The organism is Flavobacterium hauense, from assembly GCF_054457175.1.
In genome coordinates, this window is record NZ_JBTKVX010000009.1 from 57,672 (window position 1) to 115,342 (window position 57,671).

At 40.8% G+C, this 57,671-nt stretch carries 54 protein-coding genes and 1 tRNA gene (2 of these 55 cut by a window edge); 33 read left to right on the plus strand and 22 right to left on the minus strand.

The annotated features are described in order from the left end of the window. The 3 genes from ACX0HA_RS08235 to ACX0HA_RS08245 form a co-directional block, all read right to left on the minus strand. Positions 1-258, minus strand: partial view of a hypothetical protein gene (locus tag ACX0HA_RS08235; RefSeq protein WP_458844789.1) — the beginning only. 462 nt of this gene lie to the left of the window's left edge; 258 of the gene's 720 nt are visible here — the first part of the coding sequence; its start codon is at positions 256-258; its stop codon lies off the left edge, out of view. Positions 259-338: 80 nt separating this feature from the next. Then, positions 339-1,736: a HAMP domain-containing sensor histidine kinase gene (locus tag ACX0HA_RS08240; RefSeq protein WP_458844790.1), complete on the minus strand. Its 1,398-nt coding sequence runs from the start codon at positions 1,734-1,736 to the stop codon at positions 339-341. Position 1,737: 1 nt separating this feature from the next. After that, positions 1,738-2,412: a response regulator transcription factor gene (locus tag ACX0HA_RS08245; RefSeq protein WP_458844791.1), complete on the minus strand. Its 675-nt coding sequence runs from the start codon at positions 2,410-2,412 to the stop codon at positions 1,738-1,740. 243 nt (positions 2,413-2,655) lie between these two features. Here ACX0HA_RS08245 and ACX0HA_RS08250 point away from each other — a divergent pair, with 243 nt between their 5' ends. Continuing rightward, positions 2,656-4,290 carry a hypothetical protein gene (locus ACX0HA_RS08250; RefSeq protein ID WP_458844792.1) on the plus strand — a complete coding sequence of 545 codons (1,635 nt, stop codon included), beginning with the start codon at positions 2,656-2,658 and terminating at the stop codon, positions 4,288-4,290. Positions 4,291-4,451: 161 nt separating this feature from the next. Here ACX0HA_RS08250 and purT read toward each other — a convergent pair whose 3' ends face one another. The 3 genes from purT to ACX0HA_RS08265 form a co-directional block, all read right to left on the minus strand. Further along, positions 4,452-5,618 carry a formate-dependent phosphoribosylglycinamide formyltransferase gene (gene purT / locus ACX0HA_RS08255; RefSeq protein ID WP_458844793.1) on the minus strand — a complete coding sequence of 389 codons (1,167 nt, stop codon included), beginning with the start codon at positions 5,616-5,618 and terminating at the stop codon, positions 4,452-4,454. Positions 5,619-5,720: 102 nt separating this feature from the next. Further along, positions 5,721-6,908: a pyridoxal phosphate-dependent aminotransferase gene (locus ACX0HA_RS08260; protein WP_458844794.1), complete on the minus strand. Its 1,188-nt coding sequence runs from the start codon at positions 6,906-6,908 to the stop codon at positions 5,721-5,723. Between the two features lie 34 nt (positions 6,909-6,942). Continuing rightward, positions 6,943-8,037: a fatty acid desaturase family protein gene (locus tag ACX0HA_RS08265; protein WP_458844795.1), complete on the minus strand. Its 1,095-nt coding sequence runs from the start codon at positions 8,035-8,037 to the stop codon at positions 6,943-6,945. Between the two features lie 110 nt (positions 8,038-8,147). Between ACX0HA_RS08265 and rsmG the strand changes: the two genes are divergently transcribed. Together rsmG and ACX0HA_RS08275 are read left to right on the plus strand one after the other, a co-directional pair. Then, positions 8,148-8,777 carry a 16S rRNA (guanine(527)-N(7))-methyltransferase RsmG gene (gene rsmG, locus ACX0HA_RS08270; RefSeq protein WP_458844796.1) on the plus strand — a complete coding sequence of 210 codons (630 nt, stop codon included), beginning with the start codon at positions 8,148-8,150 and terminating at the stop codon, positions 8,775-8,777. A gap of 89 nt (positions 8,778-8,866) precedes the next feature. Further along, positions 8,867-9,967, plus strand: a complete 1,101-nt coding sequence (locus ACX0HA_RS08275; protein ID WP_458844797.1) for a pyridoxal phosphate-dependent aminotransferase — start codon at positions 8,867-8,869, stop codon at positions 9,965-9,967. A gap of 46 nt (positions 9,968-10,013) precedes the next feature. Here the strand turns inward: ACX0HA_RS08275 and pruA are convergent, their stop codons facing one another. The 3 genes from pruA to ACX0HA_RS08290 all read right to left on the minus strand — a co-directional run bounded on the left by pruA (position 10,014) and on the right by ACX0HA_RS08290 (position 13,516). Beyond that, entirely contained in the window at positions 10,014-11,639 is a 1,626-nt protein-coding gene (gene pruA / locus ACX0HA_RS08280; protein ID WP_458844798.1) for an L-glutamate gamma-semialdehyde dehydrogenase, read from the minus strand. 110 nt (positions 11,640-11,749) lie between these two features. Further along, entirely contained in the window at positions 11,750-12,136 is a 387-nt protein-coding gene (apaG, locus tag ACX0HA_RS08285; RefSeq protein WP_458844799.1) for a Co2+/Mg2+ efflux protein ApaG, read from the minus strand. A gap of 111 nt (positions 12,137-12,247) precedes the next feature. Then, the gene (locus ACX0HA_RS08290; protein ID WP_458844800.1) at positions 12,248-13,516 is read right to left on the minus strand and encodes a type IX secretion system plug protein; all 1,269 of its coding nucleotides are present in this window, start codon (positions 13,514-13,516) and stop codon (positions 12,248-12,250) included. 173 nt (positions 13,517-13,689) lie between these two features. Here ACX0HA_RS08290 and ACX0HA_RS08295 point away from each other — a divergent pair, with 173 nt between their 5' ends. Further along, positions 13,690-16,497 carry a M16 family metallopeptidase gene (locus ACX0HA_RS08295; protein WP_458844801.1) on the plus strand — a complete coding sequence of 936 codons (2,808 nt, stop codon included), beginning with the start codon at positions 13,690-13,692 and terminating at the stop codon, positions 16,495-16,497. Between the two features lie 104 nt (positions 16,498-16,601). On the opposite strand, the gene ACX0HA_RS08300 is transcribed toward ACX0HA_RS08295, so the two are convergent. The 4 genes from ACX0HA_RS08300 to map form a co-directional block, all read right to left on the minus strand. After that, positions 16,602-17,357, minus strand: coding sequence for a hypothetical protein (locus ACX0HA_RS08300; protein ID WP_458844802.1), 756 nt, complete (start codon positions 17,355-17,357; stop codon positions 16,602-16,604). A 145-nt stretch (positions 17,358-17,502) separates the two neighbouring features. Further along, positions 17,503-18,270, minus strand: a complete 768-nt coding sequence (locus ACX0HA_RS08305) for a class I SAM-dependent methyltransferase (RefSeq protein ID WP_458844803.1) — start codon at positions 18,268-18,270, stop codon at positions 17,503-17,505. Positions 18,271-18,322: 52 nt separating this feature from the next. Continuing rightward, the gene (locus ACX0HA_RS08310) at positions 18,323-18,712 is read right to left on the minus strand and encodes a GxxExxY protein (protein ID WP_458844804.1); all 390 of its coding nucleotides are present in this window, start codon (positions 18,710-18,712) and stop codon (positions 18,323-18,325) included. Between the two features lie 50 nt (positions 18,713-18,762). Next, complete coding sequence (map, locus tag ACX0HA_RS08315) at positions 18,763-19,581, minus strand: type I methionyl aminopeptidase (RefSeq protein ID WP_458844876.1); 819 nt, start codon at positions 19,579-19,581, stop codon at positions 18,763-18,765. Positions 19,582-19,716: 135 nt separating this feature from the next. Between map and ACX0HA_RS08320 the strand changes: the two genes are divergently transcribed. After that, positions 19,717-20,991, plus strand: coding sequence for an acetyl-CoA hydrolase/transferase family protein (locus ACX0HA_RS08320; RefSeq protein ID WP_458844805.1), 1,275 nt, complete (start codon positions 19,717-19,719; stop codon positions 20,989-20,991). Between the two features lie 71 nt (positions 20,992-21,062). Here ACX0HA_RS08320 and gpmI read toward each other — a convergent pair whose 3' ends face one another. Beyond that, positions 21,063-22,583 (minus strand): 2,3-bisphosphoglycerate-independent phosphoglycerate mutase, encoded by a 1,521-nt coding sequence (gene gpmI, locus ACX0HA_RS08325; RefSeq protein WP_458844806.1) that lies wholly within the window; start codon positions 22,581-22,583, stop codon positions 21,063-21,065. A 334-nt stretch (positions 22,584-22,917) separates the two neighbouring features. On the opposite strand from gpmI, the gene ACX0HA_RS08330 reads away from it, so the two are divergent. After that, on the plus strand, positions 22,918-23,625 hold the full coding sequence (locus tag ACX0HA_RS08330) for a murein L,D-transpeptidase catalytic domain family protein (RefSeq protein WP_458844807.1): 708 nt from the start codon (positions 22,918-22,920) through the stop codon (positions 23,623-23,625). On the opposite strand, the gene ACX0HA_RS08335 is transcribed toward ACX0HA_RS08330, so the two are convergent. Then, positions 23,614-25,203, minus strand: coding sequence for a L,D-transpeptidase family protein (locus tag ACX0HA_RS08335; RefSeq protein ID WP_458844808.1), 1,590 nt, complete (start codon positions 25,201-25,203; stop codon positions 23,614-23,616). The genes ACX0HA_RS08330 and ACX0HA_RS08335 overlap by 12 nt on opposite strands. 331 nt (positions 25,204-25,534) lie before the next feature. Between ACX0HA_RS08335 and ACX0HA_RS08340 the strand changes: the two genes are divergently transcribed. Beyond that, positions 25,535-25,607 (plus strand) — tRNA-Gly (locus tag ACX0HA_RS08340). A gap of 77 nt (positions 25,608-25,684) precedes the next feature. Beyond that, positions 25,685-25,945: a hypothetical protein gene (locus ACX0HA_RS08345; protein WP_458844809.1), complete on the plus strand. Its 261-nt coding sequence runs from the start codon at positions 25,685-25,687 to the stop codon at positions 25,943-25,945. A gap of 45 nt (positions 25,946-25,990) precedes the next feature. On the opposite strand, the gene pepE is transcribed toward ACX0HA_RS08345, so the two are convergent. Next, the gene (gene pepE, locus ACX0HA_RS08350; RefSeq protein WP_458844810.1) at positions 25,991-26,698 is read right to left on the minus strand and encodes a dipeptidase PepE; all 708 of its coding nucleotides are present in this window, start codon (positions 26,696-26,698) and stop codon (positions 25,991-25,993) included. A gap of 72 nt (positions 26,699-26,770) precedes the next feature. Here pepE and ACX0HA_RS08355 point away from each other — a divergent pair, with 72 nt between their 5' ends. From ACX0HA_RS08355 to ACX0HA_RS08400, 10 genes are all read left to right on the plus strand, one after another. Continuing rightward, a complete protein-coding gene (locus tag ACX0HA_RS08355; RefSeq protein ID WP_458844811.1) occupies positions 26,771-27,499 on the plus strand; it encodes a hypothetical protein in 729 nt (242 codons plus the stop codon). Continuing rightward, positions 27,489-28,247 carry a hypothetical protein gene (locus tag ACX0HA_RS08360; protein ID WP_458844812.1) on the plus strand — a complete coding sequence of 253 codons (759 nt, stop codon included), beginning with the start codon at positions 27,489-27,491 and terminating at the stop codon, positions 28,245-28,247. Before ACX0HA_RS08355 ends, ACX0HA_RS08360 begins: the two co-directional genes overlap by 11 nt. After that, positions 28,237-28,968: a hypothetical protein gene (locus tag ACX0HA_RS08365; protein ID WP_458844813.1), complete on the plus strand. Its 732-nt coding sequence runs from the start codon at positions 28,237-28,239 to the stop codon at positions 28,966-28,968. The genes ACX0HA_RS08360 and ACX0HA_RS08365 overlap by 11 nt, the downstream gene beginning before the upstream one ends. Beyond that, entirely contained in the window at positions 28,958-29,677 is a 720-nt protein-coding gene (locus ACX0HA_RS08370) for a hypothetical protein (protein ID WP_458844814.1), read from the plus strand. The genes ACX0HA_RS08365 and ACX0HA_RS08370 overlap by 11 nt, the downstream gene beginning before the upstream one ends. 30 nt (positions 29,678-29,707) lie before the next feature. Then, on the plus strand, positions 29,708-30,499 hold the full coding sequence (locus ACX0HA_RS08375) for a peptidase associated/transthyretin-like domain-containing protein (protein WP_458844815.1): 792 nt from the start codon (positions 29,708-29,710) through the stop codon (positions 30,497-30,499). Beyond that, on the plus strand, positions 30,489-31,283 hold the full coding sequence (locus ACX0HA_RS08380; RefSeq protein WP_458844816.1) for a hypothetical protein: 795 nt from the start codon (positions 30,489-30,491) through the stop codon (positions 31,281-31,283). Before ACX0HA_RS08375 ends, ACX0HA_RS08380 begins: the two co-directional genes overlap by 11 nt. Before the next feature lie 27 nt (positions 31,284-31,310). Then, positions 31,311-31,814, plus strand: coding sequence for a DUF6702 family protein (locus tag ACX0HA_RS08385; protein ID WP_458844817.1), 504 nt, complete (start codon positions 31,311-31,313; stop codon positions 31,812-31,814). A gap of 10 nt (positions 31,815-31,824) precedes the next feature. Beyond that, positions 31,825-34,089, plus strand: coding sequence for a M1 family metallopeptidase (locus ACX0HA_RS08390; RefSeq protein WP_458844818.1), 2,265 nt, complete (start codon positions 31,825-31,827; stop codon positions 34,087-34,089). A 91-nt stretch (positions 34,090-34,180) separates the two neighbouring features. Then, positions 34,181-34,474: a twin-arginine translocase TatA/TatE family subunit gene (locus tag ACX0HA_RS08395; protein WP_458844819.1), complete on the plus strand. Its 294-nt coding sequence runs from the start codon at positions 34,181-34,183 to the stop codon at positions 34,472-34,474. 1 nt (position 34,475) lies between these two features. Continuing rightward, on the plus strand, positions 34,476-35,087 hold the full coding sequence (locus tag ACX0HA_RS08400; RefSeq protein ID WP_458844820.1) for a phosphatase PAP2 family protein: 612 nt from the start codon (positions 34,476-34,478) through the stop codon (positions 35,085-35,087). Here ACX0HA_RS08400 and ACX0HA_RS08405 read toward each other — a convergent pair. After that, on the minus strand, positions 35,046-35,687 hold the full coding sequence (locus ACX0HA_RS08405) for an O-methyltransferase (RefSeq protein WP_458844821.1): 642 nt from the start codon (positions 35,685-35,687) through the stop codon (positions 35,046-35,048). The genes ACX0HA_RS08400 and ACX0HA_RS08405 overlap by 42 nt on opposite strands. 120 nt (positions 35,688-35,807) lie before the next feature. Between ACX0HA_RS08405 and ACX0HA_RS08410 the strand changes: the two genes are divergently transcribed. The 9 genes from ACX0HA_RS08410 to dnaG all read left to right on the plus strand — a co-directional run bounded on the left by ACX0HA_RS08410 (position 35,808) and on the right by dnaG (position 48,992). Next, positions 35,808-37,418 carry a T9SS type A sorting domain-containing protein gene (locus ACX0HA_RS08410; protein ID WP_458844822.1) on the plus strand — a complete coding sequence of 537 codons (1,611 nt, stop codon included), beginning with the start codon at positions 35,808-35,810 and terminating at the stop codon, positions 37,416-37,418. Positions 37,419-37,510: 92 nt separating this feature from the next. Further along, the gene (locus tag ACX0HA_RS08415; RefSeq protein WP_458844823.1) at positions 37,511-39,772 is read left to right on the plus strand and encodes a T9SS type A sorting domain-containing protein; all 2,262 of its coding nucleotides are present in this window, start codon (positions 37,511-37,513) and stop codon (positions 39,770-39,772) included. A 112-nt stretch (positions 39,773-39,884) separates the two neighbouring features. Then, positions 39,885-40,937, plus strand: a complete 1,053-nt coding sequence (rlmN, locus tag ACX0HA_RS08420; protein ID WP_458844824.1) for a 23S rRNA (adenine(2503)-C(2))-methyltransferase RlmN — start codon at positions 39,885-39,887, stop codon at positions 40,935-40,937. A 59-nt stretch (positions 40,938-40,996) separates the two neighbouring features. Beyond that, positions 40,997-41,974 carry a polyprenyl synthetase family protein gene (locus tag ACX0HA_RS08425; protein WP_458844825.1) on the plus strand — a complete coding sequence of 326 codons (978 nt, stop codon included), beginning with the start codon at positions 40,997-40,999 and terminating at the stop codon, positions 41,972-41,974. Between the two features lie 272 nt (positions 41,975-42,246). After that, positions 42,247-44,094 carry a T9SS type A sorting domain-containing protein gene (locus ACX0HA_RS08430; RefSeq protein WP_458844826.1) on the plus strand — a complete coding sequence of 616 codons (1,848 nt, stop codon included), beginning with the start codon at positions 42,247-42,249 and terminating at the stop codon, positions 44,092-44,094. 218 nt (positions 44,095-44,312) lie between these two features. Then, positions 44,313-44,873, plus strand: a complete 561-nt coding sequence (locus ACX0HA_RS08435; RefSeq protein WP_458844827.1) for an RNA polymerase sigma factor — start codon at positions 44,313-44,315, stop codon at positions 44,871-44,873. Further along, on the plus strand, positions 44,860-45,522 hold the full coding sequence (locus ACX0HA_RS08440; protein ID WP_458844828.1) for a hypothetical protein: 663 nt from the start codon (positions 44,860-44,862) through the stop codon (positions 45,520-45,522). The genes ACX0HA_RS08435 and ACX0HA_RS08440 overlap by 14 nt, the downstream gene beginning before the upstream one ends. Positions 45,523-45,554: 32 nt before the next feature. Further along, entirely contained in the window at positions 45,555-46,613 is a 1,059-nt protein-coding gene (locus ACX0HA_RS08445) for a hypothetical protein (RefSeq protein WP_458844829.1), read from the plus strand. Between the two features lie 390 nt (positions 46,614-47,003). Next, the gene (dnaG, locus tag ACX0HA_RS08450; protein ID WP_458844830.1) at positions 47,004-48,992 is read left to right on the plus strand and encodes a DNA primase; all 1,989 of its coding nucleotides are present in this window, start codon (positions 47,004-47,006) and stop codon (positions 48,990-48,992) included. 145 nt (positions 48,993-49,137) lie between these two features. On the opposite strand, the gene ACX0HA_RS08455 is transcribed toward dnaG, so the two are convergent. Both ACX0HA_RS08455 and nadE read right to left on the minus strand, forming a co-directional pair. Then, positions 49,138-49,767, minus strand: a complete 630-nt coding sequence (locus ACX0HA_RS08455) for a LuxR C-terminal-related transcriptional regulator (protein WP_458844831.1) — start codon at positions 49,765-49,767, stop codon at positions 49,138-49,140. A 75-nt stretch (positions 49,768-49,842) separates the two neighbouring features. Next, entirely contained in the window at positions 49,843-50,649 is an 807-nt protein-coding gene (gene nadE / locus ACX0HA_RS08460; RefSeq protein WP_458844832.1) for an NAD(+) synthase, read from the minus strand. An 87-nt stretch (positions 50,650-50,736) separates the two neighbouring features. Between nadE and gldB the strand changes: the two genes are divergently transcribed. Both gldB and gldC read left to right on the plus strand, forming a co-directional pair. Beyond that, the gene (gldB, locus tag ACX0HA_RS08465; protein WP_458844833.1) at positions 50,737-51,699 is read left to right on the plus strand and encodes a gliding motility lipoprotein GldB; all 963 of its coding nucleotides are present in this window, start codon (positions 50,737-50,739) and stop codon (positions 51,697-51,699) included. Continuing rightward, positions 51,699-52,040, plus strand: a complete 342-nt coding sequence (gene gldC / locus ACX0HA_RS08470; RefSeq protein ID WP_458844834.1) for a gliding motility protein GldC — start codon at positions 51,699-51,701, stop codon at positions 52,038-52,040. Before gldB ends, gldC begins: the two co-directional genes overlap by 1 nt. 64 nt (positions 52,041-52,104) lie before the next feature. Here gldC and ACX0HA_RS08475 read toward each other — a convergent pair whose 3' ends face one another. The 3 genes from ACX0HA_RS08475 to ACX0HA_RS08485 form a co-directional block, all read right to left on the minus strand. Then, a complete protein-coding gene (locus tag ACX0HA_RS08475; RefSeq protein ID WP_458844835.1) occupies positions 52,105-52,578 on the minus strand; it encodes a hypothetical protein in 474 nt (157 codons plus the stop codon). 9 nt (positions 52,579-52,587) lie between these two features. Next, complete coding sequence (yihA, locus tag ACX0HA_RS08480; protein ID WP_458844836.1) at positions 52,588-53,208, minus strand: ribosome biogenesis GTP-binding protein YihA/YsxC; 621 nt, start codon at positions 53,206-53,208, stop codon at positions 52,588-52,590. 204 nt (positions 53,209-53,412) lie between these two features. Next, complete coding sequence (locus ACX0HA_RS08485) at positions 53,413-54,198, minus strand: alpha/beta fold hydrolase (protein ID WP_458844837.1); 786 nt, start codon at positions 54,196-54,198, stop codon at positions 53,413-53,415. 406 nt (positions 54,199-54,604) lie between these two features. Here ACX0HA_RS08485 and mraZ point away from each other — a divergent pair, with 406 nt between their 5' ends. The 4 genes in view from mraZ to ACX0HA_RS08505 are tightly spaced (at most 6 nt apart) and all read left to right on the plus strand, a layout consistent with a single transcriptional unit that may run on beyond the window. After that, entirely contained in the window at positions 54,605-55,078 is a 474-nt protein-coding gene (gene mraZ, locus ACX0HA_RS08490; protein WP_114758564.1) for a division/cell wall cluster transcriptional repressor MraZ, read from the plus strand. Continuing rightward, positions 55,053-55,961: a 16S rRNA (cytosine(1402)-N(4))-methyltransferase RsmH gene (gene rsmH / locus ACX0HA_RS08495; protein WP_458844838.1), complete on the plus strand. Its 909-nt coding sequence runs from the start codon at positions 55,053-55,055 to the stop codon at positions 55,959-55,961. Before mraZ ends, rsmH begins: the two co-directional genes overlap by 26 nt. Positions 55,962-55,967: 6 nt before the next feature. Beyond that, entirely contained in the window at positions 55,968-56,315 is a 348-nt protein-coding gene (locus ACX0HA_RS08500; RefSeq protein ID WP_458844839.1) for an FtsL-like putative cell division protein, read from the plus strand. Next, positions 56,306-57,671, plus strand: partial view of a penicillin-binding protein gene (locus tag ACX0HA_RS08505; protein WP_458844840.1) — the 5' portion only. Its footprint extends 641 nt past the window's final position; 1,366 of the gene's 2,007 nt are visible here — the first part of the coding sequence; the start codon lies at positions 56,306-56,308; the stop codon falls past the right edge of the window. The genes ACX0HA_RS08500 and ACX0HA_RS08505 overlap by 10 nt, the downstream gene beginning before the upstream one ends.

A 57,671-nucleotide genomic window follows, 5' to 3' on the forward strand; every position in this document is an offset into this window, starting at 1 on the left:
ATAACGATTGTGCAGCTCAAGTCTGCAATTCGGGTGGTCTGCAGCTTCAGTATGGCATAAATCTAATACCTGAGTTTGTAGTGATGTATAGGCAGATTTTGTAGTTCTCAGGAAATAACTGGCCGATTCAGCATCCGGCAGGTCGCTCACAAGCATGAGTGTTATGATGTAATTACTTTCGTTAGCGTGCTTAATGGCTGCTTTTACGGCAATAATAGTATCCTGTTGTAATGTTGTAGGGATAAGTATGTTTTTCATGCTGTATAATCTTTAGGAGTTTATACAGGCAAAGTAACAGCCTCAACATAAGAAGGGTCTTAAATTAAAATTAGAAAATCCTAAGATTTTACATTAGAATTTTTAATGTTGGCTTTATGAAAGATAATGCTCACTACCGTACCCTTATCAGGCTCTGACTGTACATTTAGTTCGCCGCTGTGCATCCTGATGATTTTCATGGCTAATGGAAGGCCAAGGCCGTATCCGGTGTAGCGTGAGGCTTTCTTGCCACGGAAGAAGGGTTCATAAAGATAAGGTATGTCTTCGGGTGGTATCCCGATACCAATATCGGTGATGACTATCTTTATGTTTTTGGAATCGGCGGTAAGCGACACGAATACTTCTTCGTTGTCAGAATATTTAACCCCATTAGAAATGATATTACCAATAGCCAGTTCCAAAAGTGGCCTGTTGCATGGAAGGGTAAGCAGCGCCTCATCTTCGGGCATGTCATTTAATTTTATGCTTATGCGGTTATCGGGGTATAGCCTGTCAAGGTCGCATTTTACATCGAGCAGCAATTCGTCTATACGGGCAATGTCCTGAACCTGTTTGGTGCCGTCATAACCTGTTTGGGTAAGTTTGAGAAGGCTTTCGGTTAGGTTGCTCAGTCGTGAAGCCTGCCTGTTGATTGCTTCAAGCGCCTCGGCATACTCTTCAGGGCTGCGTTCTTTTAGTAATGCGATCTCAGTCTCTGCCAATATTGTTGTTATGGGAGTCTTCAGTTCATGCGATGCATTATTAATAAAGTTGGCCTGGATCTCAAACGAAGTTTCAAGCCTGTCGAGCATGTCGTTGAATGTGTTGGTCAGGTCTGTGATCTCATCAGAATCGTCATTGCCAGGTTTTTGCAGGCGGTTATGCAGGTTTGAGGCACTAATGCGCTTTACTTCTTTAGTGATTCTCGAAACCGGATTGATAACCCTTCTGGCTAAAAAGCGACCAAAGAAATAGGCGAGTATTATAAACCCTATTGCGCCAAAAAGCATGATCCTGGTTATGTATATAGTGGTGGTATTGCCGCGGCGGTCTTTTGCGGTGACTATAACCATGTATTTCAGGCCATTCTCATTGAATATCTGGGCATAATAATAGCGGTGCTCATCCTGCATTACCCAGGCTTTTCCTGTTTTCATGGCTTCCTCGTAGAATTCATGGGGCAGGTGAAGTTCTGTGTTGTATTCAAAAGAGTTGGCTCCGTTTACTTTGAGTACAAAATCATTTTCGTCTATAAGCTCTTCCAGTCCGTGTTTTTTGAGTTCGCGGTAGTAGCGGGCTTTTTCAGGGTCGTTTTGGTAGTGTATCGATGCCACGATCTTTGCCCTGTCCTGAAGTCGTTTCAGGAAGTAGTATTGATTGTTCTGCTTAAAAAGAAAAAAAACCACCACACATAGTAATAGGGTGCTGATACCCGATAGGGTAATATAAGTGGTAATGATCTTCCTTCTTATCTGCATGTTACGGTTTTATCACATAACCCAGTCCTTTTATGGTATGGATCAGTTTTGTATTATAGGGTTTGTCTATTTTTTTTCGGAGATAGTTAATGTAAACATCAACAACGTTGGTATTCATGTCAAAATTAATGTTCCACACGTTGTCCAGTATCTTTTCGCGGGACAATATCATTCCCGAATTTTTTGCCAGGTAATACAGCAACCTGAATTCTTTTGCAGTGAGCAAAATAGTATCGTTACCGCGTTTTACGGTCTTGGCCAGGCGGTCTATCTCCAGATCATCTATGGTAATGATCTCCGGCGGGCGATGGTCCTGCTGTGCGCGCCTTGCCAGGGCATTGATGCGCGCTTCAAGCTCGCCAAATTTAAAAGGTTTTGCCATATAGTCGTCGGCACCGGCATTAAGTCCTGTTACAATATTCTCACTGCTGTCAAGTGCTGTAAGCATCAGTACAGGGACAAAGTTTCCGGCGGCGCGCAGCCTCCGGCAAATTTCTATGCCATTAATATCCGGGAGCATTACATCGAGCACGATCACATCAAAAGTATTCGATTCCAGCATAGCCATGGCAGTAGTGCCATCGAGTGCGGCGCTAACGTCAAAGTTTTTTTCGGCAAGTCCTTTCCTTAGAATGGACAGCAAGTTGGGTTCGTCTTCTACTAATAGTATTTTCATGTATGATGAGGGCTTATGCAAAAATAAGAATTCAATTCCAAAAGTTTTGCTAAATGCACATATACGCTCAATAAAAATCACCGATTATCAAATATGCAATAACAAGCCCTGAAATTACAGAATCGCTAATTAGACGCTTAAATTTTGCTAAACGTATAATCTGAAAAATATATATGCATATACGATGTAACATTTTGATTGGTTTTACGTACAAATAGTATAAACCAAAAACAATTTAAAAAAATGAGAAAGCCGGTAGTAGTCATTGTATTGCTCTTAGTTGGATTTTTATTGTTCTATTTAAACCTGCCCGTAATCAGTTATGGATTCACAGGATTTGCAGTAATCCTGTTATTCCTTGTTCTTGCCTTTAGTTTCTTAACCGTTGATGTAATCACAAAGAACAAAAAGGTAAGCATTCAGTTTACAAAACTGCAAAAAGTGGGATTCGCTGTTGCGTTTCTGCTGGTTGTTTATATTGTATTGTTGCCACTGCTTACCAGTGCACCAATGTTCAGGAGTGATGATTATCGTGCCATGATAGGTAAGGTAAAAGCGGGTGACAAGATGACGAATCACATTGCACCTATTGCCATAAACAAGGTGAGGGTGGTCGATGAGGACCTTGCCCACCTGCTTGGTGAAAAGATATTGGGCTCAGACCCTGCTTTGGGTAGTAAGTCGGAGCTTGGAGAGTTCTTTATACAGAAAGTGGGAGAGGAATTATATTGGGTTGCTCCGTTGCAGCACTCGGGATTCTTCAAATGGCTAAATAACCGTGAAGGTACCGAAGGTTATGTAATGGTATCGGCGACCAATGAGCGTGATGTAAAGCTGGTGCAAAACCTTGGAGGTAAAGACCTGAAGATAAAATACCAGCCGGCAGCCTTTTTTGGCAGCGAGATAGAGCGTCATGCATACTTCAACGGCTATATGTCAACCGGATTAGCCGATTTTAATTTTGAGATCGACGATAACGGAAAACCTTTCTGGGTAGCGACCAAATACCGTAAAGAAGTTGGCTTCTCGGGTAATGATGCCATGGGTGTGATACTTATTGATGCCCAAACGGGTGAGATCAGCGATTACTGCATTGCCGATGCTCCTAAATGGGTAGACAGGATCCAGCCGATTTCTTTCGTGATTGACCAGCTGAGTGACTGGGGTGAATACATCCACGGATACTGGAACTGGGCAAATACGGATAAACTTATGATTACCGAAGACCTTACGCTTGTTTATGGCGAGGACGGCCGTTCTTACTGGTACACAGGAGTATCGTCAGTAGGTAAGGAAGAATCAGCGGTAGGCTTTGTGCTTGTTGATACAAGAACTAAAGAAACTACGATTTACCACCAGAGCGGTGCTACCGAGTATGCAGCGCAAAGTTCTGCCGAAGGTAAAGTCCAGGAGAAAGGCTATAACGCTTCGCTGCCTGTACCGTATACCATAAATGGTATTCCAACCTATGTAATGACGCTTAAAGACGGTGGCGGACTGGTTAAGATGTATGCCATGGTAGCCATTGGCGACTATACTATTGTAGGTGTGGGTAATACCATGCGCGAAACGCTGATGTCGTTCAAAAACGTGTACAACATGGCGGGCAACCGCATTAACCCTGATTCTAAAGATACCCGTACCAGCCTGAAAACGGTAGTGACACGTATACAAAGCGATATCAAGAACGGAAACAGTTTCTATTACTTTACGGTAAATGGCAACCATAAGATATTTATCGGTTCGTCACAATTGTCTAACGAACTGCCTGTAACTATAGTAGGCGACAGCGTGAACATATCTTTTGATACAGATAATGAAGAGGTAATTGATGTTTCGTCTTTTGATAACCTTAAGCTTGGGGTGAATAAAAAATAATAAACCTACAAGGTTTTGAAAACCTTGCAGGTTGAGTGCGGGAGTTAGATTCCTGCAAGGTCTCAAAGACCTTGTAGGTATAAAATAAGAGCACAGATTCTATATAAAACAAAAAAAGCCGCAATTAACTGCGGCTTTTTTCATGTCTATATGTTTTTTGCTTACGCATGTATCTTCACTAATGCAGCAGCAGCTTTTGCTTTCTCGACAATTCCTTCTATTGGCGTGCCAACAGCGTCGCTAACCAAAGCTACACCCATACGACGGTAAGGGCGTGACGTAGGTTTTCCGAATAATCTGAAGTCGGTTTTAGGAAGGGCAGCAATAGCCTCAACACCTGTAAAAGTTGGTTTGTCACTATTTTCAGAAGCCAGCATTACAGCGCTTGCTCCGGCTCTTTCCAGTGTTATCTCTGCGATTGGCAGGCTAAGTATCGCACGCAGATGCAGTTCGAATTCGTTAAAGTTCTGTGTGCCGGCAAGGGTTACCATTCCGGTGTCGTGCGGACGAGGTGAAAGTTCAGAGAAGTATACGCCTTCATCCGTAAGGAAGAACTCAACACCAAAGATACCGGCTCCGCCAAGGGCTTCGGTCACTTTGCGTGCCATATCCTGTGCTTCGGCAATGTCCTTATCAGTAACATTAGCCGGCTGCCAGCTTTCCTGGTAGTCACCACGTTCCTGCCTGTGGCCTATCGGGGCACAGAAAAGGGTAGGGTTGTTGTTCTGTGTTACGGTAAGCAGTGTAATTTCAGAATTGAAATTCACAAAAGCTTCCACAATAACTTCTACAACGTCACCACGCGAACCTTCAACGGCATATTTCCATGCTTTTTCAATATCGTCCTGTGTTTTGATGGTCGACTGGCCTTTACCCGAAGATGACATCAATGGCTTAACCACACATGGCATACCTACTTCAGCTACAGCCTTAGCCAGCTGTTCGCCCGATGTTGCATAACGGTAATTGGCTGTGCGAAGGCCAAGGTCTTTGGCTGCAAGGTCACGGATGGCCTTACGGTTCATGGTAAAATTGGCCGCTTTAGCCGATGGCACTACTTTAATGCCTTGTTTCTCGTAATCGTAAAAACGCTCGGTACGGATGGCTTCTATTTCGGGAACTATAAAGTCAGGATTGTGTTTGGCAACGATGGCATCAAGTGCGGTACCGTCAAGCATGTTAATCACTTCGAAGCCATCGGCAACCTGCATGGCAGGTGCGCCTGCATAGCTGTCTACGGCAATAACTGTCTGGCCGATGCGTTGTGCAGCGATAACAAATTCTTTACCAAGTTCTCCTGATCCTAATAGTACTATCTTTTTTTGCATTTTCTATTGTTGTTTGTTGATGGTTGCCGGTTGCCGGTTCGGCGGCGGCTCAAATGTACAAAAGTTTATAAAAAAAGTCCCTCGCTGTGGAGGGACTCTGTATTAATAAGCTAAAGCTTCTTTTATTCTTCGTAGTGCTTCCGTCAGGATGTCTTCGCTTGTCGCGTAAGAGAAACGGATGCAGTCTGGGTTACCAAACGCATCTCCTGTTACCGTTGCTACATTGGCATATTCCAACAGGTACATAGAAAGGTCATCGGCATTTTTGATGTCAACACCGTTAAGTGTTTTACCAAAGAATGACGATACATCAGGGAATACATAAAAAGCCCCTTCAGGAACGTTGATCTTAACGCCGGGAATTTCTTTTAGCAGTCCTACCACAAGGTCTCTTCGGCTATGGAATGCTTTTACCATGTCTTTAAGTACACTTGGGTCGGCATCTACAGCAGTAATCGTAGCACGCTGTGCAATACTGTTGGCGCCGCTGGTTACCTGTCCCTGCATTTTCGTACATGCTTTTGCGATGAATTCAGGAGCTCCGATATAACCGATCCTCCATCCTGTCATGGCAAATGCTTTAGCAACACCGTTTACGGTAACAGTTCTGTCAAACATTCCCGGGATGGTAGCAATACTGCAGAAAGTTCCTGAGAAGTTGATATGCTCATAGATCTCATCAGATACCACATAGATGTTAGGGTATTTCTCCAATACTTTCGCGATAGCCGTAAGCTCTTCTACGTTGTATACAGAACCGCTTGGGTTGCATGGAGAGCTGAACATGATAAGCTTAGTCTTAGGCGTGATCGCCGCTTCAAGCTGTTCAGGAGTTATTTTGAAATCGTTTTCTATCGTAGTTGGCACTTCAACAGGATTAGCTTCTGCCATCTTAACCATCTCTGAGTAGCTTACCCAGTATGGCGCCGGAAGGATACACTCATCACCCGGATTAAGCATTACCTGGCATACGTTATAAAGTGACTGCTTTGCACCTGTAGAAACCACGATGTTTGCCGGTTTGTAATCAAGGTTGTTATCTCTTTTGAATTTACGGCAGATAGCATCTTTAAGTTCGGCATACCCGTCTACGGGGCTGTATGTGCTGTAGTTTTCGTGTATGGCTTTTATCGCAGCCTCCTTAATAAAGTCAGGAGTGTTGAAGTCAGGCTCGCCAAGGCTAAGGCTGATGATGTCTTTACCCTGAGCTTTAAGTTCTCTGGCTTTGGCAGCCATGGCTAGGGTTTGCGATACAGATAGGTTGTTAATTCTGTCAGAAAGCGGATTCATTACTAAAAGATGTTTTTGGATTTATGTTCTTTAATTAATTCAGTGCGGGTTTCATTCCCAGTTCTTTCAGGTGCCTGAAGTGTGCTGCAACAGCGCCACTCATTGTTTTGAATTCGTGGTAGGGCAGGTTGTGCTCTTTGGCAGTCTGCTTTACGATCTCGGCAATCTTGCCATAGTGAATATGGCTGATGTTAGGGAATATATGATGCTCAATCTGGTGGTTAAGGCCACCGGTAAACCAGTTTATGATCCTGTTCTTAGGCGCAAAGTTAGCAGTGGTATACAGTTGGTGTATTGCCCAGGTATTCTCCAATTCACCGTTTTCGTCAGGAATTGGGTTTGAAGTTTCTTCGACAACGTGAGCCAGCTGGAATACTACGCTCAAAATAAGTCCTGCAGTATAATGCATCACGAAAAAGCCAATTAGTACTTCCCACCAAACGATACCCAAAAGTATTGGAGTAACAATCCAGATAAGCACATAGATTATTTTGGTGATAACCAAAACTGTCCATTGTTTGATCGGACTTTGGAATTTACCATACGAAAGGCCTCTTTTGATATAGCGCCTCATTTGTTTGATATCGGTAGTGATAGCCCAGTTGAAAGTCAGTAATCCGTAAAGGAAAATAGAGTAATAATGCTGGAATTTATGCATTTTCATCCATTTTGCCTCCTGTGTAAATCGGATGACACGCCCTGCATCAAGATCTTCATCATGCCCGTGGATGTTGGTATACGTATGGTGCAGCACATTGTGCTGAACCTGCCAGTTGTTTACGTTTCCGGCAAGCAGGTATAGGCTCCCGCCCATGAACTTGTTAAGCCATGATTTATCAGAATACGAGCCGTGGTTACCATCGTGCATTACGTTCATCCCAATGCCTGCCATCCCAATGCCCATAACCACCGATAGCAATAGCTGTGCCCAAAGCGGCATGTCTAAAGTAAGGATTACAAAGTAAGGGGTAAGCAACAGCGAAAACATGATAACAGCCTTAAGGTGAAGTTTCCAGTTTCCGGTTTTTTTGATATTGTTATCTTTAAAGTAATCGTTTACACGCTTATTCAGTGTACGGAAGAATTTTAAAGAATCGTTTTTAGAGAATATTGGTGGATTTATGTGCATAACAAGTTTATAATCTAGGGTTTCAAAGGTAGTTATTAATGAAAAGTAAACGCAAAAAATGATACTAAATTTCATCTCAGAAATGATTACTTTTGTTGAAAATTTAAAAGATGCAGGAGATACTTAAGCATTTTCCTAACCTTTCGGAAACTCAGATGGCACAATTTGCTAAACTGGAAGAATTATATACCGAATGGAATGCTAAAATAAATGTGATTTCGAGAAAGGATATCGAGGAGCTTTACACACGCCATGTCTTGCATTCGCTTGGTATTGCCAAAGTGATGGAGTTTAAGCCGGGAGCACACGTGATGGACGTGGGTACCGGAGGAGGATTTCCAGGTATACCTCTAGCTATTTTATTTCCTGAGACCAATTTTTACCTGATTGATGTTATCGCTAAAAAAATAAAAGTTGTTCAGGAAGTAGCCAATGGCCTTGGATTGAAGAATGTAAAAGCTGAACAAAAAAGGGCTGAGACCGTAACTAAGGATTTCGACTTTATCGTAAGCCGTGCTGTAACCAATATGCCCGATTTTGTGGTGTGGGTGAGAGGCAAAATTAAAAAAGAACAAAATCACGACCTGCCCAATGGAATATTATACCTAAAAGGTGGTGACCTGACCGAAGAGCTTGAAGTGTTTCAGAAAGTGACACTATTTAATCTTTCGGATTATTTTGAAGATGAATTCTTTGAAACGAAAAAAGTGGTTCACCTTGCGATGAAATATAAAGTGTAAATAGAAAGAGCTGCCTTGTGCAGCTCTTTTTTTTTGTGTAACAAATTCTGTATTACAGCTACTTATACCTTAATCTAAATAATCAGATTATGAATAACAGTAGAAGGGACTGGTTCAAAAGAACAGGATTGGCGGCTTTGGGTCTAAGCCTTGCGCCACTTGAGGGGTTTGCTTTTAAGGATATAGGTTTTGCAGATATTATAGAAGAGACTACAATAAGGTTAAGCTCTAATGAGAATCCCTATGGGCCACCAGTGGCTTCGCGTTCTGCTATGGTTGCTGCTGTAAATAATAGTAACCGTTACGCCTGGAGCCAGACGGAAAAGCTTGCTGCTGCCATCGCAAAAAAGAATGACCTTACCGAAGAAAATGTACTGTTGAGTGCCGGCTCTATGGAGATACTGGATATTGCCGGAAGGCTTGCCGCAAAAGCTAAAGGAAGTATTGTTGTTTCTGATACTACGTTTAGTTACTGGACAAACGCTGCAATGCAATTGGGCGCCGAAAAAATTGTGGTGCCGCTTACCCGTAACAAGAAGAATGACCTTGATGCCATGCTTAAAGCCGTGCGTGCTGATACGAAACTGGTGTACATTTGTAATCCTAATAATCCTACAGGGACGATTTGCAAAACGGAAGATCTTATACGTTTTGTAAAAGAGGTATCGCGTAAGGCAATCGTATTGGTTGATGAGGCATATATTGAGTTTACCGATGAGGTGTCTATGGCGACTTTGGTAAAAGAAAATAAGAATATCATTGTGGCAAGGACCTTCTCAAAAATATACGGACTGGCAGGAGCGCGTGTTGGCTATGCCCTGGCACATACCGATACAATTGTGGAGATGGACAAGATGCAGGCTTACGTTCGCGGAGGCATAAGTGCAGTATCGGGAGCAGGAGCAATGGCAGCGCTCGATGATGTGTCATTCGTTACGAAAACAAGAACATTAAACGAAGCGGCAAAACAATATACTATCCGTGAATTTGAAAAATTAGGCATCAGCTGCATTCCTTCGTTTACTAACTTTCTGTATTTTTCATTGGCAAATTATAAAAAAGATTTCTTTAAACTGCTTGAAAGTAACAATATAGAAGGTACCGCTATTTTTGAAGAAGACGGAAAATGGTCCCGCATTACTATCGGTACAATGGAAGATATGCAAAAGCTTATCAAGGCTATATCTTAAATAAAAAAGGCTTCCGATTGGAAGCCTTTAGTTGATTGTATATTAATTATCCTAAGAACGGATACCTGTAATCTGTTGGCGGAACGAATGTCTCTTTGATCGTTCTTGGCGATACCCAACGCAGTAAGTTCAGTATTGAACCTGCTTTGTCGTTAGTGCCTGATGCTCTTGCACCACCAAATGGCTGTTGTCCTACAACAGCACCTGTCGGTTTGTCGTTGATGTAGAAGTTACCTGCAGCATTCTCAAGCGCTTTAGTAGCCTCTTCGATAGCATAACGGTCTTGGCTAAAGATAGCTCCCGTTAGTGCATAAGGAGAAGTTTCGTCTACAAGCTTAAGTGTTTCTGCCCACTTAGCATCTTCGTAAACATATACTGTAAGTACAGGGCCAAAAAGCTCTGTTTCCATAGTGTCATATTTAGGGTTTGTTGTAACGATAACCGTAGGCTCGATAAACCATCCCACCGATTTGTCATAACCACCACCAATAACTACTTCTGCCTCGTTAGAAGCTTTGGCAGCATCGATAGCTTTAGCAAGCTTGTCGAATGAACCTTCAGTGATCACCGCAGATACAAAGTTTGTAGTGTCATCTGTAGCGCCCATTTTGAAAGAAGCAAGGTCTTTAGCCATCTGCTCTTTTACTGCTGGCCATATAGACTGAGGTATGTAAGCTCTTGAAGCTGCCGAACATTTTTGCCCCTGGTATTCAAATGCACCTCTTGAAAGGGCAGTTGCAACCTGTGCAGGGATAGATGATGGGTGAGCAAGAACGAAATCTTTACCTCCTGTTTCACCTACTATTCGTGGGTATGTTTTGTATTTGCTGATGTTTTTACCGATAGCACCCCAAATGTCGTTGAATACACCTGTTGATCCTGTAAAGTGAACACCTGCGAAGTCAGGGCTTGAAACGATAGTATCAGTAACCATTCCTGCGCTTCCGTTGATCATGTTGATAACACCATCAGGTAATCCTGCAAGCTTGAATACTTCCATGATCACATTAGCACTAAGCATTTGCGTTGCGCTCGGTTTCCAAACCACAACGTTTCCTAACATAGCAGGAGCTGATGGAAGGTTACCTGCGATAGCTGTAAAGTTGAAAGGAGTGATGGCATAGATGAATCCTTCCAGTGGGCGGTGTTCCATCCTGTTCCATATACCTTCAGACGATACCGGCTGCTCAGCATATATCTGAGTCATGAACTCTACGTTGTAACGTAAGAAGTCGATGAACTCACATGCAGCGTCAATTTCTGCCTGGTGTATTGTTTTTGCCTGGCCTATCATGGTTGCAGCATTAATCTTTGCACGGTAAGGACCGGCTAAAAGATCGGCAGCCTTAAGGAAGATAGAGGCTCTGTGTTCCCACGATAGGGCAGCCCATTTCTTCTTAGCGGCAAGTGCGGCAGCGATAGCTTTTTCTACATGCTCTTTTTCGGCATCATGAAAAACACCAACCACTTTTTTGTGGTTAAACGGCGGATTGATGGTTCTTGTTTTTCCGGTACGAACTTCTTCGCTTCCTATGTATAAAGGTACATCAGTTGTGGTGTTGTACATTTCTTTAAAAGCGGCAAGTACCTGCTCTCTGTCTGCTGATCCCGGAGCGTAAGCCTTAACAGGTTCGTTAATGGCTTTTGGTACATTATAAATTCCTTTTGGCATAGTGTAATGTAATTTAAAGGATTAAATTAAAGTATTGCAAATGTACAATAAATTATCCATCCTGTATTTGCAAATAATACAGGAAAAAAGCCAATCTGCTGATTATAATGTTAGTTTATTGCAAATGGCGCGCTCAGTCTGAAAGTAGGTACCATTACCCTGAACGAGCGTGTGGTAGTAAAGTTGATCATGTTGAAATAACCACGCATTGCACCAAATGGCGACGCCAGAAGGCAGCCAGAACTGTAGGTGTGGCTTTCGCCGGGCTTAAGTACGGGTTTTTTGCCTATCACGCCTTCACCATCTACGGTTTCGATGTCGTTAAGGGAATCGTAGATTTCCCAATGGCGGGTGTTAAGCTGTACGGAGTCTTTGCTTTGGTTCTCTATGGTTATCTCATAGCTAAAAGCGAACTGTATCCTGTAATTTTTAAAGTATGTGCCTTCAAAATTAGTAGATACCGATATTTTTATGCCTCTTGTTATCTGTGTTACCATGCTAAACCTGTTTAGGGGTTCTCAATCCTGTTCAAAAATACAAATTTAATACATTATGAACTAAATTTCAAACATTAAATTATCAGTAAGTAATATTTAACTAATTGATTCTTAATTGATAATATTGGTTGAGTTGGCGCTGCCTATGCCAATCACCCTATCATAACGGTCATTGTTCTCTCTATAGTATACAAGTATATTATATTCGTTTTCAGTTTGGTAAAAATTGCCATCTACAGCATGCTCGCCATCTACCTTACCATTTTTATCTGCGGTAATGTACATGTAGTTATTAAAGCCCTGTTTTATCATGATGGCTTTTTCATACAGGCCCGACTTTGCATTGTAATCCATTTTATACTCCGGTGTTTTGGCATAATCATTAAACATACCGCCTACATAGATGTCTTTTTTCTCATAAAAAGCAGGTGCACTCAGACTGAAGAATACCCATGTATAATCTGACTCCAGCATTGGGTCGGTAACGCTCAGGTTAATGTTCCTGGTCTGGAAATTACCATTAATATCAGGGTAATAGGTATAAACTTTAGATCCCCTTGCCTCGTTTGTATATAATATGGTATTGTAAATTTCGCCGGCTGTTATGCGTACAACATTGTTCACGGCATTACGAATGTCTTTATTCTCAAAGTACATGTATTCGTTACCTGCCCAAAATTGCGTTTCCTTGTCATATTTATAGATAAGATCGTTGGCAATGGTATATTGTGGCTTAATATTATACATGGCGTTATCAAAACGGCCATTTTGAAACAAGGCTATTTTTACATTTTGTAGTGGGCTCTGGAACAATATGGCTTTACTCCTTATGGAAAAGTCAAGATTATGTTTTTCAAGATTAGTAGTCATATCCCTTGTTCTCTTTACCTGTATAGGTACGGCTACCTGCTCTTCATACAAAACGAATCTTCGGGTAAATACCACTTCGCGTTCATCGTTAAGTATTTTTAAGATATAATTTCCGCTAAGCAGCAGGGTGGTGAATTTATTAGGGAAAGGCAGTGTGTATCGTGAATAGATCTGCAGTGTGTTAAATGAGTTGGCGTAGGTTTGAATGCGCTGCGTGTCGAACCCGCGGATGTAATCATTTACGCTTAACATGTTCGAAGGCGTCCAGTCATAATTACAGTGTTGTATGCTGTAGTAATAGTTAGCCTCGTTGCCAAAAAGATCATCAAAAACAAATGTGAAAGGCTCATTCAGCCTGAAAAAAGGAAAAACATTCTGGCCGTCTTTCATAAAAGAAGCCGTTTTAATATTGTAGGGAGGAGCAATTTCCTCCTGTACCTGAGCAAAAGAAGATGTTGTGAAAAATGAGATAAAAACGAAGGCAATAAGCCTGTTTAAGACATTTGTCATTTGTGATTTGGTTTTAATCGTGAACGTAAAGATACTAATATATATTGTATCTGACATTTTTGTTGTATCAATAAGCAGGCCAAACTGTTTATAGGTTTTTAACTATTAAAAATCATAATATTATTGTATTTTTCGAGTTATTTATGCAACCAAAACTATAAACCAATTATTAAATGAAAAATCTAAAACTATGGATGTTCCTAATGGCAGTGCCACTTACAGGCGTTGCACAGGACTTCAGGGGTACTGACCCTATTCCGTTAGATCCTAACGTTAAAACAGGAAAACTCAAGAACGGACTTACCTACTACATCAGAAAAAATGCAAAACCGGAAAACAAAGTAGACCTAAGGCTTGTAATCAATGCGGGTTCGATACTTGAAGATGACGACCAGCAGGGACTTGCCCACTTTATGGAGCACATGTGCTTTAACGGGACAAAGCGTTTTCCTAAAAATGAGCTGGTAGATTACCTGCAAAGCATTGGGGTGAAATTCGGGCAGCACTTAAATGCCTACACCAGCTTTGATGAAACGGTTTACTTCCTGCCGATACCAAGCGATGACCCAGCTAAACTCGAAAAAGGTTTTGAGATTATTGAAGACTGGGCCTTCAATACAATCCTTTCTCCCGAGGAGATCGATAAGGAAAGGGGAGTAGTGCTTGAAGAGTACCGTCTTGGCCTTGATGCTGATAACAGGATGGAAAAACGTTTTATGCCTAAAGTAATGTATCAATCGCATTATGTAAACCGTTTTCCTATCGGGCAGAAAGCGATACTTGAAAACTTCAAATACGAAAAGATCAAAAAATTCTACAAAGACTGGTACCGTCCGGACCTTATGGCGGTAATTGTTGTTGGTGATATTGATGTTGCCGAGATGGAGAAAAAAATTCAGGCACATTTTGCGTCTTATGAAAATCCGAAGAATGAGCGTCCAAGAAAATTATACGACCTGCCAAACCACAAAGAAACCTTTGTTGCGGTAGAGAGCGATAAGGAAGCTTCGGCCAGCCAGGTAGAAATAATCTATAAAGATTATGATGAGGCTAAGCCGGTAGTAACCCTTAATGATTATAAGAAACGTTTAACAGAGCGTCTGTATTCGGTTATGCTTAATAAAAGGCTACGCGAACTTACCAATACGCCTACACCTCCATTTACCTATGGCTTTAGTTCGCACGGAGGTACTATGGCCAGGACTAAAGAAGCCTACCAATCAGTTGCAATGGCACAGGATGGTAAGCAGCTTGAAGCGCTAAAAACCCTGGTTGACGAAAATAACCGCGTTAAGAAATATGGATTCTCACAGGGAGAGCTTGACAGAGCAAAAATAGATTTCCTTACAAGCATGGAGCGCAGCTTCAAAGAGAAGGATAAAATGAATTCTTCAGCTTTTGTTGGGCAGTACCAGGCTAACTTTCTGGATAAAGAACCGGCTCCGGGAATTGAGTGGACCTACGACTTTATGAAGAAGGTCCTTCCTGAAATAAATCTAAACGATATTAATACACTCATCAATAACTATATTAAAGACGATAACCGTGTAGTTGTACTTACTGGTCCTGAAAAGGACGGGGTGAAACAACCTACAGAACAGGAAGTGCTTGCCGTGCTTAATGCAAAACCGGACAACCTTAAGCCTTATGATGAAGGTGTAATCGCTACAAGCCTGTTGAGAAAAGAGGTTAAACCCGGCAAGGTTACCAAAAAAGAAACGAATGCTAAGCTTGGCACAACTACGCTGACGCTTTCCAATGGTGCAAAGGTGACTTATAAAAAGACCGATTTTAAGAATGATGAGGTTTTGCTGGAGGCGGTAAGCCTTGGAGGAACCAATCTGTATACTACTGATGAGTACAAAAAAACCAATTGGGCAGATTCAGGATTGTCGGATGCAGGCTTCTCTGGGCTTAAAGTAAATGATATCAATAAATTCATGACAGGCAAGATCGCAAATGTAAGGCCTTACATTTATGATGAGACTGAAGGTTTAAGAGGCAGCACTACGCCTAAAGATATGGAATATCTGTTCCAGATGATACATGCCTATTTTACCGACCTGAATTTTGATAAAGATGCCTATGCAGGCTATGAGAAAAAGACAAAATCAATGTTTGCTAATATGGGGTCAAATCCCGATTCGTATTTTACTAATGAGCTGATGAAGTTCACAGGTAAAGAAAATCCTAGGTTTACACCAATGTATCCTTCTGATGAAGACTGGACAAATACTGATTATCAGCTTGCTTATAACAAATACAAAGAACGTTTTGCCAATGCAGGAGATTTCCAGTTTTTCTTTGTAGGTAATATTGATGACAAAGCGATAGAAGATTTCTCTGCAAAATATATCGCTTCACTTCCTGCTACCGAAAAAAGAGAGAAAATAGTCGACCTTGGCATTCGTTCAATGAAAGGCGAACATAAAAAGGTTATCTATAAAGGTACTGAGCCTAAGAGCAAGGTATTGATACGCTTCCGTGGTGAGACCAAATACAGCCCTAAAGAAGATCTTGCTATGCAGGCCTTGGGTGAAATCCTGACCATAAAGCTTGTAGAGCAGCTTAGGGAAAAAGAAAGCGGAGTATATGGAGTGAATGCCAGCGGAGGCCTTGGTAAAGTACCTTATGGTTCCTACCGTTTCACGATTTCTTTCCCTTGTGGGCCTGAAAATGCAGATAAGCTTACGGAGTCGGCGCTTGCTGAAGTTCAGAAGATAATCCAGAATGGACCTGATGCTAAAGACCTTGCCAAATATAAAGAAGGTGAACTGCTTGATTATAAAAAGAACATTAAAGAAAACCGTACATGGGCAAGTAATTTCAGAAGTTCTTATTCTCAGGGCGAAAACCCGGAAGACATCCTTACGCTTGAAGAAAAGGTAAATGCGCTTACGGCTAAAGAAATACAGGATGTGGCTAAAAAGTACCTTACCAAAGAAAAGATCATTGGTGTGCTTATGCCGGAGAAAAGTTAATATTTCATTTTACTATAGAGGTTAAAAAGAAAACCCCTGCTAAACAATAGCAGGGGTTTTCTATGAATTTAATAATTACCTTTTATAAAGGTAATTAAATTATTCTAGTTTTGAAAATAATCGTAAGTGCTTGTTGTAATGCTTCCTGATGTGTTTCCTACAGCCTTTGTAATATAGCCTTCTGTGTTATAAGTATTGGTATATGTGGTTGTGAAATTTGTGTCTTCGCTGGCAACGGTAAAGCCGGTGTAGTTGTTTACACCACCTTCGCATTCCGATAATTTCATAATATCAAATCCCTCTACATTGGTGTAAGGACCTTTTTTATCATCGAAGGTGTAAGTATAGGTTTCAGTTGCATTGTTTGCAGCATAGGTGCGTACAAACTTAGTTATGTTTCCATTAGTAAGTGTAATCACTCCTGTTGCATATAACTCAGGAATTTCACCTTCTTCCTCTAAGTCCTGACCATATTCTTCAATGCTTACCGTATTGTTATTATTGTAGGTGTATTTAACGACCTCACGTTCTAATACATCCAGATCATCTGCAGTAACTCTTAAAAGTTTATCGCCGTCGTATTCAAAAGTTTTTTTAATCACTAAATCGCCTTCAATATACTGATTGGCATATTTTATTTTACCGTTTTCATACTCATATGTTTCATACGAATCATCATTCCAGGTAATCCGTTTAAGCTTTTTACCATCAAACTCAAAATCTGCCAGAATGGTTTCGCCATCCTCAAAAATATCAGACCCTGATTTGGGTAATAATCCCGAAGTTTTTGCCGCATCGTCGTCGTTGTGGCATGCAGTCAAAAATAAAAGTGTTAGTGCAGTGATGAAGAGGTTTTTCATTTAGGTTGTTGTAAAGGTTTGAATAGTAAGAACGTCTTAGTTCAGATATTAGTATAAAAGGCCAACTCTTACAAGATCAATACAAAAGAAAACCCCTGATACAGAAATATATCAGGGGTTTTTGTTTATGCTGTAATCGTAAAGTTTAGTCTTTATAACAAACAGGTATGATCTCGCCTTTTGCCAGGCAGTAGCGTTCTACATCTTCCGGAGATAATTTTTTGGTATAGTCCTCTTCAATTACGCGGAAACCGATGCTTCTCAGTTTATCGAAATAATCACGGCCGTATACTCTTACGTGGTCATATTGTCCAAAAATGCGTGCACGCTCTTTTGGGTCGGTAATGCTGTCATCTTCAAAAGTAGTTTCGCGGCTAAGATCCTGCGGAATCTGGAATATGCCCATGCCTCCGGGTTTCAGCACGCGGTATAATTCCTGCATTGCTTTAGTGTCATCAGGGATATGTTCCAATACATGGTTACATAGTATAAGATCATAAGCATTGTCTTCAAACGGCAGGTTACATATGTCGGCCTTCACATCCGCAAGGGGGGAATAAAGATCGGTTGTGGTATAATCCAGATTTTTCTGGTTACGGAAAAGTTTGTAAAAAGCCTGTTCCGGTGCAAAGTGCAATACTTTTTTAGGTGCAGTAAAAAAATCGGTCTCATTGTTCAGGTATAGCCAAAGCAGGCGGTGTCTTTCTAACGAAAGCGTTCCCGGTGCCAGTACATTATTACGCTGATGGCCGTATCCATAAGGAAGGAAGTTTTTGAAGCTCTTGCCGTCGATAGGATCGGTGTACCTGTCGCCTTTTAAGGCAGCGGCCAAGATAGGGCGTGCAACATAGCTAAGCCTTATCAGTAAAGGACGCGGAATGGTATTGAGTATGAATTTAAAGAGTTTTTTCATTATTTGTTTCGCAAAGATTCGCAAAGAAGGCGCAAAGACACACAAAGGGTCACTAAGTTGTCGTGGCTTTTTGATTTATGAAACGTTTGATGCCTTCTTTAAGCGTTTTGGTGTGAAAATTAATCAATAATCCTAATGGATAATTGCCCAGTTTGAGATATGTCAGTATTTGAGCATAATGAACATCGGTAAAACATTCTACAGTTTTAAGTTCAAGTACTAACTTGTTCTCAACAAGCAGGTCAATCCTGTAACCATGTTCAAGTTTAATGTCTTTGTAAATTATAGGTAAAGCTTTTTGGCTTTCTACATATAAGCCACAGTTTTTGATTTCGTAAGAAAGGCATTCGCAATATGCAGATTCTAAAAGACCCGGGCCAAGGTTTTTATGAACCTCAATAGCTAATCCGAGAACTATGTTTGATAGTTTATCTGCGTCCATAAATCTTTGTGTGTCTTTGTGACTTCTTTGCGAATCTTTGTGGAATAGCTTTAAACCGTAAGAGGTTGTTTACGGAACTCATCCTCTTCATTACTAACGATACCCAGCTCTTTATAAATATAGGCGAAGGTTGAAAGTAGTTCCGGCTTGCCGTTTACTAAGGCAACGTTATGTTCAAAGTGGGCACTTGGTTTACCATCGCGTGTAACAATAGTCCAGCCGTCTTTAAGTTGTTTGATGTTTTTAGTACCCATGTTGATCATTGGTTCGATGGCAACAACCATTCCTTCCACAAAAAGTTTTCCGCGGCCGCGTTTGCCATAGTTTGGCATTTCGGGAGCTTCGTGCATCTTGCGCCCAAGGCCGTGGCCTACAAGTTCGCGCACTACACCATACCCTTCGGCTTCGGTGAATTTTTGGATGGCATTACCAACGTCTTCAACGCGGTTTCCGGCTTTAAATTCGCGGATACCCACATAAAGCGACTCTTTGGTTACCTGAAGCAGTTTTTTTGTTTCTGGCGCAACATCGCCTATCTCAAAAGTGTAGGCATGGTCGCCATAAAATTCGTTCATGATAGCTCCACAGTCTACCGATACCACATCGCCTTCTTCGATAGGGCGGTTAGTAGGCAGTCCGTGAACGATTTGTTCGTTTACGCTGGTAAGTAGTGTAGACGGGCAGCCATATAGGCCAAGAAAGCCGGGAACAGCACCATTGTCACGGATAAACTGTTCAGCAAGCTTGTCCAGGTGAAGTGTAGTGACACCCGGTTTTATTTCAGAGGCAATCATGCCTAATGTTTTAGAAACAATAAGTGCGCTTTGGCGCATCAGTTCAATTTCTTCGCTCGTTTTTGGGATGATCATGCTCATGCTCTAATATTTTTTCCACGGCAAAAGTACAACATTCAATCGAAATAATTTAAATGCGGTTGTTTACATGAGTTATGTCATATTTTATAACTTTATGGGAAGCTAATTTTGCTTAAAATATTTTACAATATGGGTAAATATGTAACTGCGGCCGAAGCCGTAAAAGTAGTACAGTCAGGTAACAGGATATATGTTCAGGCAGCTGCCGCAACACCAACGGTTTTAACTAAGGCGTTAACCGAAAGAGCACATGAACTACGCGATGTAGAGGTTTGCCATATGCATACCGAAGGTGAAGCCCCTTATGCCGATCCGGCATTAAAAGATAGTTTTCATGTCAATTCCTTTTTTATAGGCAAAAATGTTAGGCATACCCTTACTGCCGGCAATGGTTCGTATACTCCGGTTTTCCTTAGTGAGATACCCCGATTGTTCAGAAAGAATATTGTACCGCTCGATGTTGTTTTTATACACGTTTCTCCTCCTGATAGCCATGGATATTGCTCATTGGGAGTTTCGGTTGAGGCAACAAAAGCCGCTATTGAGATGGCTAAGATCGTTATTGCGCAGGTCAACCCTCAGATGCCACGCACCTTTGGCGATAGTGTTATCAGTCTTTCGGCTATTGATTATCTGGTTGAGGTCGATATGCCGCTTTACGGGCATGGAACTGATATAATAACCGATCAGGAAGCACTGATTGGAGGATTTGTAGCATCACTTATTGAAGACGAAAGCACCCTTCAGATGGGAATAGGGTCTATACCCAATGCCGCACTGGCAAAACTTACCAATCATAAAAATCTTGGCTTGCATACCGAGATGTTTTCGGATGGGGTAATTGACCTGATCGAAAAAGGAGTGATCAACTGCAAATATAAAGGAGTGACCAAGAACAGGGCGCTGGCTACATTTTTAATTGGTTCCCAGCGTTTGTATGATTTTGTAAACGATAACCCATTCATTTCGATGCGTGAATCTTCTTTTGTGAATGATACTGCAGTCATCCGTCGTAATCCTAAAATGGTAGCGATAAATTCGGCTATTGAGGTGGATATTACCGGGCAGGTATGTGCCGATTCTATCGGGTCTAAAATGTATTCAGGGGTAGGAGGCCAGATGGACTTCATTCGCGGGGCATCACTTAGTGAAGGTGGTAAGGCTATTATAGCATTGCCTTCGGTTACTAAAAATGGTGAAAGTAAGATCGTGCCGTTCCTGAAACAGGGTGCCGGTGTGGTTACCACCCGTGCTCATGTTCAGTATGTGGTTACCGAATATGGTATTGCCGATCTTTATGGCAAGACGCTAAAACAACGCGCGGTGGCAATGACTAATATTGCACATCCTGATCACAGGGAAACAATTGATAAAGCGTATTATGAATCGCTGAAAAAACTATAAGCAAAAGGCCTGCATAATTGCAGGCCTTTTGCTTTATCTTAAGCACTAATACCTAAGTCTCTTATTAGCTTTTAGGAAACCAACGAATGCCTTGTCATGGCAGCAGGCTGCTCAAGACCCATCAGGTCAAGGATGGTAGGAGCGATGTCGCCTAATACACCGTCTTTAACGTGTTTCAGGTCTTTATCGACCAGAATGATCGGCACCGGATTAGTGGTGTGAGCTGTATTCGGACTTCCATCAGGATTTATCATCGTTTCGCAGTTACCGTGATCGGCAATTACTATTGTGGTATACCCATTGTCCAGGGCTGCCCCAATAACCTCTTTGACACAGGCATCAACAGCTTCACAGGCTTTGATGGCGGCTTCCATAACACCGGTATGGCCTACCATGTCGCCATTGGCAAAATTAAGGCATACAAAATCTACTTCACCTTTTTTAAGCTCCGGTACAAGCGCATCTTTAAGGTCAAAAGCGCTCATTTCAGGCTGAAGGTCGTATGTAGCCACTTTTGGCGAAGGACAAAGCAGTCGCTTTTCTCCTTCAAAAGGTTCTTCACGGCCTCCAGAGAAGAAGAAAGTTACGTGAGGGTATTTCTCGGTTTCGGCAATGCGTATTTGCTTTTTGCCGTTGCGCGATACTATTTCGCCAAGTGTTTCGGTAAGATTGTCTTTGTCATATACAACGTGGATCCCTGTGTAGTTATCATCATAATTGGTCATGGTAACATAGTATAGGTTCAGTTTGTGCATGTTCTGCTCGTGCAGGTCATACTGGCTCAGTACTTCGGTAAGCTGTCTTCCGCGATCAGTACGGAAGTTGAAGAAAATAACCACATCACCTTCCTGAATGGTTGCCAGAGGCTTTCCTGCATCATCCGTCATTACAACCGGCTTGATGAACTCATCGGTAATGCCTTCGTTATAACTGTTATGAATACTGTCAACCGCATTTGTAGAAGGTGTGCCTTCGCCATTAACCAGCAGGTCATAAGCAAGCTTTACCCTTTCCCAGCGTTTGTCGCGATCCATGGCATAATAGCGGCCAATCATAGATGCAAGTTTCGCATTGGTGTTTTTAATATGGTTCTCAAGCTCAGAGATAAAGAATACCCCCGATTTTGGGTCAACATCACGTCCGTCAGTAAAAGCGTGTATGAATACATTTTCTACGCCTGCCGCCTGTGTTGCATCTACAAGCCCTTTCAGGTGATCTATATGAGAGTGTACGCCACCATTAGATACCAGTCCTAACAGGTGTACATTTTTATTATTTTCTTTTGCATAGTTAAAAGCATCAACAAGAGGCTTTTCTGTAGCAAGTGTATTGTTTTGTACTGCTAGGTTTATTTTTACAAGATCCTGGTACACGATTCGGCCGGCACCAAGGTTCATGTGGCCTACTTCGCTGTTGCCCATCTGTCCTTCGGGAAGGCCCACATTTAGCCCGTCGGTGCGAAGGGATGCATTAGGGTAATTTGTGTACAGGCTGTCTATAAACGGGGTGTTGGCATTGTCTATGGCTGATACCTTAGGGTCTGGCGATTTCCCCCAACCATCAAGTATCATTAGGATTACTTTTTTGTTCATTTTCAATATATTATGTTTTTTTGGCACGATTTTGGGTTATTATTAACCCGTATCGAAGGGCTAAAATTACTATAATTTGCCCAGTTATGTAGTAACGGCATTCTGTTTAAGTATCGATTTGCATAAAATTTATAAAAAAATTAAGATTGGTGCAATATCTTTATTACGAGACCGTTATAGTGAAGATTATTAATGATAAGAGAGGCACAGTCCGGGAAGGGGCCTGCCAAATGATAAATGTTAAATAATTGATTTTAACAGTGTTGCTATTTTTTGTTTAAGATTTCTTTAACTATTTTAGCAGCCTGTCAAAAACACAACTACTAGATTAAATATGGTTTACAACTTTTTTACGTCGGTTTTCTTTTTGTTCTTTACAGTTACCGCAACAACACCAAAACACGCCGAAACAGCTGCAAAATCAATTAATGCAGAAGCAAATGCTGTATCCGAAACAGTATCAGCGTACAACATGATCAAGTCACATTCTTTGTCTATGCCTAAGTTTGAATGCTTCCAGAAAGCAATGAACGGTTTCAAGAAGCTTAAGGCTGAAGGCAAGATCAAAAAAGACCTTTTAACGCTTATCGATTTCAGCCAGTCTTCTAATACTAAAAGGCTTTGGATTATTGATATGGCGACCAACACTGTACTATATAATACTCTTGTAGCGCATGGCAGAAACAGTGGCGACGAGTTTGCTACGGCTTTCTCTAATGCTTCAAGCTCTAACAAAAGCAGCCTTGGCTTTTATGCTACAGGCGAAATTTACCAGGGTAAGCACGGTACTTCGCTTCGTCTTGACGGGCTGGAGCAGGGTATTAACAACAATGCCAGAAACAGAGCTGTAGTTATGCACGCTGCCGATTATGTAACCGAAGGTTTCATCAAAGCACACAAAAGATTAGGCAGAAGCCAGGGATGCCCTGCATTGCCACCTGCTCTTAACAAAGAAGTGATTGACCTGATAAAAAACAAATCATGCCTTTTTATCTATCATCCTTCACAAAGCTATGCTACATCATCTAAACTACTTTCGTAGTTTTTTGTAAAGCACAGCGTCGAGATTATAGACATCATTCCTGAACTGCAATCCGCCCTGGTCCATCCAGGCGGTCCAATATAACTGATGAACGTGAGTCCCTTTTTTGAGATTCACGTTTTTTGTTTCTCCCAATGCGATCATTTCATCAAGTTTCTCTTTAGTCCAGTCGGCTTCTTCTTTTTCCAGCACATAGCCGGCAAGTTTTAAAGGGTCTTGCACACGCACGCAGCCTGAACTCAATGCCCTGTAGCCTTTACGGAAAAGTTCTCTGTGGTTGGTGTCGTGCAGATAAACAGAAAAGCTGTTCCTGAAATTGAATTTTACCAGGCCAAGTGAATTATTCATGCCCGGCCCCTGTACATAGCGATAATGGTCGGCTTTTTCAGGATCCCAGTCTTCGGGAGATGTTTCTACCGTATCACGGTGTTTGTAAATCTTCATGTTGTGGCTTGCGAAATAGCTCCTGTCTTTAGTTGCGGAAGGTGTAAGGTCTTCTTTAAGTATAGTAGGGGGGACTGTCCATGTGGGGTTCACCACAAGATTGTTCAGTACAGCATGCAATACCGGAGTCCTTCTTTCCGGCTTGCCCACAACAACTTTATATACCTCAATAGTGTCATTCTTTTCCAGTACTGCCATCTGAAACTCGGGAATGTTTATGAGCAGTGCTTTTTCGCCAAAATCATAAGCAAACCATCGCCATCTTTCCAGATTCGCGATTACCTGTTGTTTACGTTTATCAAGGCTGGTGTTTAAGCATTCCAGCGTGCGGCCGCTCACTATGCCGTCAGGATAAATGCCATGACGTTTCTGAAAGTGCTTAACGGCTCTCATGGTCTTACGGTCATAAACATTTCCTTTGACGTTTTCGGCATCAAGGTCTTTCCAGTAGGCAAGGCGGTTTTTAATTTCGATTACTACAGCGCCGGAGTCTTTCAGCTTTACAGCGCCTTTTGTGGCGATGTTTTTAAAATCTTTATCGTTGGGCAGGCTGTTCAGGTAGGCAAGCCCTTCGCGAAGACTGTTGTATATTTTATGGGTAGGCCTGCATTTTGCCAGTGTTTCGTTTACCGAATTATTTTTCAGGGCTTCGGTGAGCAATTGGTTGCTGTTGAGGTTTTTTGATGGCAATGCCCAGTCAAAATAGACTTTATAGGGAATAAGCTTGCCTTTAAAAAGATGATTTGCCAGCTTACGGAAGGATTGGGTAAGCAGGATATCATATTCAATACATTGCTCCTGGGTAATGCTAATGTTGTTTTCGTATTGTTGTAAAACTGCAATATTGTAGTCTGAAGGTAATAGTCCGTCTTTTGAAGATTCGTTAATGGACTGAAGCAGTTCAAGGCGGTTTTTTTCTTCGGTCCAGACCGTATTGAACTCATTTGCCTTGTAAAAGTCTTTAACGCCCTTGGTGGCGTCATCCAGCAGATCGTTATCTATAGGGTGGGCAATATTTTTCAGGTGCTGTGTGTTGGCCACAGCTTCAGGTCGTGTTTCTTTTACTCCAGCAGTATTTTTACAGGAAGAGAAAAGAAGGACAAAACATAGCGATAGTAGGGCAGCTGTCTTCATTTGTGATTGAATTTAGCGGTGTATTAAAATTACAAAACTATGCGCGCCGATGTGTTGTGAATAATGTAATTCTTTGTGAAAGAGAGGTTAAAGTTGGTTTTGGGTGATTTTATATGAAAAAGAACATCTATGAAGCCTTTAATAAATGCAATCATAAGGTTTTGTTGTAAAAGCGGATGCGAACATTTTTTTGATGAAAAATGTAATTTTTTTAATGAGGTAACAAATTAGTAATAAATAATTTAAATGGTGTTGCTTGAAAAACCTCCGTTTTTTTTCATTGAAAAGTTTGCGAATATGGAAAGTGGTTGTATATTTGCACCACAATAACGCGGAAGTAGCTCAGTTGGTAGAGCTCCAGCCTTCCAAGCTGGTTGTCGCGAGTTCGAGCCTCGTCTTCCGCTCTGCGTTAAAAAGCCCAAACATAAGTTTGGGCTTTTTTTATATAATTTTTTTAAGGAATTGGACTTATCACGTGTGCATGAGAAATACATCTTCTAAATTACGGTTGCTGCCTTTAATTATGGTTTTATTTTATGCTGTTGTCAATTCATTATTTGACCTTAGTTCTGAAGTTAAGCTCGCTTTTTTGGCGCTGTTATTGGCCATGTCGTTCAGTGTAGTATATTATTTGTATAAGTTAAAGCAAATATCAAAACAGAGACTTGTCATTTTTATTATTATGGTAGGAATAAGTATAGCGCTTACCGTAGGAATGTATCTTTACACCATGCAGCTTTAATAATACAAACAAAAAAGCTCTCAATTGCAATCGAGAGCTTTTTTGTTATCTAAGTTTAGATAAATCACTTCCTGTTTCAAGTTCTTCCGGCTGCATTCCCTGGCGGAAAAGCCTTGCCTGCAAATCGCCTTTCAGGGTTATTTTGTCGCCATGTACCTCAAGCCAGCTGCCTTCGCGCAATCCAAGTACGGGCTGAGGGTTTATTGTATGAAATTCGTTAATCCTTGTTTCCCTTGTCTCGCCCATGTGAGTAGATCCCTCAATGGGGTCAAGATAATGCGGGTTAAGGTTAAAAGGTATCAGCCCAAGTGTGTTGAAGCTTGGCGGATAAATGATAGGCATGTCGTTAGTGGTTTGCATTGTCAGGCCTGTTATGTTGCTGCCGGCACTACTTCCCAAATAGGGAGTCCCATTGTTTACTGCTTTCTGTATGGCTGTCATAACATTATTTTGGTACAGCTGCGTAACCAGTAAAAAGGTATTTCCGCCTCCGGTGAATATAGCTTCGGCATTGGCTACAGCCTCTTCGGGATTGTTAAATTCATGAAGTCCTTTAACCGTTATGTTTATCGCTGCAAATGTCTCGGCTACCCTTTTAGTGTAATCATCATGACTAATGCCTCCCGGCCTTGCATAAGGCATAAAAAGTAATGATTTACAATCTTTGAAATGCACCTCGAGCGCAGGTAGTAAATATTCCAGGTAGGCACCCCCGTGTAATGTGGAAGTACTCGCAATAATAAGTTTTTTCATTCGTTTAATAGTCTAAGAAGAGGTAAAGTTACGGCTTTCCGCTTAATACATTAATCACCTAAACTCACGTACTTGAAAAATTTATTTTTCCTGGTTTCCATGGCTGCATCAACAGTGCTTTCAGCCCAGGGACGCTCCCCTCTTAACGGAAAAATCAAATCGGATACCGAAGATCTCGAGGGTATCTACGTAATCAATAAAACTGCCGACCTGTCGGTTACCACAACACGGGGTGGTTATTTTACTATTTCGGCAAAAGCTACTGATACCATTATTTTTTCCGCTGTAAATATTGTAGCCAAAGAAATTGTATTGATAGAAGACGATGTAAAGTCTGCATTGCTGATCGTTCCTGTAGAGAAATATGTACATGAGCTTGATGAGCTTGTTATTGTGAATTACAGCCACATCAATGCCGAATCGCTGGGTCTTGTGCCTAAAGGGCAAAAGAAATATACGCCTTCTGAAAAAAGGCTGCTCACTGCCAGTGCTTCTAAAATGAATCCGATGGGGCTGGATCCTTTATTTAATGCACTTTCGGGGCGGACTAAAATGTTGGCTAAGGCCAATGAAACCGCTAAAAAAGAAAACTTAATGGAGGAAATTGACTATATTTATACAGAGGAAGAACTCATTAGTAAATTTAATATTCCGAAAGAGTATGTAAGAGGGTTTGTGTACTTTTTGGTTGAAGATTCAAATTTTGCGAGGGCGCTTAAAAATAAAAATGAAACCATGGCAAGATTTCTGATGAGTGGTCTGTCGGGAAAATACCTTGAACTTTTAAAGAATGAAGAATAAGCTGCTGCTTGTTTTAGTTTTTTTTATAGCTCATTTTGCTATCGGCCAAAAAAGACAGCCTCTATTTGGGAAAATAATAAATGGTTCATTACCTGTTAAAGATGTTCTGATTGTGAATATTTCTTCACAACGTGAAGTAAAAACAAACGAGAAAGGGGAGTTTAATCTTTTGGCAGAACCAAAGGATACCCTAGTGGTAGCACTTGCAAGGTCAAAAACAATAATTGTTACTGAAGCTGATTTCAGTTCGGGGTTGATAATAAAATTTGATACATATGAGCTTGAAGAGGTAGTTGTAACTAAATATAATAAAATAAATGCTGTGGACCTTGGGATTGTCCCAGCAGATCAGAAACAGTATACTGTGGCTGAAAAGCGTCTTAGTGTAGCTTATGGAGATGCCCCGGAAGTGTTCATGAATTCAACTACAGGTACGTTGTGGTTAAATGTTGTTGTTCCAACGGATGGAATTATCAATAAGATTAGTGGGAGAACCCGATCGATGGAAAGGGCTTTGGAATCTGAGAATAAAGAAAAAAGGATGGAAACTTTATACGATCTATATGATGAACAAACTATTGTTTCTTTTTTCAAAGTACCCAAAGAATATGCAAAAGGCTTCCTGTCTTATGTTGTCGAAGATGCAGATTTTGCCCGTGCTGCTAAAGAAAACAACGAAACTTTAATGCAATTCCTTATATCAGGTCTTGCAGTGAAATACTTAGAATTAATTAAAGATGAAAAGTAGGCTTTACATGGTATTGTTGTTTGTAACCTTTGCTGCTTTTTCGCAGGAAAGGCAGACAATTCCTGGCAGGGTTATGTCGGGCAACAATGGTGTAAGCGGTGTATTTGTGATTAACAAGACCGCCGGAACCGAAGTTAAGACTGATTACAAAGGTTATTTTGATCTTACGGCCAAAGCAGGAGACAGGATTGTTGTTTATAGTACTAAAACCATTGTAAGGGAGTTCTCCCTGATTGCTGACGCATTAAAAGCCTCGCCTTATGTTATCAGTGTGAACTATAATTCTGTAGAACTTGACGAGGTGGTTATCAATAAATACAGCCATATTAATGCCGAATCGTTAGGTATTGTCCCAAAAGGGCAGAAACGCAGGACGGTTGCAGAACGCAGGTTATATACTGCAGGAAATTTTACGGTAGGTACTGTAATAGGGCTTGACCCGATAATCAATGCGATATCCGGCCGTACACGTATGCTGAAGAGGGCATACGAATCGGAAAAACAGGAAGGAGCCATTGACATAATGAAAGGGTTGTACAGTGACGAAGAAATTGTTGCCAAATATAGCATACCACAGGATCAGGTAAACGGTTTCAGGTATTACCTGGCAGAGAATAAAGAATTTGCAGCTGTTCTCAAAGCTCAGAATAAAGGGTATATTGATTTTATGTTAATGGAATTGTCTAAAGAATATCTGAAGCTGCAGGAGAATGGTAAATAAATTACGATATGTTTTACTGTTTTGTTTTGTGTGCACTGTGGCATTTGCCCAACAGCTAAAAGGAAGAGTTGTTTCAGGCAGGGTGGGTGTAGGCAATGCTTTTGTGATTAATAAAGTTACTGGGATAGAAACAAAAACGGACGCCGGGGGTACATTTTCTATCGCTGCAAAACCCGACGATGTGCTGGTGGTTTATAATACAAAGATCATGGTGCGTGAGTTTATGCTTAATGCCGATTCGTTTAAGAACATGCCCTATGTTGTCTCGGTAAATTATAAAGTGGCTGAGCTTGACGAAGTAGTTATAACCAAATATGGTAATGTGAATACGGTCTCATTAGGTATGGTGCCTGCAAACCAAAAAAGGTATACCGTAGCTGAAAGAAGGCTGTATACTGCGGGTTATGGTTCCATCGGGCTGGTTGCACTTATCAATGTTATTTCAGGCCGTATGAAAATGCTGAAACGGGCATATGCTACCGAAAAACAGGAGGTGATTTTTGAAGGGATCAAGGATATGTATGATGAAGAAGACATCAATGAGCAGTTCAATATACCAAAGGAGCAGGTAAAGGGCTTTATGTATTATCTCGTAGAAAACAGTGAGCTTATTGTTGCAGTGAAAGCCAAAAATAAAACCTATGCCGACTTTTTAATGCTGGGACTTTCTAAGAAATATCTTGAACTACAGCAGGAAGGCAGGCAATAAAAATGACATCATCCAATCCAACCTATACCAATGAAAAATCTTATTGCAATTACTTGTTTTGTTCTCCCTTTGCTCGGGCTTGCGCAAGACCGGCCATCTTTACATGGTAAAGCCATATCTGATGAAACTACAGTTGAATTCCTTATCGTAAAAAACCTTACTACAAATGCCACAGCAAATGGTAATGAAAGCGGAAGCTTTATTATCAACGCAAAAGAGGGGGATGTGCTTGAGTTTTCCTGCATTACTTTTACTACGGTTACCCATACCCTTAGTGCTAAAGATATAAAAGAGGAACTTTTTGTCGTAAGGCTGGTGCCGTCGGCAATTTTATTGGATGAGATTGCGCTCAGCGGCCTTACAGGCAGCCTGTATATTGATAGCAAAAACACTGATGTGCTATTACTGAATGATAAATTTAAAGACGATTTTGATGCTGCTGCACTCAACTTAGGCAGGGTGAACAATAATCCAAATATGAATTTGGATTTTATTTCTATTTTGGGGGCTGTAGCCGGTGCTGTTTACTCTGCTATGTCTCCTGAATCGTCGCATTCAAAACCGTCCGGGGGCAAAGCTGCTTACAGGCCATCATCGGTTGAGCAAATATCATTTTCTAAAATCCTGAGGGAAAGTTACCCGGAGTCTTTTTTTACAGACACTATAAAAATACCCAGGGAAAGGCTTGCACTGTTCCTGATTTCCTGTAATGACACTGCAAAGCGGTATTTGATCGATCCAAAAAATGAACAGGAACTTATTGCTTATCTTAAAGAAAGATATAGTAAATTTATAATTCAATATGAAGCCAATGAAAACTAAAATCTTACTTTTTGCAGTAATGTTACTTCCTCTGCTGGCTATAGCCCAAAAGGAACCCCGAAAGATATTGGCCGGACGGGTCGTGGCAGATTCATTAAAGGTTGAGAATCTTACAGTGCTCAATATGACCTCAAGGATAAGTGCGGTAACAGATGATAATGGTGACTTTGCCATTTATGCGCGTTCCGGCGACACCTTGCTGTTTTCGGGAATTACAGTTCATGCAGCACAGCTTGTACTTAAAAGAGAGCATTTCCTGGAAAAGAAACTGCTTATTAAGCTTAATGTTGAGGTTACAACGCTAAAGGAATTAATAATTACCCCAAATGTACTAACGGGAACCCTTGAAAGTGACAGCCGGAAAACAAAAACAAAGAACATTACCGGTGGCATGAGTTCGGGAGCAATTATAGCAAATGACCCTACTTTAAGACCTGAGGCTAATCCAAATACGGCACTGCCTACTAATGTTCTGGGGAGCCCTTTGACAGGGGTTAATTTTGGAGAGGTGTACAAGATGATCTTCAAAAAGAAAAAACGAAGTGATAAAGGCGTAATCTATGCGAATAACAATGGAAAGACTTTTTCTGAAGATGTGAAAGAGCGCTTTACGCACCACTTCTTTACTAATATGCTCAAAATACCAAATGATCAGATAGGTCTTTTTCTTATTTATTGCGATAAAGGAGAAGAGACGGCCTGGATGCTGAATCCTAAATATGAATTTGAGCTTACTGATTATCTTGTAAACCAGAGCTCTGAATATTTAAAAAACAGTAAATAAATCATTAAGTTTACTACATTTGGGGCGATGAGAAAAATTGCCACATACTGCTGCCTGCTGATGTTTGTCCTGACACTTACGTCAGCAGCTTTACACAAATATTATGTGTCGGTATTTCAGCTCAATTATATGCCTGCTAAAAAAGAAATACAAATGACTTCGCGCATTTTTATTGATGACCTTGAAGCAGCTCTCAAAAAGAAATATAAAAAGAATCTTTACATTGGCACTTCTACAGAGGCGGCTGATGCTGATGAGTATGTAAAAAAATATATTACCGATAAACTGCATATAAAGATTAACGGTAAAGAGAAAGCAATTAAATTTTTAGCAAAAGAAACAGAAGAAGATATACTTATTTGTTATTTTACTTTGCCGGCCGAAAGTGCTGTAAAGTCAGTAACAGTAAGCAACACAGTTCTTTTAGAAATGTATGAAGACCAGCAAAATATAATTCATGGTAATGTAAAAGGTAACAAAAAAAGCCTTTTGCTGACTAATGATACAAGCGAAGGATTGCTGGAATTTTAAAATCAGGATTATGAAGAAACTATTATATACGCTGTCGTTGTTTTCGGTAATGCAGTTAACAGCTCAGGAAACCACGGTGCAAAAGCGTGAGCCGGGTCATAAAGACAATAATAAGTTTAGCCAGATGTATGATCTTCTGGCAACGCCCAATTCATACCGTACAGCATCCGGAGCGCCGGGTCCGGCCTATTATCAGCAGCAGGCTGACTATAAGATGGATATAGAGCTGGATGATAAGAATACAAAGATACTAGGCAGGGAAACGATTACTTACCATAATAATTCGCCTGAAACTCTTGATTATTTATGGGTGCAGCTGGATCAGAATCAACAGGCAAAAGATTCTAAGTCAAAGTTAGTGGAAAGCCAGAAAATGGATCAGGCGTATAAGCCGGATGCTTTTTCGCGACGTTATTTTGAGGAAGGCTTTCCGGGAGGATTCAATATAGAGTATGTGCAGGATGTGGCGGGTAAAGCGCTGCCCTATACCATAAACCAGACCATGATGCGAATTGACCTGCCAACACCGCTAAAACCGGGTGCTAAGGTTTCCTTCTCAATTAAATGGTGGTATACTATCAATAATTATCGTGTACATGGTTTCCGTTCCGGTTATGAGCATTTTGATAAGGACAATAATAATTTATACGTTATTGCGCAGTTTTATCCACGCATGGCAGTTTACAATGATGTTGAAGGCTGGCAGAACATGCAGTTTTGGGGTGCGGGAGAGTTTGCGCTTCCATTCGGTAACTTTGAAGTGAACATTACCGTGCCTGCCGATCATATCATGGATGGTACCGGAGACCTTATGAACAGGGCTGAGGTACTGACTCCTGAGCAACTGAAACGTTATGAGTTGGCGACAAAATCCTATGATAAGCCTGTAGTTATCGTTACACAGGAAGAAGCAGAGAAATCTGAAAAAGGATTTGCTGCACAAAAGAAAACATGGAAGTTCAATGCTAAGAATGTAAGGGATTTTGCGTTCTCTACTTCACGAAAATTCATTTACGATGCAATGGCGGTAAAACTGTCTGAAAAGACAGTGATGGCTATATCGCTATATCCTAAAGAGGCAAACCCATTATGGGGAGAAACATCGACTAAAGTAGTTGCGCATACGCTAAAGACCTATTCAAAATATACTTTTGATTACCCCTATCCTAAAGCGATATCAGTATCAGCCGAAGATCAGGGAATGGAATACCCAATGATATGCTGGAATTATGGAAGGCCTGACGAAAAAGGCTTTGTGAGCGACAGGATTAAATGGGGCAACATGAGCGTTATCATACACGAGGTTGGGCATAACTTCTTCCCGATGATCGTGAACTCTGATGAAAGGCAATGGACGTGGATGGACGAAGGGCTTAATACCTTTCTGCAATATTTGACAGAACAGGAATATGATGCTAACTATCCGTCAGCACGCGGTCCTGCTTCGAAAATTGTACCTTACATGAGTGGCGACCAAAAATTCCTTGAGCCTATTATGACAAATTCTGAAGCTATCCATCAATTTGGCTCCAATGCTTATGCAAAGCCTGCAACAGGGCTTAACATGCTGCGTGAGGTGGTTATGGGTAAAGAATTGTTTGATCATGCTTTTAAAACCTATGCTAACCGCTGGAAGTTCAAGCACCCTACGCCTGAAGATTTCTTCAGGACCATGGAAGACGCTTCGGCAGTTGACCTGGACTGGTTCTGGAGGGGGTGGTTTTATACTACCGATTATGTAGATATGGGGATTCAGGAAGTAAAACAATACTATGTTACCGAAAAGCAGCCTGAAAGCCTGAAGGATGTGAATATTAAAAAAGGCAGATTTGATAAAGAAAAAGGGCCTTTTGTGTATATGGTTGCCGATGAGGCTGACTTAAAAAACCGTGACAAGAAAGCACTGGACGCGAAAGATGTAAAGCTGCTGGAAGATTATCTTTTGGAAAAGTTTACTGCCGAAGAAAGGGCAAAACTGAAAGCGCCCAACTATTTTTATGAGGTAAGCTTTAATAAGCCGGGCGATATGCTGATGCCTATTATTGTTGAGCTTACATTTGAAGATGGTACTGTCGGGAATTACACCTTCCCTGCACAGATATGGAGGAAGAATAACCAAACAGCATCGCGTGTATTTGCAACAGATAAACAGGTGAAGAAAATTACCCTCGACCCTAAACAGCTTACTGCCGATGTTGATACGACAAATAATGTATGGCCTGTTGAAGCGGCTGTCTCAAAATTTGATCAGTTAGAGAAAAAAGGAAGTAAATAAGTTAAATTAGGTTTAAATAGCATAAAACCACAACCGTGTTTAAATTAAACACGTAATTTATAATTACCTTTGGGTTTTAAATTTTGTAGTTATGTTTGGAATAGGAGGAGGAGAATTTCTCTTGATCATATTGGTTGTCCTTATGCTTTTCGGATCTGATAAGATACCGGAAATTGCGCGCACCCTTGGTAAGGGAATGCAGCAGCTTAAGAACGCCTCAAACGAGATCAAAAGCGAGATACACAAGAGCGCTGATATAGACGGTATAAAAAAATCATTTAACGAGATTGGTAACGATGATGTTACTAAAAACATTTCCGGCGAGATAGATAAGGTGAAGGAGGATATTGAAGATATGTCGGGACCTATAAAACGTATCAGATAATATGCTGGAAAAGTTGCTGGAACTGGACAGGGATGCATTGGTTTACCTTAACTCCCTTGGCTCTGAATTTTTTGACCCTTTTTGGGAGTTCATTACCAAACAGGTAAACTGGATTCCGGTATTTGCCATTATCGCCTATCTTACCTTTAAAAGATTGGGATGGCGCCACGCGCTGCTTGTAGTAGGCATGGTAGCTTTACTGATTGCATTTACCGACCAGACGACTAATCTCTTCAAAAATGGTTTCCAGAGACTACGACCGGGCAATAACCCCGAGATAGCAGGTGTTATCAGGGCTATCCAGCACCGCAGGTCGTTCAGTTTTATATCCGGGCACGCTTCTAACTCTATGGCTGCCGCTTTCTTTTTGTATATGGTACTAAGGCCTTACCTCAAATATATGGGGTTCTTCTTTTTATGGCCGCTTATATTTGCTTACAGCCGTATTTACCTTGGGCTCCATTATCCCGGAGACATCCTTATGGGCTATGCCTGGGGATTGTTTACAGGCTGGCTTGTGCTTAAATTATATGTATTCCTGAGGAATAAATATTTTCCTCAACACGAAAATTTAGATCATCCTACTAACAGTAAGCCCGTCACGAATGGGTAACAGTACTGTTTCTACCCTTGGGTCTTCTTTAAGCAGCTGATTGTATTCTAAAAGTATTTTAGTGCTTTTGTCATTGGCTTTTACAGGCTCTAAAACTTTTCCGCTCCACAATACATTATCAGATAATATGATGCCGCCTTTGTTCATAAGGGGTACGATCATGTGGAAATAATTGATGTAGTTTTCTTTATCAGCATCAATAAATACAAGATCGAATTTTTTGCCCAAAGAAGGAATCATCTCAAGAGCATTTCCTAAATGTTGCGTTATTTTATCTTTCCATGGAGAAAGGTCAAAGTATTTACGCTGAAAATCGTACAGTTCTTCATTATTGTCCATAGTGTCCATTGTACCGTTTTCCTGAAGGCCTTCAGCAAGGCATAGGGTTGCATAGCCCGTGTAGGTACCTATTTCGAGGATATGCTGAGGATTAACGAGCTTTGATATCATGCTTAGTACTCTTCCCTGAAAATGACCGCTCAACATGCGGGGCTGTAATATCTTCTGATGGGTTTCCCTGTTAAGTGCTGCTAACAGTCCTGGTTCATTTTCGCTGTGAAAAGCAGCATAATCTTCAAGTTCTTCAGATATGAAATGCATAATATGGATTTTTAGCAAAGGTAATAAATGAGAAGTCAATGTTAACTTATAACAGAAAGTTTACCGATGTTTATGATATAACGTTAAAACGGTTATTTTTACAGTGTTAAAATTGTTGTCATGAGGGGGTTATATTCTTTTTTGCTTTTATGTGTTTTCTACTTTGGTTATGGCCAGGTTACCAATACAGGTAAACCTGCCAGTTGGGAATTTATGACTAAATCAAAAGTAGCGGCTAATGCAATGCCTGAATTTGACCTTGCAAAACTTAATGAAGAGGACAAGATTAATGATGCGGATAAAACCAAAGCATGGCGCTACGGCTATGAGTTTACAGTTGACCATAATCTTGCCAACAGCGGAGAGTGGACTACTTTGGCAAACGGTGACAGGATTTGGAGGATCAGGTATACGTCTGCCGGAGCAAAGACAATGAATTTTTTGTTTAGTGATTATTATATGCCGGCCGGCGCCAAAGTATATTTATATAATAATGACAGGACCGATTTGCTTGGCGCTTATGATGCCGCCCAAAACAATGAAAAAAGAGAATTGGGTACATGGCTTATAAGCGGTGAAGATATATGGATAGAATATTTTGAACCTGCCGCAGTAAAAGGACTGGGGAAGCTTGAGATATTTAAAGTTGTGCACGGCTACAGGTCGGTTGCCAACATGCAAAAATCTCCTGATGATGACCTGAATACTTCGGGGAAGTGTAATTATGATGTGAATTGCGACATGGGTGCTATCAACAGTCTAAAGGATATCAATAAAAAAGCTATTGGGCTTATCATTGTCAATAATTCAAGTTTTTGTACCGGGGCTTTGATCAATACAACTGCCAATGACGGTACGCCATACCTGCTTACGGCTAATCATTGTGTCGAAAACAGAAATGTGACTAACTGGGCATTCCGTTTTAACTGGATCAGCCCAAATCCTGTTTGCGCACAGAATGCGAAAAGCACTACTAACGCTCCTGATTACTATCAGACCGTGAGCGGAGCAGAACTGAAGGCCAAAAGCGCTGCCAGCGACTTTTGCCTTTTAAAATTAACTTCTGAACTCCCGGCAGAATGGGATCTTGTATGGGCTGGCTGGAGCAGGAATACTACACCTCCGTCATCTACATTTGGTATCCATCACCCGTCAGGTGATATTATGAAAGCCTGCAAAGATGCAAATGCACCATCTATAGACAATAGCGATGGGCTTTTTATGTGGGTTGTAAACGATTGGGACATGGGTGTGACCGAGGGTGGTTCTTCCGGTTCGCCGCTTTTTGATAATAATGGAAGGATAATAGGGCAATTATATGGAGGAGAATCGGAATGTGTAGGGACTACCGATAATGGTGGTTTTGATATTTATGGCAGGTTTGATGTTTCATGGACAGGAGGCGCATCGTCTTCTACCAGGCTAAAGGACTGGCTTGATCCTGCCAATACAAATGCTCTTACGGTTAATTACAGGACACCTTCGGGAGAGCCAGTTGTTCCGGTTGCATTGATGGTGTATCCTAATCCTTCTGATGGGATATTTACAGTTACGCTTCCGGCGGCTTCGCACTTTACACTTTTTAATATATTAGGACAGCTCATGGCCGAAGGCCAGTTTGCTCAGGGGGATAATATACTCGATGCTTCGGGAGCGGCAACCGGCGTTTATGTTTTAGTACTGACTGATGCATCAGGTAAGGTTACTGACCATAAACTTGTAAAAGAGTAATGAGATAAATATTTAAAATTATAACATTTAACCTTCGTTTAGTAGGGAATATAACATTTACGATTATATTTACGCCGTTTTAAATAAATTATATGAAAAGAAAATTTACACTTATACTACTTATGCTGATGGGTATAACCTCGGCACAGGTGACTAATGAGGGCAAACCATTTGGTTGGAAAGGTACAGGCTTTGAAAAGGTTGAAGCCTATAAAATGCCTTCGGTCGATCTAGCAAAACTTCAGGCTGAAGATGCTGTCAACGACAAGAACAAAACTAAACCATGGCGTTATGGCTTCGAGTTTCTTGTAGACCATAATTTAAAGAATAGCGGAAACTGGACAACACTTGCTAACGGCGATAAAGTCTGGAGAATTCGTTACTACTCTGAAGGTGCTCAAACCATGAACTTTTTGTTCAGCGATTTTTACATGCCAAAAGGTGCAAAAGTGTATCTGTATAATAACGACAGGACCGATTTGCTTGGTGCCTATGATGCACAGCAAAATAATGAAAAAAGAGAGCTTGGTACCTGGCTGGTTACCGGAAGTGATATATGGATAGAGTATTATGAGCCTGCCAATGTAGCGGGGCAGGGTAAGCTTGAAATATTTAAAGTAGTACACGGTTACAGATCATTAAGCAGTTTGCAGAAAGATGCAAGCGACGGGCTTAACACTTCGGGCAATTGTAACTATGACGTAAATTGCTTTATGGATGATATTGACGGTCTTAAAGATGTAAACAAAAAGTCGGTAGCGCTTATCATTGTAGCAAATTCTGCATTTTGTACAGGAGCGCTTATTAATAACACGAGCAATAATGGTACTCCTTATTTTCTAACGGCTAACCATTGTACAGAGGATGAGGATGTGAATCAGTGGGCTTTCCGTTTTAACTGGATAAGCACTAATCCGGTATGTGCCGGAAGCGAGCCAAGTACAGATAATGCGCCTAACTACTACCAAACGGTAAGTGGAGCACAATTAAAAGCTAAGCGCGCACAGAGTGATTTTTGCCTACTTCAGATTACTGCCAACATGCCGTCTGACTGGGATTTGGTTTGGGCAGGATGGGACAGAAGTGAAACGCCTGCGCAATCAACCTTTGGTATACACCACCCGGCTGGCGATATTATGAAAGCCTGCAGGGATTTTAATGCTCCGATATTAAATAACGATCAGGGTGAATTTATGTGGGAAGTTGCTGACTGGGATCTTGGTGTTACTCAGGGAGGCTCGTCAGGGTCGCCGCTATTTAACCAGGATGGCAGAATTATAGGGCAATTATATGGCGGTAGCTCAGGCTGTGATGGAAATACTGATAATGGAGGTGAAGATGTCTATGGGAGATTTGGTAAATCCTGGAGTGCGGGAACTACATCTTCTACAAGGCTGAAAGACTGGCTTGACCCTACAAATACCGATGCTATAACTGTTGATAGTTATCCTGTGCAGTCTGTACTTGCTGTAAACGCCAGGGTGTCTATACATGCGCTTGGGCTTGAAGGCTGTGATACAAGTGTTAACCCTGTTATACGTCTTGTGAACAAAGGAACCCAAAACCTTACTTCAGCTCAGGTTACATATACTTTTAACGGAGAGCCTACAGTGATAAACTGGACCGGCGACCTCGTTATAAATACGGCTGAAGATATCGAATTGCCTGAACTTACAGGTATTTCGGGAGAAAATACCCTGTCTGTGGCAGTAACATTGCCTAACGGACTGACAGATCAGGATACATCGGATGATACTACACAGACAAACTTTATTATTACGGTTTTCCCTGTTACTAATGTAAAGTTTCAATTACAAACGGATGTTTTTGCAGACGAAACATCATGGGAGCTTAAAAATGAAGCGGGTAATGTTGTGTATTCGGGTGGTAATTATCAGCAATTTGCCAGTGTTTCGCAAGTGTTTAACCTTACGCAAACAGGCTGTTATACATTTACTATTTATGATGTTGGAGGAGACGGTATCTGCTGTGACTATGGCCCCGGATTTTATAAACTGGAGACCCAGGCAGGCGAATTGATACACTTAGGTAATACATTTGGCAACTCGGAAAGTGTAAGCTTCAGGCTTACTGATATTTTGGGTACAGATGATGCAGCATTCAGGTCGGGAATTAAAATATATCCAAACCCATCTTCGGGAATTTTCAACATCATTGCTGAAAATAATCTTGAATACAGGCTGTCTAATATGCTAGGGCAGGTAATTAAAACCGGGAATTTCAATCACACGGGTAGTCTTGATATTAGCTCAAATGCAGCGGGCGTTTACATGCTTAGCGTTAAAGATGCAGTATCAGGAAAGTCAGCCAATTATAAGCTGATCAAACAATAATTTAAATATTTTTCTTATTGCCGCTCCGGAAACAGGTTACTGCTTCCGGAGCTGCTTTTTTAGGCCATTCTGCAAAAACGGATATTTACTAAATAGTTACTACCTTTGCAGCATGCAAACGGAGAAGAAAGATATTAGGGCGCTTACAAAAGAGCAGTTGCGTGATTTTTTTGTAGCCAATGGCGATAAGGCATTCAGGGGTAACCAGGTATATGAGTGGCTGTGGAGTAAACATGCACATAGCTTTGAGGATATGACCAACGTTGCTAAAGGCACGAGGCAGATGCTCGAAGATAACTTTGTGATTAACCACATTCATGTAGACCAGATGCAGCGCAGTACCGATGGTACTGTTAAGAATGCTGTGCGGCTTCATGATGGCCTTGTTGTCGAATCGGTGCTTATCCCTACTGAAACCCGTACTACTGCCTGTGTTTCGAGTCAGGTAGGCTGCAGCCTTGATTGCAACTTTTGTGCTACTGCAAGGCTTAAGCGCATGCGTAACCTTAACCCTGATGAAATTTTTGACCAGGTTGCTGCCATAGACAGCGAAAGCCGTTTGTACCACAACAGGCCGCTTTCTAATATTGTATTCATGGGTATGGGCGAACCGCTTATGAACTATAATAATGTCCTCAAAGCAATCGAAAAGATAACTTCTCCTGAAGGTTTGGGAATGTCGCCAAAACGTATTACCGTTTCGACTTCGGGACTTCCTAAAATGATAAAAAAACTAGCTGACGATGAAGTGCGTTTCAAGCTGGCTGTATCGCTGCACTCTGCAATAGACGAGGTGCGTTCTAAGATCATGCCTTTTAGTGAGAACTTTCCACTGGCAGACCTTCGCGAGTCGCTGGAGTATTGGTACAGTAAGACCAAAAGCCGTGTGACTTATGAGTATGTTGTATGGAAAGGAATCAATGATAGAAAAATTGATATCGATGCGCTTGTAAAGTTTTGCAGATATGTTCCCTGCAAAGTGAACCTTATCGAATATAACCCTATTGATGATGGTGAATTCCAACAGGCCGATCCTGAGGTTATAGATGCCTACATCAGGGCGCTCGAAAGGAATGATATTGTTGCTAAAGTGCGCCGCAGCCGTGGTAAAGATATAGATGCTGCCTGTGGACAATTGGCAAACAAAAATGAAGCTGCTGTTTAACAGAAACTTTCTTAATTCTCCTTTGGGGGTTATAGTGCTTTTGTTATCTTTGATGCGCTATGAAGATAACAGAGCAGATTAAGCAGCCCATAATGCAGGAAATGGAACTTTTTGAAAAAAAGTTCCATGAGTCCATGTCTTCTAAAGTGGCACTGCTAAACCGAATCACCTATTATATCGTAAACCGTAAAGGGAAGCAGATGCGTCCTATGTTTGTATTCCTTACTGCCAAGATGGTAAGTGGAGGGGTGGTGAATGAACGTACCTATAGGGGAGCATCGGTAATTGAGCTTATTCACACTGCTACACTTGTGCATGACGATGTTGTGGACGACAGTAACAGGCGACGTGGCTTTTTTTCGATCAATGCTTTATGGAAAAATAAGATTGCGGTACTAGTTGGAGATTATCTTCTTTCCAAAGGATTGCTGTTATCGATAGATAATGGCGATTTCGATCTTTTAAGGATAATATCGGTAGCCGTTCGCGAAATGAGTGAAGGAGAGCTGCTTCAGATAGAGAAAGCCAGAAGGCTGGATATTACCGAAGATATATATTACGAGATCATACGCCAAAAGACGGCTACTCTTATCGCTGCCTGTTGCTCGCTTGGCGCCTGTTCTGTAGAGCCGGACAGTATTCATACTGAAAAGATGCGAAAATTTGGTGAGCTTATTGGTATGGCATTCCAGATTAAAGATGACCTTTTTGATTATACTGATGACGCTATTGGCAAACCTACCGGTATAGATATCAAGGAGCAAAAAATGACACTTCCTCTTATTTATGCTTTGAATAACAGTACTAAAGAAGAAAAAAAATGGGTGATTAATTCGGTTAAGAATCATAACAAAGATAAAAAGCGCGTAAAAGAAGTTATTGACTTCGTAAAGAAAAAGCAGGGGCTTACCTACGCTGAACAGCGCATGGCACAGTTTCGCGAAGAAGCACTTTTACTACTGTCAGATTATCCTGCATCTATCTACAAAGATGCATTGGTGTTGATGGTAAATTACGTTATTGAGAGAAAAATCTAAATTTCTATTGTGTTGTAGCTAAGTCTTTCCATACAACATTCTACTACTATCATTAATTACACCTATACATTGCCACAACAAAATCGTTGTAGGTTGGCTAAGCATGTTTTTTACTCTCAAGCATACATATCTTATTTTATTGGTTATTAGGTAAAAAATTATCTTAAAAAATACGAATTTCGTTTTTGTATAGTATTTGTATTGTCAATATTTTATTTCAGGATGCTCAATCTTTATAATTTTATCTGAAACCTATTAAAGACAAAACATTTATGAAAAAAATCTACTTTGCCCTGCTGTTGCCTTTGGCCTTTGCAGGGAGTGTTCAGGCTCAAGCTCCAGCTGCACCTGCACCGTTACCTACTGCACCTGCGGACGATGTTATATCTATGTTTAGTGGGGCATACACTAATGTTACCGTTAATACATGGCGTACCGACTGGTCTGGCGGTGCTCTTGAAGAAGTTAACATTGCCGGTGATGATGTGAAAAAATACACCGGTCTTGGCTATGTTGGTATTGAAACAGTGAATCCAAATCAGATTGATGCTACGGGTATGACGTATTTTAATCTTGATGTATGGTCGCCTAACTTTACAACAATACATATTAAGCTTGTTGACTTTGGAGCGGATAATGCTTTTAACGGAGGTGATGATGTTGAAGCGCAGGTAAGCTATCCCGGGCTAAGCCAAAATGCATGGCATACAATTAAAATTCCAATGTCAGCTTTTACGGCATTAGCTACTAAAGAGCATATATCTCAGTTGATATTATCCAGTGAAGGCAATGCTACGGTTTTTGTAGACAATGTCTATTTCAGCAACGAAGATACACCACCGCCTGCCGCACCAACTGGAGCTGCACCGGATCCAACTGTGGCTGCGGCCGATGTTATTTCGCTGTTTAGCGGTGTTTATACCAATGTTCCTGTTGATTCATGGCATACGGAATGGTCAGAAGCTACATTGGAGGAAGTTGAAATTGAAGGTAACGCAACTAAAAAGTACAGTAATCTGAGCTTTAACGGTGTGGAGACTGTAGGGGCAAATGCTCTGGATGTTACCGATATGACCTATTTTAACCTTAACGTCTGGTCATCTGACTTTACCCAATTCAGAATCAAAATTGTTGATTTTGGTGCTGATAACACATTTGGTGGCGGGGATGACAGCGAACATGAAATTACTTACGATGCTCCGGTTCAGGGACAGTGGATAAGCTATCATATACCAATGTCATCGTTTACAGGACTTACATCTAAAGGGCATATATCTCAGTTCATTTTTGCAAGTAACGGGACTTCTACTGTATATGTAGATAATGTGTATTTTAATTCAGAGATAATTGTTGTTAATGAACCACTGACTGCGGCACCCGACCCTATAGCTCCGGCAGATGAGGTAATCTCATTATTCAGCGGTGTGTATACAAACCAGACAGTGGAAAACTGGCATACAGACTGGTCTACAGGTTCTACAACCGATTTAGAGATTCAGGGTAATGCAACAAAAAAATACGGTGCATTAGGTTATGTAGGTACTGATATCGGTATCGATAACCAAATTGATATTTCAGATATGGGGTATCTGCATATGGACGTATGGTCTGCAGATTTTACAACATTTACAATCAAAATGGTAGACTTCGGTGCTAATGGCGTTTATAACGGTGCAGGCAGTGATGACTCTGAAGGAGTGTATATTATTACAGGCCCTGCGCAGGGAGAATGGGTGTCGCTTCATATTCCAATTTCAGGTTTCACAGGCCTTGCAGATAACGAGCATATCTCTCAGTTCGTATTTGTTAGCGAAGGAGGTGCTACTGTATATGCAGATAATATTTATTTCAGTGAAAATGCTGTAGCCGGACTTAATGAGATCGTTAAGAATAAATTTATCATGTATCCTAATCCTGCCAATGACATATTAACGTTACAGGCTGGTGCAACGATAGAAAAACTGTCTGTTTACAATATGCTTGGGCAGTTAGTGCTTGAAGCACAGCCTAAAAATGCTGACGTAACTACTATTAATGTAAGCCATCTGCAGTCAGGCACTTATATAGTGCATGCTACGGTTGATGGAGCTGTCAGTATTCAGAAATTCATCAGGAAATAGTTTTTAGTTTACAATAATTGAATTAAAGTCGCCCAATGGGCGACTTTTTTTTGGTTTATTTCAATCTGATAATCAGCGTGTTGTTTTATAATTCAAAAAAAAAATGAACTATTTTTACACTTCGATGCAACCATTTTTATGTGAGCCTCGTCTATGCTAATAGAAGTCGGTTAGTAATTGAGAAATGATAGCCGCCCAAACCAATCAACCAATAAGTTTTGAAAGTAATTGCCTTACATCAGGAAGAGAAAGATATCATTGCGCAGGCAGCGGATAACAACCGCCATGCGCAACAGCAGATCTACTCTAAACATGCGCCGAAGATGCTGAGCATCTGCAGGCAGTATGTGAAAGATGTGCACCAGGCGGAAGATATTATGATTACGGCTTTCATGAAGGTGTTTACAAACCTGAAGGCATTTGAGCATAAAGGAAGCTTTGAAGGATGGATACGCAGGATAATGGTAAACGAATGCATTTCTTACCTGAGAGTCCAGAAGAAAGTGAAATTCCTTGAAGATGAGTTTTATGTAGAGGATACCTTTAATAATATAGAGAGTCATTTTTCGGTAGAAGATATCCAAACACTGATAGATGGCTTGCCGGATGGCTACCGGATGGTGTTTAACCTTTATGCGATCGAAGGATTTAAACACCAGGAAATAGCAAAAATGCTGGGGATAAATGAAGGGACATCAAAATCGCAGTTGTCGCACGCAAGGAAGATGTTGAAGGATCAGATTAACAAATTAAAGAATTACGAAAATGGAACCGAATAAAATAGAAAAGGATTTTAAAGAGAAGCTGGAGCAAAGGACTATCCAGCCCTCCGGCATGGCCTGGGACAGGCTGGATGCGATGCTTTCGGTTGCTGAAAATAAAAAGCCTAAGAAAAGCAGGGCATGGATGTATATGGCAGCAGCTTTTTTAGTATTCCTTTTGGCTGGGGTATTGTTCCTAAATCAGGAAAAAGAAAATAACGGACTTGAGAATAACAATAGTGTCGTAACAACAGAACAACAACAGCCACAAACCGAAGTTGAAAATAATAAAATTGAAATTGCTCCAATAATGAATCAGGAAGCAGTAGCGATAAATCAAAATCCGTCTGATAAAAACAGAGGTACACATAATAAAATAAACAAACAACAGGTTGTTGATGCTACAGATGAAGGTGTACTAATAAATGCTCCATCTCCAAAGCCCGAAACACAGTTGATTATTACAAATGACGCTCAAAAGCTGCTTGCTACTGCGACACCCACCGAAACTGTTAAAAAGAGAACGGGCGTAAAAGTTGACCCCAATGCGCTATTGTCTGCAGCGGAAGAAGAACTTGACGACAGCTTTAAAGATAAAGTTCTTATAGGCGCAGTAAAAAACTTTAATGTAGTGCGTTCAGCAGTTGCAAACAGAAATTACGAATAAATCACCAATAACAAATAATTAAAACCATCAACATGAAAACAATAACTTTTTATGTGGCAGGATTGCTGTGCCTTCTTGTAACAAAAATGACAGCTCAGGAAAAAACACCTCAGACGTTTGAAGTGAGAGCTAAAGAAATAGCCAAGAATATTGAAACTATAACCAGGCAGCAAAAAGATTCGCTTAAGATAGAAGTTGAAGCGGTAAACGTTAAGCTTGAGAATAAAGAAATAACTGCCGACCAGGCAGAAGCACAAAAACAGCAGTATGCTGAAAAACGTGCCAAAAATATTGAAACCAAAGTTGCTGTGGAAGAGCAAAAGCTTGACCAGCTTGTAAAAGACAAGGTAGATGGTAAAGTTAAACCTGAACGAAAAAAATCACGATTCCAGATTATTATCGATGATAATGGGGAGAGAGACACTATAACGACAGGTGTTGTACGTTATGATTTTAAGAGAACGACTTCTCAGTTTGTATATGCATTGGGTGCTAACCGTGTAGTTGAGGATGGTAAGATCAATACGGATGACTTTAAAGACCGTTCAGATTTTTATGAAGTGGGTATTGCCTGGAATACTAGATTGTTTACAAACAATAACCTTCTGCATTTAAAATACGGACTGTCTTTGCAATATAACAACCTTAGGCCAAACAATGATAAGATGTTTGCTGTAGATGGCAACAAGACGATACTGGTAGATTCAGGTGTTGATGTGGACGTGGCACGCCTTCGTTATGTAAATCTTGTTATACCGATGCATCTTGAGTTTGATTTCACTCCCAAAAAAGTTGTGGGCGATAAGACATATTATCCAATACACAAAAGCTTCAGGGTTGGCCTTGGAGGGTATGCAGGGGTAAATGTGAAAGAAAAACAGATCTTAAAATATAACAATTCAGATGATAATGATGTGAAACAAAAAACAAAAGGAGACTTTAATGTAAATGACTTTGTTTATGGGTTGAGTGCTTACGTTGGTTACAGCGACATAAGTATCTATGCGAAGTATGACCTGCAGACTGTTTTCCAAAATAATGATATTGACCAAAATAATCTATCAATTGGTATACGATTTGATTTCAATTAAATACGAGGGTTAGTTTTGTATTTCGAAAGAAGGGTGCTGGCGTAAACGGCACCCTTTTTTATTTCAATTGCTTTTTTTGGGACACTGCAGGATCAAAATACAAGGATCATACTATTCTTAACATACAAAACTGCAAAATACCCACTATTGGGTATTTTTTTATGCCTTTAATCGCGGTAGTTTTGAAAAAGTTTTTAGGATTACTGTGAATGGTTAATCAAATGTCAGAACTGTCCAATTCTGGTGTTACCTAGACAGGATCAGTAATCATTAGATGTAGTGTATTTCTTTTTTTTTGGTAATGAAAAGCAGGCTTAGTAAGGGCCTGCTTTTTTATTTGGAGCTAATCTTTGTAACTTTGGCACTCATCAACTTTGCAACTAAGAAACCTTGATATCTAAAGCCAGTATTGATACCGTATTTGAAACCGCCCGTGTAGAGGAGGTAATAGGTGATTTCGTAAACTTAAAGAGGGCAGGAACCAATCTGAAAGGGTTGAGTCCGTTCAGTAATGAGAAGTCTCCGTCGTTTATGGTCTCACCGGTTAAGCAGATATGGAAAGATTTTAGTTCGGGAAAAGGAGGGAATTCAGTCGCGTTCCTTATGGAGCACGAACATTTTACCTATCCCGAGGCCATTCGGTATCTGGCAAAGAAATATAACATAGAACTCGAAGAAACAGAACAGACTGAGCAGGACAAGGAACAGGCTAACGAAAAAGAAAGCATGTACCTGGTTTCTGAGTTTGCGCAGAAATACTTTCACAATACCTTATTTAATTCTGACGAAGGCCAGGCCATAGGCTACTCTTATTTTAAAGAACGTGGCTTTACCGGCGATACCATCAAAAAATTCGGACTGGGCTATTCTCCTGAAGAATGGGATGCCTTTACCAAAGAAGCTTTAGGGAAGGCTTATAAGCTCGAATTTCTTGATAAGACAGGTCTTACCATAACAAGGGAGGACGGCAGGCATATAGACCGTTTCCGCGGGCGTGTTATGTTTCCTATACAGAGTATGTCGGGGCGTGTGCTTGGTTTCGGTGGAAGGATACTCGGCAATGATAAAAAAGCTGCCAAATACCTGAATTCACCCGAAAGCGATATTTACCACAAGAGCAAAGTACTGTACGGTATTTATCACGCCAAACAAGCCATAGCCAAACAGGATAATTGTTATTTAGTAGAAGGTTATACCGATGTGATACAATTCCATCAGGCAGGTATTGAGAATACAGTAGCATCTTCGGGAACTGCATTGACTCCGGACCAGATAAGGCTCATCAACAGGCTTACAAAAAACATAACGGTTCTTTTTGACGGAGATGCAGCCGGATTAAGAGCATCCATCCGTGGTATAGACCTCATCCTTGAAGAGGGGATGAACGTAAAAGTCTGCACTTTTCCCGACGGAGAAGATCCTGACAGCTTTGCAAAAAAGACACCTCACGATGAGCTGTTGGCTTACCTTAATAATAATTCTAAAGACTTTATACAGTTCAAGGCGGGACTTCTTATGGACGAAGCCAAGAACGATCCGGTAAAGAAAGCGGGATTGATCAGGGATATGGTTACCAGTATCTCAAAGATCCCGGACAGGATTCAGCGTGAGATCTACATACAGGAATGTGCCCGTATTATGGATATCTCTGAACAGGTGCTTTCGAGTACGCTGGCGCAGCTGGTACAGAAGGATGTTGCCGATGCAGGAAAGAAAATGAAAGAAGAGCAACGTGAGAGCGTAATGAAGCCTGTGTATGAAGATGAGCTGGGTATGCCAAACCAGACAAGGATAAATATACTTGATACTCTGGAGCGTAAAATAGTAGAGATATTACTGCTTTACGGAAATACAGAGCAGGAGTTTCAGGACGTGTATATTAAATATGATGAATTTGGTAAGGAATACGAAGAGACAGAGAATAAAACATACAAAGTATATGAGCGTGTGTACCTGAATCTTCAGGAAGATGAGATAGAATTTACCAATCCTGCTTTTAAAGATCTTTATAAGGGTATAATGGATTATTACCTGGCTAACCAGGAAATGGTGATAGAGACTTTCCTGAATACCCTTCATCCCGAATTGCAGCATGTAGCGACGGATATATATATGCAGGATGAGAAATATTACCTGCACGAATGGGAAGAAAAAAAACAGATACCGGTAAAAGAAAAAATAGTCACAGTTGCCAACTATACTAATGAACATATTGTAGACCTTCGCTGGCTGCTGTTAGGAAGGCTTATACAGGATCTGAAAATGCAGGTAAGCCCTGAAGCTGATAACATGGAGATATTAATGGCTGTAAACGATTATAATACGCTGGTAAATTATCTTTCAAGAAAAATGAGCAGGATAAGGAGCCAGTTCTATTAAAATTCTCAAAATAGTATATAAAACAAAACGCCCTGGTAGTAAGCAGGGCGTTTTTATTTGGTTGGGTGGGGTATTGGCAAAACAATACCGTCACTTATGCGTTATAGTAAGTGTAATGTTGTTTTCCGTGGATGATTTTTTACGATTAAACAATGTCTAACGTTTTTGCTTTGTTAACAAGGTCTACAAGATTTGTAACGTGTAGTTTTGTTAGCAGGCGCAATTTGTAAGTACTGATTGTTTTTTCGTTAAGGTCAAGCAATTTTGCAATTTCCTTATTTTTCTTGCCTTCACTAAGGTAGCGTAATACCTCAATTTCCCTTGAAGACAATTTTCTGTATAAACGCTCGGATTTTTTTCCTTTGTTTAACAGGGCAAGGTTTTTCTTTACAGCTTCGCTGAATACGACTTCGCCTTCATTTACTTTTTTAATGGCATTTTCAAGCTCTTCCATTTTTGCACTTTTATGCACATAGGCCGAAACTCCTGCCTTTAACGCATTGGGCGCATAAATCTGTTCTGCAAGGTTGGTGAATATAATCACCTTGGTGTCAGGAAACTCCTTTACCAGTGATTTAACTGAGCTGATGCTGGTCAATCCTTCCAGTTCCAGGTCAATCACAGCAACATCTACTGATTTTTTGCCCAGAGTATCTAAAAGGCTGTCCAGGTTGTTTACCACACCTGCAAAGCTGATTTGCGGATTATCGCTGAAATACGATTTCATGCCGTAGTGCACTACGGGGTGATTGTCCGCGAGGCATAGTTTGATCATAATTGTTAGATTTTGGGGTTTAGACTATAGTAAATTTAATAATTTAATTCTTAAAGAATTGTGAATGAAGGAATTTTATTTCAATTCCTGGGGTATTTCACAAACAGGTATCGCCTTCATCTTGTGTTGGTTAATGGTATTCAGTCGTTTATAAATTCCAAAAACTTCTTTTTGCCTTCCGCTAAAGTCGTTATGATCTTTTCCGTTTTCGAGCTGTTCCATTGCCCATTCAAGTTCGTCATAGCTTGCACCAAGCTGGTCTTCGTCGCTTCGGTCATCACCAAAAAGCCCATCTGTGGGTTTGGCTGTAATTATGGTATTGGTTACCTTCAGATATTTTGCAAGTTCCCTTACTTCAGACTTTAAAAGGTCGGCAATGGGGCTTATATCAACTCCGCCATCGCCATATTTAGTAAAGAAACCTACGCCAAAATCTTCTATTTTATTTCCGGTGCCGGCTACCAGGGCACTGTGTAATCCTGCAAAATAATATAAAGTGGTCATTCTTAACCTGGCTCTTGTGTTGGCAAGCGTCAGGTTTAATATATACGGATTTTCGCTTGACGGTACCTGTTGTTTGAAAATTTCAAATACAGGGGTTAGATCAGCCCTTTCTGAAGAAACGTTGTCAAAATGCTCTTTCAGGTTCTTAATATGTTCCTGTGCACGGCTAACATGGCTTTGTGCCTGGTGTATTGGCATTTCTATACAAAGAGTAGGTAGTCCCGTCTGTGCGCAAAGTGTAGATGTAAGTGCTGAATCGATTCCGCCCGATATCCCTACAACAAAACCCTTAACTCCTGCGTTTTGTGCATAGTGGCTAAGCCATTTTACAATATGTTCGTTTATCGCTTCTGCCTGAAAAGAGGACTTGATGGGCATAATTATTCGTTATTAAATGAGTGCGTCGTATATTTGCGATAAAATTATAAAAACCTTAATAAGAAATTACTAATAAAAATACAAAAAATGAAGAAATGTATCCTTGCCCTTGCGCTTTTGGTGCTTTTTGCGGCCTGTAAGAAGGAAAGCGAGGCAGAACAGAAGATTGCTGCGATACCTGTGCCAGACGTAAAGATAGAACGCTTTGATAAAGATTTTTTCGCGAAAGGGCCGCAAGGACTGATTGAGCTAAAGCAAAAATACCCGTATCTTTTTCCGGAAGGGAATGGTGATGGAGTATGGATCAATAAAATGCAGGATCCTTTTATGCTGAAGCTTAAAGCCGAAGTTGATAAAAAATTTGCCAATCTTGATGCTCTTGAAGATAATGTTGGTGCATTCCTTCAGCATATTAAATATTATTATCCTCAGCTGCCTACACCTAAAGTGGTAACTCTTGTAAGCGATGATACCGATATTAAAGCGGTGTATAGCCCTCAGGTTATATTAATACCATTAAGTCTTTATCTTGGTAAAGATAATTACCTGTATGAAGGGCTTAACAAGTACGAGATCCAGCAATATGAGCCTGCGCAGATCATGCCTGACCTGGCATCGTCTTTCATGTATGGGAAAATTGCTCCTCCACGTGACAGGCAATTACTTTCCTTAATGATATACTGGGGTAAAGAGCTTTACATGAAAGACCTGCTTATTCCGGATACTCCTGCAAATGAAAGAATAGGTTATACTGCCGAACAGCTTGCGTGGGCAGAAGCGAATGAAACGGAGATATGGCGTTATTTTGTGGATAAGAAACTGTTGTATGATTCTGACCCTAAGCTGCCCGCGCGTTTTATAAATCCTGCGCCATTTTCTAAATTCTACCTTGAGCTTGATAATGAGTCGCCGGGAAGGATAGGACAGTGGATGGGCTGGCAGATCGTAAAAGCGTATGCTGAAAATAATAAAAACGTACCTTTGCAGGATCTTTTGGCAATGGACGCCAAAACAATTTTTGATAATTCTAAATACAAACCCAAGAAGTAATGTCTGATAAACCCCTAACGTCTGAAATAAAAATACTAGTTGAGTTAGATGATAACCGTGTTCCTGAAAAACTGTTCTGGACTGCCCGTGATGGCGGTGTTGAGAAAGAAGAGTCTAAAGCAGTAATGCTTTCGGTATGGGACAGCAATGCTCAGGAAAGCATGCGTATCGATCTTTGGACAAAAGACATGCCCGTTGATGAGATGAAGGTGTTTTATCATCAGACGCTTGTATCCATGGCCGATACCTTTGAACGTGCTACAGGTGACAAAAAAATGAGTGAGACCATGAAAGATTTCTGTGACTATTTTGCTGAAAAGCTGGAGATAGGAAAGAAATAATCTGAATTGATATTGTAAAAAAAGCGGCTTTAAAATTTTAAAGCCGCTTTTTTATTTATCGAATTTACTGCTTCATCTTATCGTGAGAGTACTGCAGGAATATATTGTAATTAGCTCGGAGCAGGTCGGTTTTAACAGCCTGGCTGTACAGGCTGTCGTTAAGTCCTTCGAGTGATTTCAGATCGATGAACTCAAATTTATAGTGTGATAGTTTTTCAATCTCATTTCTGCTGTCACTGATGAGGTTTTTCTTGTCAGGTCCTTTTGTTTCGTCAATTTGAGCGACTGTTCTGTCTACTATGGTTTTTATCTTTTTGATGCTGTCAAAACTAGGGAATAGCCCCAGTTTAGGGTTTTCGGAGATATAGCCGCTTATAAACTGTTCGTAGTCATTAAGGTTGGTCTGGTAAAAATGCTCCGACTCCTTATACTGGTCAAACAGTAATTTTTCAGCATTGTTGCTTTTGCTTTCTTTTTGGCAGGATATAAGTATCAATAATCCAAAAAGTACAGAAAATGGTTTTAGTACTTGTGACATAAAAATGATCTATAAAAATCCCTGATTGTCAAAAATTCCCTGGTTCACCTCGTCGATATAGCTAAGTACAATATCGCGGCCGGTACCCTCGGTAGATGATGTTACAAAATGCTGTGGCATCTCTTCCCAGTTATTGGCAAGAAGTGCTTTGCGGTACGCAGCAATATGCTGGTCAACTTTTCCACGGCTGATCTTGTCGGCTTTTGTAAAGACTATGCAAAAAGGAACTTCTATGGTTCCAAGGTAATTGATGAATTCAATATCTATCTTTTGGGCTTCAAGGCGAATGTCGATAAGTACGAATGCACAAACGAGCTGTTCGCGTTTCTCAAAATATTCGGTAATGAATGACTGGAATGTCTGTTTTGTCGATTTAGATACACGGGCATAACCATAGCCGGGCAAATCGACAAGAAACCAGTTCTCATTTATCTTAAAGTGGTTGATCAGTTGTGTCTTGCCCGGCCTGCCTGAAGTTTTGGCAAGGCTGTTGCGTCCTGTAAGCATATTTATCAGTGATGACTTACCCACATTACTCCTGCCGATAAAAGCATATTCCGGAAGCGGTTCTTTAGGACATTTGCTAACGTCTGAATTACTTATTATAAATTCGGCAGTATTAATTTTCATATCTTCTTATTTTACTGCAAAGTTAGTGTAAATATTTTTAGCCACGAATTACACCAACCAGCGCTAATTTCGCATGATATTTGAATTTGTGGCATTAATGAGATTTATGGCAGTAAAATTATTGCCACTATTTACCACCGTGAATAAAAAAACCACGAATTGCTGTAGTTCGTGGTTTTTATGGTAATTGGCGAATGCCGTAAATTATTCTTCTGTCAAAAGGTGGTGTGCTGTGTCAAGCTTTTTAAGCCATTCGTGCATCAGGCGGTTAAATTCGTCAGGATGCTCCATCATTGCAGCGTGTCCGCATTTGTCTATCCAGCAAAGCGCAGAGTTTGGCAGCAACTGGTGAAACTCTTCGGCTACTTCAGGAGGTGTAACGTTGTCATTCTTACCCCAGATGATGCAGGTAGGAACATGCATCTTCGGTAAATCCTTAGCCATGTTGTGGCGTATGGCGCTTTTAGCAATGGTAAGGGTTTTAATAAGTTTAATCCTGTCGTTTGCCATCGCATATACCTCGTCTACAATTTCTTTGGTAGCGATAGCGGGATTGAAAAATACAGCTTCGGCTTTTTTCTGGATGTATTCATAATCGCCTCGGCGTGGGTAACTGTCGCCCATAGCACTTTCATATAATCCTGAGCTGCCGGTAATGATAAGGCCAAGCATTTTTTCAGGATACATTTTGGTGTGGTAAAGGGCGATATGGCCTCCAAGGGAGTTGCCAAGTAATATAACCCTGTCAAAACCTTTATAGGTTATAAAGTCTTTTACCCAACGGGCAAAGGCCTTTACATTAGTTTTCAGGATGCTTTGTGTGTAAATAGGAAGTTCCGGAATGACTATTTTATAGCCTTGTTGAGGAAAATAGTTTGCTACGCCGTCAAAGTTGCTTAGGCCGCCCATAAGACCATGTAGTATGATGATAGGGGTTCCTTCGCCGGCTTCATAATAAGTGTATTTGCCTTCTTTTTTTGTATTCTGCATGTTTTGGTCTGAACAAATTCTGTTATCGCAAATATATAATAATATGCCTTACAATGAATTTTACAGTAAGATATTTGGGTTATTTTTTAACCTTTGTGCGCTTTTCAGGATGATTTTTAGTGTGATTCCCTTAACTCATTAAGCCTCAGTTTTGAGGGTTATTAACAATTTAATGCTGTTTTCCATTTTTTCTATTCTGAATGTTAAGATGTCTTAAAAAATTATCAATTTTCCATCATTTTTTTGAAAGCCCTTTAGATTCTCTAAAATTATCATTTTGGTGAATGTAAGAGTTTTTTTTCAGGTGGGAGTAAAAGTGCAAAACTTATTAACAAAGTGGTAGGAAGTGGTAGAGAGTGGTAAAATATAGCTATATTTGCTTTGTAATCTCTATAATCATAACTGCTTGAATACCATTATCGGAACATATGAATGTAAGGTGGATTCGAAGGGAAGGCTGATGCTGCCTGCTCCTTTGAAGAAGCAATTGCATGCCGGTCTGGAAGATGGATTCGTGCTGAAACGCTCGGTTTTTCAGCCTTGTCTGGAATTGTATCCGATGGCAGAATGGAATAAGATGATGCAAAAAATCAACAAGCTTAACCGCTTCGTAAAAAAGAACAATGATTTCATCAGGAGGTTTACTGCCGGGGTGAAGGTGATTGAGATTGATGCGACGGGCAGGCTGCTTATACCAAAAGATCTTTTTGTGTTTGCTGAGATGGATAAGGACGTTGTGCTTTCATCTGCAGTGAATATTGTGGAGATATGGGATAAGGATAAATACGAGAAGTCTATTGATGATTCGGTGGTTGATTTTGCGGATCTGGCAGAAGAGGTAATGGGTAACTTAAATGACGACGAAGATGGAATATCATAATCCGGTTTTACTGAAAGAAACGGTTGATGGCCTAAATATAAAGCCGGACGGAATATATGTGGATGTAACTTTTGGTGGCGGAGGCCATTCAAGGGAGATAGTGAAGAGGCTGGGGCCAAACGGCAGATTGTTTGGTTTTGACCAGGATGAAGATGCGCAGGCGAATATAATTGACGATGAGCGTTTTGTTTTGATACCTGAGAATTTCAGGTTCATAAAAAGGTTTCTTCGTTTTCATGGCGTGAAGCAGGTGGATGGCATATTGGCTGACCTTGGTGTTTCTTCGCATCAGTTCGATGTGCCGGAACGTGGTTTTTCTACCCGTTTTGAGGCTGAGCTGGATATGAGGATGAGTAAAAAGAATGAGCTGAATGCTTTTGTGGTGATAAACGACTATGATGAGGCTGATATTAAAAGAGTTCTTTTTGATTATGGCGAGTTGAAGAATGGTGGTGCTATGGCGCATGTGATAGTGGAAGCCAGAAATATTGAGCCAATAAAAAACTCTGAACAGCTTAAAAAAGTGTTGTCAAGGTTTCTTCCGGGGCATAAAAGCAATAAGATACTCGCGCAGATCTATCAGGCGATACGTATCGAAGTGAATCAGGAGATGGATGTTCTTAAAGAATTTTTAGAGCAGTCGCTGGAGATTCTAAACGTAGGTGGAAGGCTTAGTGTGATATCTTATCATTCGCTTGAAGACAGGTTGGTAAAGCGCTTTATGCGAAACGGAATGTTTGAAGGTGAGCCGGAACGCGATATGTTTGGCAATTTTGAGGTTCCTTTTAAAAGTATAGAAAAGCTGATAATTCCTACTGATGAGGAAATTGCGGTAAACAACAGGGCGAGAAGTGCAAAATTAAGAGTAGCAGAAAAGAAATAAGCATATATGAAAGGCGGGGTTATAAATCTGTTAAGGGCAAAATATCTTATAGACGAAGGGTCTATGAAGAACTGGCGCTTTATAGTGTTCCTTGTTTTTGTTTGTATGCTGATGATTGCTAATACTCATAACTACGAACAGAAAAATTACCGGATAAAAGAGCTGGAAACGGAAGTGAAAGAGTATCGTTCGCAATTTGTAGATGTTCGTTCGGAGCTTATGGAGCTCAAAATGGAGTCAACAATATCGAAGAAGATGGAAGAGCGACAGATATTTCCTGCGTCGGTACCGCCGAAAAAGATTAAGGTAATTAAGGAAGAAGAAAAAGGATTTTTTGAAAGCTTATGGCAATAGATAACGATAAAAAAATGTCGTACAGGATGTACCTGGTAGCCTTCGCAATTTTTGTGATGGCTATACTTATTTCTATAAAGTTGGTAAACATACAGTGGGTTGAGGGTGATTATTACCGTAAACTGGCTAAAGATCGTACGGTTAAGGATTTTACCATCCCTGCAAACAGAGGTAATGTGTACTCGGCAGATGGCAGCCTTTTGGCTACATCGATCCCGAATTATAATATACGCTTTGATGCGCTGGCCCCTAATAAGGAGGACTTTAATAAATACCTCGAGCCGTTGGCAGATTCGTTGTCAGTTATGTTGGGTAAGCCATCTGAAGATTATTACAGCGAACTGAAAAGGGCGAGAGCTAAAAAGAACCGATATTTTCTTGTTGCCCGCGATTTGAGTTTTACGGAATATCTGCGTATAAAAAGCTTTCCGCTATTCAATCTTGGTGCTTTTAAAGGGGGTGTGATCACGGAACAAAGAACGATACGTGAGCATCCGATAGGAAAGATTGCCGAACGTACCATTGGTTACGAAAGAATTGATCACAAAGGAGAAAATCTTGAGGTGGGTATTGAAGGAGCATTCGCAAAATACCTGAACGGTAAAGACGGCAGGCACCTGATGCAGAAAATCGCGAAGAACCAATGGAAGCCTATTAGCGACAATAACGAAGTAGAGCCGATTGATGGTTATGATATAGTGTCTACCATTGATGTGTATATACAGGATATTGCACACCATGCATTGCTGAAACAGCTTGAATATTATGAGGCTGATCATGGTTGTGTAGTGGTGATGGAAACCAAAACGGGTTATGTTAAGGCGATATCTAACCTTGGGCGCCATGAGAACGGGTCATATTATGAGACCATAAACTATGCAGTAGGTGAATCGCAGGAACCGGGATCTACATTTAAGCTTGCGGGACTTATCGCATTGCTGGAAGATAAAAAAGTAGATACGAGCAAAGTGTATGACTGTCAGGGTGGGATAATAAAATATTCTAACCGTAAAGTAGAGGATTCTAAAAAGGGCGGTTACGGAAAAGTATCGCTGGCAAGAGGATTTGAACTTTCGTCGAATACTGTACTGGTTCAGGCGGTATATGAGAATTATAAAGATAATCCGCAGGAATTTGTAGATCACCTGAATGCTTTTGGATTGAATAAAAAGCTTGGAGTTTCGATAAAAGGCGAAGGGAAGCCAAGGATCCCACAGCCGCAGGAAAAAAGCTGGTCTAAGATTTCGCTGCCATGGATGGGCTTTGGTTATGGGGTATCCATGACACCACTGCAGACACTTGCATTGTATAATGCTGTTGCGAATAACGGTGAATTGGTAAGGCCATTGTTTGTTC

Bases quoted from the DNA above. Each gene is read 5' to 3' on its own strand.
- ACX0HA_RS08240 (WP_458844790.1), bottom strand. From the start codon at position 1,736: ATGCAGATAAGAAGGAAGATCATTACCACTTATATTACCCTATCGGGT.
- ACX0HA_RS08245 (WP_458844791.1), bottom strand. From the start codon at position 2,412: ATGAAAATACTATTAGTAGAAGACGAACCCAACTTGCTGTCCATTCTA.
- ACX0HA_RS08250 (WP_458844792.1), top strand. From the start codon at position 2,656: ATGAGAAAGCCGGTAGTAGTCATTGTATTGCTCTTAGTTGGATTTTTA.
- purT (WP_458844793.1), bottom strand. From the start codon at position 5,618: ATGCAAAAAAAGATAGTACTATTAGGATCAGGAGAACTTGGTAAAGAA.
- ACX0HA_RS08260 (WP_458844794.1), bottom strand. From the start codon at position 6,908: ATGAATCCGCTTTCTGACAGAATTAACAACCTATCTGTATCGCAAACC.
- ACX0HA_RS08265 (WP_458844795.1), bottom strand. From the start codon at position 8,037: ATGCACATAAATCCACCAATATTCTCTAAAAACGATTCTTTAAAATTC.
- rsmG (WP_458844796.1), top strand. From the start codon at position 8,148: ATGCAGGAGATACTTAAGCATTTTCCTAACCTTTCGGAAACTCAGATG.
- ACX0HA_RS08275 (WP_458844797.1), top strand. From the start codon at position 8,867: ATGAATAACAGTAGAAGGGACTGGTTCAAAAGAACAGGATTGGCGGCT.
- pruA (WP_458844798.1), bottom strand. From the start codon at position 11,639: ATGCCAAAAGGAATTTATAATGTACCAAAAGCCATTAACGAACCTGTT.
- apaG (WP_458844799.1), bottom strand. From the start codon at position 12,136: ATGGTAACACAGATAACAAGAGGCATAAAAATATCGGTATCTACTAAT.
- ACX0HA_RS08290 (WP_458844800.1), bottom strand. From the start codon at position 13,516: ATGACAAATGTCTTAAACAGGCTTATTGCCTTCGTTTTTATCTCATTT.
- ACX0HA_RS08295 (WP_458844801.1), top strand. From the start codon at position 13,690: ATGAAAAATCTAAAACTATGGATGTTCCTAATGGCAGTGCCACTTACA.
- ACX0HA_RS08300 (WP_458844802.1), bottom strand. From the start codon at position 17,357: ATGAAAAACCTCTTCATCACTGCACTAACACTTTTATTTTTGACTGCA.
- ACX0HA_RS08305 (WP_458844803.1), bottom strand. From the start codon at position 18,270: ATGAAAAAACTCTTTAAATTCATACTCAATACCATTCCGCGTCCTTTA.
- ACX0HA_RS08310 (WP_458844804.1), bottom strand. From the start codon at position 18,712: ATGGACGCAGATAAACTATCAAACATAGTTCTCGGATTAGCTATTGAG.
- map (WP_458844876.1), bottom strand. From the start codon at position 19,581: ATGATCATCCCAAAAACGAGCGAAGAAATTGAACTGATGCGCCAAAGC.
- ACX0HA_RS08320 (WP_458844805.1), top strand. From the start codon at position 19,717: ATGGGTAAATATGTAACTGCGGCCGAAGCCGTAAAAGTAGTACAGTCA.
- gpmI (WP_458844806.1), bottom strand. From the start codon at position 22,583: ATGAACAAAAAAGTAATCCTAATGATACTTGATGGTTGGGGGAAATCG.
- ACX0HA_RS08330 (WP_458844807.1), top strand. From the start codon at position 22,918: ATGGTTTACAACTTTTTTACGTCGGTTTTCTTTTTGTTCTTTACAGTT.
- ACX0HA_RS08335 (WP_458844808.1), bottom strand. From the start codon at position 25,203: ATGAAGACAGCTGCCCTACTATCGCTATGTTTTGTCCTTCTTTTCTCT.
- ACX0HA_RS08345 (WP_458844809.1), top strand. From the start codon at position 25,685: ATGAGAAATACATCTTCTAAATTACGGTTGCTGCCTTTAATTATGGTT.
- pepE (WP_458844810.1), bottom strand. From the start codon at position 26,698: ATGAAAAAACTTATTATTGCGAGTACTTCCACATTACACGGGGGTGCC.
- ACX0HA_RS08360 (WP_458844812.1), top strand. From the start codon at position 27,489: ATGAAGAATAAGCTGCTGCTTGTTTTAGTTTTTTTTATAGCTCATTTT.
- ACX0HA_RS08365 (WP_458844813.1), top strand. From the start codon at position 28,237: ATGAAAAGTAGGCTTTACATGGTATTGTTGTTTGTAACCTTTGCTGCT.
- ACX0HA_RS08370 (WP_458844814.1), top strand. From the start codon at position 28,958: ATGGTAAATAAATTACGATATGTTTTACTGTTTTGTTTTGTGTGCACT.
- ACX0HA_RS08375 (WP_458844815.1), top strand. From the start codon at position 29,708: ATGAAAAATCTTATTGCAATTACTTGTTTTGTTCTCCCTTTGCTCGGG.
- ACX0HA_RS08380 (WP_458844816.1), top strand. From the start codon at position 30,489: ATGAAAACTAAAATCTTACTTTTTGCAGTAATGTTACTTCCTCTGCTG.
- ACX0HA_RS08385 (WP_458844817.1), top strand. From the start codon at position 31,311: ATGAGAAAAATTGCCACATACTGCTGCCTGCTGATGTTTGTCCTGACA.
- ACX0HA_RS08390 (WP_458844818.1), top strand. From the start codon at position 31,825: ATGAAGAAACTATTATATACGCTGTCGTTGTTTTCGGTAATGCAGTTA.
- ACX0HA_RS08395 (WP_458844819.1), top strand. From the start codon at position 34,181: ATGTTTGGAATAGGAGGAGGAGAATTTCTCTTGATCATATTGGTTGTC.
- ACX0HA_RS08400 (WP_458844820.1), top strand. From the start codon at position 34,476: ATGCTGGAAAAGTTGCTGGAACTGGACAGGGATGCATTGGTTTACCTT.
- ACX0HA_RS08405 (WP_458844821.1), bottom strand. From the start codon at position 35,687: ATGCATTTCATATCTGAAGAACTTGAAGATTATGCTGCTTTTCACAGC.
- ACX0HA_RS08410 (WP_458844822.1), top strand. From the start codon at position 35,808: ATGAGGGGGTTATATTCTTTTTTGCTTTTATGTGTTTTCTACTTTGGT.
- ACX0HA_RS08415 (WP_458844823.1), top strand. From the start codon at position 37,511: ATGAAAAGAAAATTTACACTTATACTACTTATGCTGATGGGTATAACC.
- rlmN (WP_458844824.1), top strand. From the start codon at position 39,885: ATGCAAACGGAGAAGAAAGATATTAGGGCGCTTACAAAAGAGCAGTTG.
- ACX0HA_RS08425 (WP_458844825.1), top strand. From the start codon at position 40,997: ATGAAGATAACAGAGCAGATTAAGCAGCCCATAATGCAGGAAATGGAA.
- ACX0HA_RS08430 (WP_458844826.1), top strand. From the start codon at position 42,247: ATGAAAAAAATCTACTTTGCCCTGCTGTTGCCTTTGGCCTTTGCAGGG.
- ACX0HA_RS08440 (WP_458844828.1), top strand. From the start codon at position 44,860: ATGGAACCGAATAAAATAGAAAAGGATTTTAAAGAGAAGCTGGAGCAA.
- ACX0HA_RS08445 (WP_458844829.1), top strand. From the start codon at position 45,555: ATGAAAACAATAACTTTTTATGTGGCAGGATTGCTGTGCCTTCTTGTA.
- ACX0HA_RS08455 (WP_458844831.1), bottom strand. From the start codon at position 49,767: ATGATCAAACTATGCCTCGCGGACAATCACCCCGTAGTGCACTACGGC.
- nadE (WP_458844832.1), bottom strand. From the start codon at position 50,649: ATGCCCATCAAGTCCTCTTTTCAGGCAGAAGCGATAAACGAACATATT.
- gldB (WP_458844833.1), top strand. From the start codon at position 50,737: ATGAAGAAATGTATCCTTGCCCTTGCGCTTTTGGTGCTTTTTGCGGCC.
- gldC (WP_458844834.1), top strand. From the start codon at position 51,699: ATGTCTGATAAACCCCTAACGTCTGAAATAAAAATACTAGTTGAGTTA.
- ACX0HA_RS08475 (WP_458844835.1), bottom strand. From the start codon at position 52,578: ATGTCACAAGTACTAAAACCATTTTCTGTACTTTTTGGATTATTGATA.
- yihA (WP_458844836.1), bottom strand. From the start codon at position 53,208: ATGAAAATTAATACTGCCGAATTTATAATAAGTAATTCAGACGTTAGC.
- ACX0HA_RS08485 (WP_458844837.1), bottom strand. From the start codon at position 54,198: ATGCAGAATACAAAAAAAGAAGGCAAATACACTTATTATGAAGCCGGC.
- rsmH (WP_458844838.1), top strand. From the start codon at position 55,053: ATGACGACGAAGATGGAATATCATAATCCGGTTTTACTGAAAGAAACG.
- ACX0HA_RS08500 (WP_458844839.1), top strand. From the start codon at position 55,968: ATGAAAGGCGGGGTTATAAATCTGTTAAGGGCAAAATATCTTATAGAC.